This is a genomic window from Collinsella aerofaciens, from assembly GCF_964283865.1.
In the GTDB taxonomy this organism is placed as follows: Bacteria; Actinomycetota; Coriobacteriia; order Coriobacteriales; family Coriobacteriaceae; genus Collinsella.
In genome coordinates, this window is sequence record NZ_CAXYLS010000010.1 from 1 (window position 1) to 57671 (window position 57671).

Sequence of the window (57671 nt, forward strand, 5' to 3'; positions counted from 1 at the left end):
CTTCCGGAACCGCACCTCGCGGCCCGCGGGACATGCGCTCTGAAGCGCGGTCCGGGCACGAGGATGCCCCCGAGTCACCTCTCCTATGCGCCATGCGGCCCCCAGGGCACGTGTATGCGATACCGGACACCGTAACGGTGGGCGCCGCCCACCGGTCAGCGGCCAGAGCATGGGGGGCACGCCCGGTCCCGTTCCGAACCCGGAAGCTAAGCCCCATCGCGCCGAGAGTACTGCGGGGCCAGCCCGTGGGAGGCCAGGGCGCCGCTGACCGGTGGACGGCACCGAGCCGTACGCTTGACTTGAAGAAGGGGGAGGCCTCGCGGCCTCCCCCTTTTTTGCGTTTACGGGCTTTTGTCTCACATAGTAGCTGTGTTTTATAACCCTCGTTTGTCGCTTCTTCTGTGAACGGGCTACAATAGCTTAGTCTGTGCAATATGGAGGTGAACATGGCTGAAGCTGGTATCGGCGTTGATATCGTCGAGATTTCCCGCATGAAATCTATTCTTGAAAAGACGCCGTCGTTTGCTCGGCGTGTGTTTACCGAAGAAGAGCGTGTGTATTGTGATGCATCATCGCGTCCCGCTGCTCACTATGCGAGCCGCTTTGCTTCGCGCGAGGCGGTGCTTAAAGCTCTCGGCACGGGTTTTAGTCAAGGCGTGGGTCGCAAGGATGTTTCGGTAACGCGTGATAAACTCGGCAAACCGAAGGCGCTGCTTTCGGGCCGTGCTCTCGAGATCGCTCAAGAACTGGGTGTTGTTGAGGTCGCTCTTTCCATTACGCTTACGGGAGACTTGGCCGTTGCGAATGCCATCGCGATTACCGAAGATGCTCGGCCTAAGCCAAAAGAGGAAAAGGTGAGTACCAAGAAACGCGTTGCGCAGACATTTAAAGAGGCTCGCTCTGTATTAGATGAGCTCGAGCAGCTGCAGAATTCAGCATTGACGGAGCACCTGGGCGATGCTTCGCAAGATACGCTAGGAGCATAGATGAAACCGGTTTTGAGTACCGAAGAAGTCGTTCGTCTCGAGGATATCATCGAACGCGAAGGGACTTCGAAGGCCGAGCTTATGGAGCTAGCGGGTGAGTTTGCCGCCAACGAGGTCTTGAAGCTCAATCCCGATCGGGTTCTCGTTCTGGTCGGTTTTGGTAATAATGGCGGCGACGGTTGGGTTGCCGCCGATATCCTGAGCCACAAGGGTGTGGACGTGGATATCGTTTCTCCGGTTGAGCCGGATGAGATTCCTGCTGCTCTGGCACGTCATGTTGCTCGTCGAACTGCCGGCCGCGATGTGCACGTTTGCGTCGGTCCCTCGCGTGACGAACTCGAGGTTTTGATCGATAAGGCCGATGTTGTTGTCGATGCCATTTTTGGTACCGGTTTCCACGGGAATCTGCGTGCGCCGTTCTCCATTTGGATTCCTACGGTCAATGAATGCGCCGATTGTGTCGTATCCATTGATGTCCCCTCGGGCCTGAATGCCGAGACGGGCGTTGTTGATGACGACTGCATTCGTGCCGAGCGCACGGTGACGATGATTGCGCCCAAGATTGGTCTGTATAGCGCTGATGGTCCTGAGTATGCTGGCGATTTGACCTGCGGCAATCTTTACGACCGTCTTGACGAGGTCATCGATGATGTCGACCACGCCGCCGAGATTGTCGAGCCCGGTGACTTAGTTGATTACTTTGCTCCGCTACCATCGAATATCGATAAGTATTCCCGTGGCTCTGTGCTTATTGTCGCCGGATCGGCGCAATATCCTGGTGCTGCCATTATGGCGGCCAAGTCTGCAGCTCGCGCGGGTGCTGGTTACGTGGCGGTCGCGGCTCCTGATGCCTGCGCCAATCTTATTCGCATGGCACTTCCTTCGATTCCCGTCTTTGCTATTCCGTCTGATTCCCGCGGCTCCTTTGGCGCCGCTGCGCGCATGACGGTGTGCGAGATCGCAAAGAAGTACAGCTGCGTACTGTGCGGTCCCGGTATGACGACGTCTGCTGGCGCTATGCAGGTGGTTTCGGGCTTGCTCGAGCTTGATGTACCGCTAATTTTGGACGCCGATGCACTCAACTGCCTTGCTAAGATTGCCATTGACGGTATTGATAGTAACCCCGAGATGTATCGTCGTGAGCAGCCGTTGGTTATGACGCCGCACTATCGTGAGCTTTCGCGTTTGGTTGCCGGTGACGAGGTGAACGACCTTGGTACCGCGATTGCAGCTGCGCAGAAGGTTGTCTGGGCTGCAGGCTCCGACAATCTGGTGGTCATAGCCAAGGGGCCGACGACGGCTATCTGTGGCGTTGAGCGCGTGCTGCTGCCACTCTCGGGTCCGGCTTCTCTGGCAACTGCCGGTTCTGGTGATGTTCTCGCGGGTATTTTGGCCGGCACGCTTGCCACCATGCGCGACGAGATGGATCGTTGGGAGCTGCTGTATTCGTACGCCGTCGCACTTCACAGCTACGCCGGTTTTGCCGCGGCGACGGAGTATGGTGAGAAGAGCGTTATCGCGACCGATCTTATCGACTTGATCGGTCCTGCCATGGAGCTGGCGGCAAAGGATGCGCTCGAAGATCTGGGAATCATGGACGAAGGGTCGGATGACTAATCATGAATAAAGCCGATTTGACGCGCTGGTCCTGGGTCGAGATCGACCGCGGGGCGCTCCGTCGCAACACGAGAGCCTATAAGAACTTGTTGAATCCGCGTCAGCGCCTGTGCTGCGTGGTCAAGGCCGATGCTTATGGTCATGGAGCTGTTGAGTGCGCTAAGATCATGTATTCGGCCGGTGCCGACATGTTTGCCGTGGCGACGGTTAACGAGGGCGTTGAGCTCCGACAGGGCGGGATTACGAAACCCGTCCTCATCCTAAGCGAGCCGCCTATCGAGGCTATTCCGACGTTGCTCGAGTTTGATATCATGCCCTCGGTCTATACGTCTGACTTTGCTCTTGCGTATGGCGAATGTGCCGTCGCGGCGGGCAAGGTGGGCAAGTATCATCTCGCCATCGAGACGGGCATGAACCGCATTGGCGTACATTACACGCAGGTGCTCGACTTTGTCCGCGGTATTAATTTCCATCGCGGTATTCAGTGCGACGGCGTATTTACTCACTTCGCCACGGCCGATGAACCTTCGGGCTGGGACTACAAACTGCAGTGTCAGCGCTTTACCGAGGCCGTTCAGGCCATTAAGGATGCGGGCTTTGAGTGCGGTATCGTGCACTGCGCCAACACGCCGTCCTCGATGCTCGACCCCTCGATGCATTTTGATATGATTCGCGCCGGCGTCGGCTTGTATGGCATGCAGCCGTGCGAGCTGAGTGGCCGCGTGATGCAGCTTGATCCCGTTATGAGCGTCCATGCGCGCGTGACGCGCGTGGCACACCCTGCGATGGGCGAGGGCGTGGGCTACGGTTTTACCTACCGCGTACCGCGTACGCGCGTTCAGATCTGCACGCTGCCGATCGGTTATGCCGATGGCCTATCGCGTACGCTTTCCAATCGTATGGATGTGCTGTATCGCGGCGAGCGCGTGCATCAGGTTGGCAATATCTGCATGGACCAGTTTATGGTCGCCATTCAGTCCAACCCGGCACACGAGATTCCCGAGGCCGAGTATGGTGACGAGATGATCATTGTCGGCCGCGATGGCGACGCCGAGATCACTATGGACGAGATGGCCCGACTGCGCGGAACGATTAACTACGAGGTCGCCTGCGGCTTTGGCATGCGTCTCGACAAGGTCTACGTGTAGGAGCCGCTATGGGCGTCATGCACATCCCCGGCCATAGCCATCAGGCGCCGCGTGAGGTCGCACTCGAGGAGATCGAGGCCGTTCTGGGCGATTGTCACCTTTGCCAGCTTTACCAGTCGCGCCACAATATCGTGTTTGGCGTGGGAAACCCCCACGCTCGCGTGATGTTTATTGGCGAGGCGCCGGGCCGCAATGAGGATTTGCAGGGCGAGCCCTTTGTGGGGGCGGCAGGCGAGGACCTCAACGGCATTTTGTCGCTGGCGGGGCTCAAACGCGAAGACGTCTACATTGCCAACGTGCTTAAGTGCCGCCCGCCGGGAAACCGCAATCCACGTCCCGAGGAAGTGCTGGCTTGCTCGCCGTTTTTGCGTGAGCAGATTCGAAGCATCTGGCCCGATATTATCGTGACGCTCGGCAACCCCGCGACGCACTTTGTGCTTAAGACCGAGATTGGCATTACTAAGCTGCGCGGCAGGTTCCACCAGATGGGGCATTTTGTAGTAATGCCCACTTTCCATCCGGCAGCAGCGCTACGCAATCCGGCGTGGCAGGAGCTACTGGAGGAAGACTTTAAGATGCTGGGCGACTATCTGGAGCGACATCCCGCACCAGAGGACGCCTCGGAATAATAAGGAGCATATATGTCCCTGGAGCGCCTGGGGGTAGGTACTTACAAAACGACTTGCGCTGCCGATACGGAGTACTTTGGCGAGCTAATTGCACCGTGCCTTGAGGACGGCGATGTGCTCATCCTGACCGGTGGCCTGGGAGTGGGCAAAACTCACTTTACCAAGGGCGTCTCGCGCGGGCTGGGCGATGGGCATATGGTTACGAGCCCTACGTTTGCGCTCATGGCCGTCCACGATCAAGGTCGTATTCCGCTGTTTCACTTTGATTTATACCGCCTGGAGCATGCCTACGAGCTCGAGGATACGGGCATTTTCGATGTGCTGGGCTATGAGGGTGCTTGCCTGCTGGAATGGGGCGAACAATTCCAAGACGAGCTGACGGATGAGTATCTTTCGGTGACGCTCAAGCGTGATGAGGGCGACAGTGATGTGCGAACGATAACGCTCGAGGCGCACGGTGACCGCGCAATGGAGCTTTCCCATTTGATTGATAAGGCTGTACAAGATGAGCTTGCATAACGACAACGCGCTGGTGGTGGCGCTCGATACCTCGACCGACATGCTTGCCTGCGCGGCAAGCTGGATTGATGGGCAGACGGGCGAGACGAAGCTCGTGAGTGGCGACCACATGTGTCGCCGTCACGCCAACGTTGAGCTCGTGAATACCGTTGATGGCATGCTGGCTCAAGCCGGTCTGGATCGCAGCGATGTTGGTTGCTACGTGGTCGGCCGCGGCCCGGGATCGTTTACGGGTGTGCGCATCGGCATCTCCACTGCCAAGGGCCTCGCGCGCGGTGCCAATGCTCCGCTGCTGGGCGTGTCGACGCTCGACGCTTGCGCTTGGACGGCGTGGAAGGCTGGCGTGCGCGGCAAGCTTGGTATCTTGGCCGATGCTATGCGCGGTGAGGTATATCCGGCGCTGTATATGCTGATCGATGAGGGCCCCGAGCGTCAATTTGAGCGCGAACACGTGGTCAAGGCCGCCGTGGCGCTCGATGAGTGGCGCCGAGCAGCGGACTGGGACCAGGTTCAGCTGACCGGTGACGGTCTCGTGCGCTATGGCAAGCTGCTGGGTGAGGACGAGACCGCCCGCTGCGTGGAGCGCGACCTGTGGTGGCCTTCGGGCGAGGGCTTGCTGCTCGCGCACGCTGCGGGCGACGGCGATCCGGCCCGCGTCCTGCCGATTTACACGCGCCTTTCGGATGCCGAGGAAAACGAGCGCAAGCGTCTTGGTCTTGCCGAGAGTGCACAGAGCGAAATTACGGGCGTTGCCGATGAACTCGCCGGTCGTCATCTGCAGTTCCGTCCCATGGGCGCGGCGGATGCCGAGGGCGCGAGCGCGCTGGAGGCCGCCTGCTTTGAAGGTGCCGGACACGAGGCGTGGACGCCGGGCATGTTCCTGTCCGAACTGGGCGAGGACGTCGCTGCGCCGCGTAGTTGGTGGGTGGCACACGACGACGGCAAGCTGCTGGGCCTTGCCGGCGGTATGGTCGTGGACGGTGATGTGCAGATTCTGGATGTCGCCGTCGACCCGGCACATCGCCGTGAGGGCATTGCCCGCAAGCTGCTGTCGCACGTGAGCTATGATGCCCAGATGCTCGGCTGCACTACGGCTTCGCTCGAGGTCGAGGACGGTAACGAGGGAGCGATCGCGCTTTATAACGCTCTGGGCTTTACCGAGGCTGGCCGTCGTCGTGGCTATTACGGTGCCGGCAAGGACGCCATCGTCATGACGGCCCCACTTCCCCTCGTGCTTCCGGTCGATAACGCCTCGCCCGAGCCGACGGCAGCCGAGCAACGCGCATGGCCCCTGTCTGCGCCCAAGCGCTCTGCCGAGGAACGTGTCGAGATTGAGCATCGCCGCCTAGTGCTCGCTATCGAGAGCTCCTGCGACGAGACGGCGGTGGCGATTATCGATGCAGATGGCAATATGCTGGCCAACCAGGTGTCGACACAGATTGATTTTCACGCCCGCTTTGGCGGCGTGGTGCCCGAGATCGCCTCGCGCAAACACGTTGAGGTGATTGTGAGCGTCGTGGATGCGGCGCTCGAGGATGCCGCAGCATCGCTTGGTCTTGAGGGTGGAGCCATTGCCCCTAGCGAGCTTGCCGCCGTGGGCGTGACACAGGGTCCGGGCCTGGTGGGCGCCCTCGTGGTGGGCGTTGCCTTTGCTAAAGGCTTTGCCTACGCTGCCGGTAAGCCGCTCGTATGCGTCAACCATCTGGAGGGGCACCTGTTTGCCAACTTGCTGGCGCAGCCCGACCTCAAGCCGCCGTTTATCTTCACGCTCGTCTCGGGCGGTCATACCATGCTTGTTCACGTCAAGGCGTGGGGCGACTACGAGGTGCTCGGCGAGACGCTCGACGACGCCGTGGGCGAAGCCTTCGACAAGGTGGCAAAGGCGCTGGGCCTGGGCTATCCCGGTGGCCCCATCATCTCCAAGCTGGCCGAGACGGGTAATCCCCGCGCGATCGATTTTCCCCGTGCGCTTAACAGCAGGGGGGACTATCGCTTCTCGCTTTCGGGCCTCAAGACGGCGGTGACGCTCTACATCGAGCAGGAGACCAAGGCCGGGCGCACGATTCACCTGCCCGATCTAGCGGCCTCGTTTGAGGCGGCGGTCTTTGACGTGCAGTACAAGAAGGCCAAAAACGCACTGCACGCTACCGGATGCAAGGAATACTGCATCGGTGGCGGCGTCTCGGCCAACCCGCATCTGCGCGAGATGATGATCAAGAAGCTTGGGCGTCAGGGGATCCGCGTAACGGTGCCACCGCTTTCGGCGTGCACCGACAACGCCGCCATGATCGCAGAGGTTGCCCGCCGTAAATTCGACCGAGGAGAAATCTCGCCGTTCGACGTCGACGCCGATCCAAACATGACGCTGTAGCTGGTACGGCGCGGTCCCCGGACGGAGGGGCCGGATATAAGGTTTCCTGCTCTACAGTCCTGCGCAAGACGAAGGCCACATTAAGTGGCCTTCTTTGCGTGCGGAACTCGCGATAAACCTTATATCCGGCCCCTCCGTCCGGGGACCTTTCTGTATCGATATAGCTTCTGAGCTGGTTTGGCGTCAACAACGTCCGGCAAGGTTAGCCAGCTGCGTCGAATTTCCGGCGTGCTTTAGCTGAAAGAAAAAGATGGTGTGCGGAGCTTTGCTCCGCACATTTGGGATGGGAGCTCCTCGGGGGCGGGGCGGGCGCCTGCCGCCATATATGAACTTTATCGCGAGTTCCGCACGAACAGGAGGCCACTTAATGTGGCCTCCGTCGTGAGCAGGACTGTCCGAGCAGGAAAGTTCATATATGGCGGCAGGCGCCCGCCCCGCTCCCGAGGGGCATCTCTCAAGCAAAAACTGTCGTTCGGTAAAGTCCGAGGTCAGTGGCGTTTTATACCGAGAATTTCAAAAAAAGTTGAAAATTCATTACAAATTTGCGTTGACTTTAGGTAACTAAAGTTACATACTCCTTTTCAACCACTGGGGGATGTGAACCGCACGGATCGTTCGCATCATGATTGAAGAGGATTTCTTAGACATGTTCACGCATCAGCTAAACATTATCAGCGTAGTAATTATCTGATGCGGGTTAGCACATACAGCTAGCCCGTACGATAACGGGCGGCTGATGAAGATGAGGGCCGTCGAGCGCAACCGACGGCCCTCATTTTTTATGTCTGAGAAGTTCTTTTTAGAGGAGGAAATGTAATGAACGGAGTTTTGCTCATGGTTGTGGCCGCGGCGGTGCTCGCCTGCGGCTATCTGGGCTATGGCCGATGGCTGGCCAACAAGTGGGGCGTTGACAAAGAGGCCCTCACGCCGGCCAAGCGCATGAAGGACGGCAAGAGCTTCTCGCCCGTCTCCGCCTTCACCGCGTTCTCGCACCAGTTCAGCTCGATCTGCGGTGCTGGCCCTGTCACGGGTACGATCGTCGCCATGGCCTTTGGCTGGCTGCCCGTCGTGCTCTGGGTCCTCGTCGGCGGCATCTTCTTTGGCGCCGTCCACGACTTTGGCGCCCTGTACGCCTCGATGAAGAACAACGGCAAGTCGCTCGCTCAGCTCATCGAGAAGTACATCGGCAAGACCGGCCGTCGCCTGTTCCTGCTGTTCTGCTGGCTGTTCTGCATCATCGTCATCGCCGCCTTCACCGACATGGTCTGCAAGACGTTCATGTTCACCCCGGCCGTTGACGCTTCTGGTGCTGCTACCGGTGCCATCGACTTCACCAAGTCCTATGCCGCCGGCTGCGCTGGTACCATCTCCATCCTGTTCACCTTCGTCGCTATCGCCTTTGGTTGGGCCCAGAAGAAGTTCAACCTCACCGGCGCTGCCGAGTTTGTCACTGGCGTGGTGCTCATGGTTCTCATGTTTGCCGTCGGCATGCAGTTCCCGGTCTACCTGGACAAGTTCCAGTGGTTCGCCGTTGTCATGGTCTACCTGGTCTTTGCTGGCGCCATGCCCATCCAGATGCTCAAGACCCCTCGCGACTACCTCACTTCCATCATGATGATCGTCATGATCGCCTGCGCTGTCCTCGGTATCGTCGTCCTGGGTGTTAACGGCCAGGCCACCATCACCGCTCCGGCCTTTACCGGCTTCTCCAGCGCTTCTGGCATGATGTTCCCGGTCCTGTTTGTTTCCGTTGCCTGCGGTGCCCTCTCCGGTTTCCACAGCCTCGTTTCTTCTGGTACCTCCTCCAAGCAGGTCGAGAAGGAGCAGGACGCCGTCAAGGTCGGTTATGGCGCCATGATCGTCGAGTCCTTCGTCGGCATCCTTGCCATCATCGTCGCCGGCATCATGTTCTCCGATATGAACACCGCCGGCACCGGTGCCCTCAACGCCGGCGTCGCTTCCACCCCGTTCCAGATCTTCGCCGCTGGCATCTCCCGCGGTATGCAGGCCTTCGGTGTTGACGGCACGCTCGCTACCGTCTTCATGACCATGAACGTCTCCGCTCTGGCCCTGACCTCGCTCGATGCCGTCGCCCGCATCGCCCGCACCTCGTTCTCCGAGTTCTTTGCCCAGACCAACGACGCCCTGGCCATCGAGTCCAAGGCCGGCTACATGAAGGTTCTCGGCAACCCCTGGTTCGCCACGGTCGTCACCCTGCTTCCCGGTCTCGCCCTCGCCTTTGGTGGCTATGCCAACATCTGGCCGCTCTTTGGTGCTTCCAACCAGCTGCTCGGCGGCATGACCATGATCACCCTCGCCGTGTTCTGCAAGTGCACCGGCCGCAAGGGCTGGATGCTCTACGTGCCCGTCGCCTTCCTGCTCTGCTGCACCTTCACCTCGCTGGTCCAGAGCGCCATGGGCTGCATGACCGCTGTCCAGGCTTACGGCTTCTTCGGCACCATCCCGGCTACCGCCACCACGGCCGCCGTCTCCGTCGCCGCCACCAAGGGCTTGCAGCTCGTTTTCGCCGTCCTGCTGATGGTCCTGGGCCTCATCGTCGCCGTCAACTGCCTCAAGGAGTTCTTCGGCAAGGAGGCCGGCTCCATGCCCGACGAGGAGCCCGAGTGGTCCGAGATGGGCAAGGCCGAGTACGGTCGCGCCGCTGCCGCTGAAGCTCCTGCCGACGCCGAGGCCGCCAAGGCCTAGTCAGCTTGATGGACTAACCGTTCCATCCATATGACTCGGAAAGACCGGGTCCGCGACTTCGCGGGCTCGGTCTTTTTTTCATGCGAAAGCGGGTGACGCTCGAGTGTTCTCGCAGATGTTTTGCGTGAATAAGGGCGCGCGTTGTACCATATAAACGTATATGTGTACATATGAAAGGGGCCCCGTGGCCAAGACGGTATATTCCGATAATCAAAACAATGTCGATGCTTTGGCTGAGCGCCTGAGCAGCCAGACGTCGCTTTCTGCCGAGCGCGCCAAGCTGGTTGCCTACGACCTGCTCTGCCGCAAGGCGCTCAAGATCAAGTCGAGCGCGCTGGCGCAGATTTTCCGTTCCGTCGATAAGGAATGCAACACCAAGGTGATGCGCGACGAACTCATCGCGGCAAAGATCGTTACCAAGATCGAGGGCAGCGGCATTAACGGGCGCCCGGCGTTCTATACCATCAATGCCGAGATCCGCGATGCCCAGGAGCAGCCTGCCGAGTCCGTCGAAGATTTTGTCGTCGAGGATTTCGCTGACGTGCCTGCTGTGGAAGAAGTTGCTCCGCGTGAGCATGTCGATACCGATGAGTTGCTCGATGAGAACGTCGTGCGTGCCTTTACGGCCAAGGCAGGACGCGGCGGTTTTGGCGGGGGCGGCAAGCGCGATGCACAGCGCCGCGCCCAGCAGGAGCGCTTCCGTCGCGCCGTTGCTCGAAAGGGCGAGACGGATGCCGAGGCTGTTGAGACCGAGGTTGCTGCCGAGTCGCAGAGGCCCGCGAAGGAGCAAAAGCCCGTGGAGGCCCAGGAGCCCCAGCGTCGCCGTGGTGCCCACTTTAAGGCTGCGCAGCAGGATGTCGCGCATGAGGTTGAAGAGCCTTCCGAGGCTGCAGACGATGTTGAGGAGTCTGCCAAGAAGGCTCCGGGTTCATGCCGTCCCGGCCGCGGGTTTGCGGGACGCGCGTATCCCGTAAGGCGTCAGGAGAAGGGCGAGCCGGCTTCGACCGCTCAGGCCGAGAAGGCCGAACAAACCGAGAAAACCGTTGAGCCGGCGGCTCGCGAGCAGCAACCTTCCGAGTCGCAGCCTGCGGCTGACACTGAGGTCAAAGCTCAACAGACCGCTGATAAGCAGGCTGGGGAGAGCGCCTCAGGCAAGCCCCGCCGTCGTCGTCACCGCGGCGGTCGTGGCTCAAATGCCGAGGCCGCGGCCGAGAAGACAGCGACACAAAACGGAGATGAGAAGGCCGAGACTCCGGTGGATCAGGTCAAGCGCCAGCCGGCGAAGGAGGCCAAGTCCGATCGTCCGCAAAAGCGCTCGTCTGCGCCCAAGCAGGAACGTAATACCCGGGCAGATTCCAAGCGTAAGCCTCATGCACAGGCTGAGCCTGCCGCGGCTGATAGTGCTACCCAGCGGCCCGAGTCGGCCGTCCACGGCGAGGTATCGGCGTTTGCCCTTGCCCGCGTTTTGGGCAGGCAGCTGCTCAAAGTTGTCCCTACGCCTACGGCGCTCTCTAAGATCAAGGAGCAGCAGACTCAAATTGTTAAGGTCGAGGGCAAGGACGGCAAAAAGGCGCCGCAGCGCACTCAGCACAACGAGATGTTCAACCGCAAGATTGCCGAGGAAATCGCAATCATCCAGGCTTGGATCGAGCAAAACCGAGGTGCCGATACGCCGGTTGCCTCGCGCCGCCAGCGTGCCTACCAGATTTTTAACGATGAGAAGGCCTTTGACGGCAAGCACGGCGAGCGCCTAATTCGGCGTATGACCGAAAAGGGCATCAGCATGCAGGCGATTAAGGTCGCCCCCAACCGCCCCGTTCACTTTACGGGTTTCTTTACGCTGGGCGCCGATAAGCCGTTCATTATGGTCGAGAACCTGGACACCTACGACGAGATCGTCAGGCTGCTGCGTGGCCGCAAGCACGCCAAGCTCTTTGGCATCAAGGTGGGCGGCGTGATTTTTGGCGGCGGATGCAAGGCGAGCGTCTCGCATGCCCTGGACGATTATCTGGCTGAGATCGGCTATCGCTTTAACTACGTCTACTACGTGGGCGATATCGACCGCGAGGGCGCGCGCATCGTCGAGCAGGCTCGCAATGCCAATGTGGTTGAGATTCGCCTGCATGCCGGCATGTACCGCGCCATGCTCGCCGAGCATAAGCGTCGCGTGAAGGCCGGCGGCGAGTGCGAGCCCGCGGCTGCCAACCAGGGCGTGCCGCAGAACTTGGCGGCGACGATCAAGGATCTGCCCATGGTCACGCGCGTGCAGTTCCGCAATGTGCTGCGCGAGGGCGGGCGCATTCCGCAGGAGATTCTGATGACCGCCGACTATCGGGATGGCGACTCGGGAAGCTTCGACCGCATGCTTAACAACTAAATTCCGCCGGCCCCGGGAGAGCGGGGACACCGGCTTAGGTTTCCTGCTCTACAGTCCTGCTCACGACGGAGGCCACATTAAGTGGCCTCCTGTTCGTGCGGAACTCGCGATAAACCTAAGCCGGTGTCCCCGCTCTCCCGGGGCCTGTCGTGGCTTGGCCGTTGCATGCGGCTCGCTTTTCGGAACGGGGCTGACGGACACGTTCCGAAATCTACCACCGTCGCTGTGCAGTGTGTCTATAAAGAGCCGTGGCCAAAAAACATCAAATATGAGTACTGATACTCTTTTAGTAGCAGTAATTTTGACCACATTTAAGGTGATTTGACGTGTCGATCGAGCAGATAAGCTGCCGTATCTCCTCAAGTGTTCATTAAAGGAAGACCTTGATGCGAATAAATCTCATTAAGATCTTCTTTTATTAACGAAAATAATGTAGCTACAACGGTAACAGTACTCATATTTGCCGTTTTTTGGCCACAGTCCTTCGGAGGGTCCTCGAAAATAGTCCCGAGCCGGCACTTGGGGACGTTCCTATAATGCCGGCACTTAGGAGCGTCCCCAAGTGCCGACACCGCGTCTGCCTGCGGCGGCCGCGCCCCGCTGCATCGCTTCGCTCCTTGCGGGTTCGAATCCCTCCGCTTGGCGGCGTTGGCTCGATTTGCTTGACGTGAGGGGCTCTTGGCTGGTGTGGGACGGAGGGATTCCGCGTCCGCCTGGTCGGCGGCCGCGCCCCGCTGCGTCGCTTCGCTCCTTGCGTGCTGCGCTGGAAAACGCTTCGCGTTTCCTCAGCTCCGCACCCTTGCGGGTTCGAATCCCTCCGCTTGCCCACGAAAAAGCGCTCCAGGTTCATAAGAGCCTGGAGCGCTATGTTCTTTGGGGCTGGGACGGAGGGACTCGAACCCCCAACAGCCGGCACCAAAAACCGGAGTTCTACCGTTGAACTACGTCCCAATGTCTGGTGTTGCTCAAAAGCAACTCGTCTAGTTTACCTAATCTGCGAGGGCATCGCAAACGCCATCGAGAAGGCGGACGGCGAGGGTCTGCGCGTCGCTTGCGGTAAAGGTGCCGTTGTAACGCGTCATGCCGGTGAGCTCGATGCGAATTCGTGCCGGCTTTTGCTGTGCGGCAACATTGGCGGTACGGATGCGTTGGGCCAGGTTGTGGCACTCGGCGAGGGCGATCGTGGCGCGCGGGGCGGCGTCTGCAGGCAACTCGTCGCTTGCGATCTCGAGCACCAGGTCAACGTCGGTCGGAACCTCGGAATCGCAAAGCATCATGCCGCTGCTGTCGGTCGTCGCCGTGGCGATGTTCCACATGCGCGATGCTACGCTGCGCGCAATGGGGTCCTCGCCGATGACGGCAATCTGGAAGCGCTCGAGCACGTTGGCGGCGCGAGCAAAACCGATGCGGGACTCGGCTTCGGTGACCGAGGGCTTGCCCTCCCACACATGGTGCAGGCGGTTGATGTAGGCGTAGGTGTCCTGGAAGGCCATGCCGTCGGCAAACAGGCCGACATTTTCCTGGAACTGCTGCAGGGCGGCCTCGGTATGCGGACCAAAGTAGCCGTCGTCTTCGCCACAGGCAAAGCCCAAAACGTTGAGAGCGCGCTGCAGGGCCTGCACATCGGCGCCATGGAAATTGGGCATGCGCAGATACAGAGTGCGGTCGCCCAGCTTATACGAGGCGTCGACCAGGGCGCTCCAACAGGGGATATCGACGGCATGACCGGCAGCAAGGCCGCTGTCGAGCCTGAAGGTGCTGACGGCCTGCTCAGTGGTGGTGCCAAAGCGCTTGTCGACAACCTCGGCGTCATCGATTGTATAGCCGAGCTGCAGAAGGCGGGACTGAACATCCTCGACGGCTGCTCCCTGCATGCCCGTGGTAATAGGTTCCATGAACGAACCCCTTTCGGCGTACCATTCGTACTATTTTGAGCGTGTGTCGGATAGACAACGCGAGACAATTTATAAACATGCACTCAATAGTGTAGCAACTTGTACCCAAACTCGCTGCCCACAGGTTTTATGACCCCCGCTAGTTAAGACGCTCCACAAAGAAATCTGCCATTGAGAGGAAGAGCTCGCGCGCATGCGGGTCGAGCTCGACGCCTTCGATAGCGGCCTTGGCCTTAGCGGTCAGGTCGAGCGCATAGGTGTGGGCGTAATCGATGGAGCCGGTCTCCTGGAAGATCTCCACGGCGCGTGCGAGCTGCGCAGGGTCCTCGGTGCCCGAGGAAAGGATTGCCTCGATCTCGTCGTGATAGCGCTCGTCTGACAGGGCATGCACGGCAACGAGGGTGCGCTTGCCCTCGGTGATATCGGTGCGGAAGTCCTTGTTGGCGGCCTCCTTGGTGCCGATCAAGTTGAGCAGGTCGTCTTGAATCTGGAAGGCAAGGCCCGTGTGCAGCCCAAAGGCGCGCAGTGCCTCAATCTGCTCTTCGCTGCCGCCGCCGATAATGGCTCCGGCGGCAAGCGGCGTTGCTCCGCTGTAGTACGCGGTCTTGTGCGTCGCCATGTCCAGATAATCGTCGACCGAAATGTCAAAGCGCCCGTCGCGGACCCAGCCCAGGTCGAGCGCCTGGCCCTCGATGGTACGGACGATCATTTCGGTAAGCTCGTGGAGCACGCGAAGCTTCACGTCTGCGTTGAGTGTGGGGTCGTCGAGAACCGTCTTGGTGACCATGGTGAGCGCCAGGTCACCGCAGTTGATGGCAAGACCGGTGCCCTCGGTAAGGTGCATGCAGGGCTTGCCGCGACGAATCTGCCCGTTGTCGGCGATGTCGTCGTGGATGAGTGCGCCCGACTGAAAGTGCTCGATGGCCGCCGCTGCGCTGCGGGCGCTCTCAAAGCTGCCGCCTACCGCAGTGGCGGCGAGCATGCAGATGAGCGGGCGGTGGCGCTTGCCAGCGTTTGCCGTAAATGCCGAGAGCGGGGTATACAGGTAGCGCTCGATATCGGCGGAAGTCGCCTGTCCGTCAAAGAACGTGGCCAGATAGTCGTTAATCTGGTCAAAGTGCTGGGCTAAAAAGCTGGTAAACGGACTGGACACGGGTTCTCGCATTCTTTGATAGGTTGCATCGTTGCATTATGCAGACAACATATTGCCACATTAGGGCGTCGAGCGCGGCGGTTGAAGACGATTGGTCCATGCGGCCGCAAGTGCGGTAGGGGCTTGGCTAGATAAGCCCAAAGTGTTCGAGCGCGGTGACGACGCCGTCGTGGTCGATGCTGTCGGTGACATAGTCGGCCTTTTCCTTGAGGAAGTCCGGCGCGTTGCCCATGGCGATGCCAACGTCGACGGCGTTCATCAGCGAGACGTCATTGCTGGCGTCGCCGATGCCGTATACGGTTCCGTGGTGGGGATCGAGGGCGTCGAGTACGGACTGGATACCCTCGCGCTTGGTGCATTCGCGAGGCGAAATCTCGGCCACTTCGAGCTCGAGCTCGTTAAAGCAGAGCAGCGGCTCAAACGCTTGATCCTGAGCGATGCGGTTGGCAAGCGACGTGGACATTAAGATCTTGTAGGCGCTGTAATGTTGCAGCTGCGTAATTGCATCGCCCACGGTGCGGGCGTATCCCGGGGCGTCGGGCGCATCGGCACTCATGCGAACGACGCCATTGAGTCCCTCAAAACGAATCACTTCGTCCGATTGCTCAAGAATGGGAGCAAGGCGCTGCAGCATGCCGGGCGTCATCGCCAAATCGCGAATCACGTGTCCCTCAAGTTCGACATAGCCACCCGCGAGGCAGACGATGCCGGTCCAGGGCAGCTCGAGCAGCTTTGGATGGATGCAGCTCAGCGTGCGCCCTGTGCAGATAAACGCCATATTGCCCTTGGCGACAAAATCACGGATGGCTTGCGAGACCGCTTCATTGGGATAGGGGGAGAGGTCTCGCTCGCTCTCGGGAAGCTCTTGTGCCACTCGAGGGTCTTGCCAGGCGAGTGTTCCGTCGATATCGAAGAAGCAGATATCGCCGCGCTTATGGGCTGCGCTGGCGGCAGGGGAGGCCGAGGTGGTGGGCACAAATCCCGGCTCGAGGCCCATGATCTGGTCAAAATGCTCTTTAACGCGGGGAACGGAGATGCCAATAATCACCTGGGCGGTCTTGCCCGTAATGATGAGGCCCTTGGCGCCCGCCGCGACGAAGGCTGCGTTGTCTGCGACAACGGAAGGTTCTGCGACCTCAACGCGCAGACGCGTGGCGCAATTGGTCGCTCCTACAATATTGCTAACGCCACCCAAGAGCGCAACGACTTGCTCAGCAAGCAGATGATCTTGGGATGATTGGTTGTCGGTGCCGTTTTGGGCCGCGCCTTCTTTGGCAGAGCTTTTTCCCGTCAGACGTGCGAGCGCCGCATCGCTGGCGATATGATCCTCGCGGCCTGGGGTTTTTAGGTCGAAAGCCAGAATGAGGCCCCGGAAGACCAGAAAAAAGACAGCGCTAAACATCAGACCGATACCGAGCGCCAAAAGGTAGGAGCCGGCATGCATTCGCATGAGTGGGATGAAGTTGAAGGCCGTCATTTCCATGAGACCGCCCGAGAAGATGCCGACGATACCGAAGAAGTTCATGGTCATGGCAAGGCAGGAGGATAGGACGGCGTAGAGCAAAAAGAGTCCAGGATAGGTGAACATAAAGAGAAACTCGAGCGGCTCGGTGACACCGCAGACCACCGAGGCGACGATGGCGGGCAAAAGGATGACCTTAAGGCCGGCGCGGCGTTCGGGTTTGGCGGTGAAATAGAATGCTGCCGCGATGGCGGGAAGGCCAAAGAGCTTGCCCCAGCCGGTGGCGGTAAAACCTGCCCAGGGCGCAAGTTCATTTAAAGGGCGCGTGCTATGGGAGAGAATGGGGAGCAGGTTGGTCCACGTGGCGTAAATACCGTCGTGAATGACCAGATTGTCGTAATAGATGGGCATATAGAGCAGGTGGTGCAGCCCCATGGGCTCGAGTGCTCGCTCCAAAAACACAAAGATGCCCACGCCGAAGGGGCCGACGCCCGCAAGTGCGTGGCGCAGCGTTTCGGTTACGGCGTATGCGAAGGGCACGATGGCGGCCGAGATGGCGGCAAGGGCAAACACGGCAAAAAAGCTGATGAGGTAGACCAGCGAGGAACCCGAGAAGGTGCCGAGCCAATCGGGAACCTTGGCATCGTAGAAGCGGTCATGGATGGCGACGACGGTTGCCGATACCGCCAGCGGGCCGATAATGCCGGTGTCGAGCGTCTTGATGCCGTCGATGACGGTGATACCGCTGGCGGGGGTCAAAGATGATGGGTACTTAAGCCCAAGGTTGTCTCCGCTCAGCTTAATGATCTCGCTCAAAAAGAAGCAATAGGCAAAATAGGCCACGAGTGCCTCGAGGCAGCAGCGTGCCGGTTGCTTTTGGGCAAGACCGATAGGCAGCGCTACGGCAAAAAGGAGCGGGAGACGTTTAAAGACCGTCCACGAGCCGCGCTGGATGATGGTCCAGAAAACGTACCAAGGGGTTCCGTATACGGCGAGGTCACCGACGATGTCTACGGTCGTGGCGAGGGCGGAGATGCCGACCATGAGGCCTGATATAGAAAACAGCATGGCGGGCGCGAACATTGCCCCGCCAAAGCGTTGGATTTTCTGCAGCATAATATGCCTTCCGGATGCAACATGCTGTGCGAGCAAGAACGTTTAAACAATGAACTCATTGTAGAGGACTGGCTGCTTGCCGCATTGACGGTTTTGATTCGGTCCGATTTGGGTTTCGGGGGAACCGTCGACGGTAAATAATCCGTACTTTACCGATAATCGGTTTAAACAACTTTAAGAAATGCTATCGTGCCTAGCCATACATATTCATTAGAGGTGAAGTTATGCCAAAAGCGATTTACGAAGGAATCTACCGCGAGATCCGTTCGCGCATCATTAACGGGACCTATGCGTTTCAGGAGATGCTGCCAACCGAAGCCGAGCTGACCGCGGAGTTTGGCTGCACGCGCAATACCGTTCGACGCGCCTTGAGCATGCTGGCCGACCAGATGTTTGTGCAGCCTATACACGGCAAGGGCGTGCGCGTTATTTGGCTTAAGGGCGAAACCGACATGCTGGGCGCACTCGAAGAGGTTGAGTCGTTTGGCGAGTTCGCAAAACGCAACAATGCCGTCGCATCGACCGAGGTCAAGTCTTTTGAACATTTGATTTGCACTGAGCAACTGTCGCGCCGCCTTGGCTTTAAGGTGGGCGAGGAGCTGATTCGCGTCGTGCGTGTCCGAAGCCTCAACGGCAGCGCGCGCCAGGTGGACCACGGCTACTTTTTGGAGTCGATCGCCAAGGGCCTGACCCCCGAGATTGCGGCAAGCTCTATCTACGACTATCTGGAGCACAAGCGTGGCGTCAAAGTGATGGCGAGCCGCCGTACGGTGAGCGTCGAGCTTGCCAACGATGAGGACTGCAGCTACTTGGACCTTGGCAAGTACAACTGCGTCGCCGTTATGGAGAGCCAGTCGTACACCTCGGACGGCATCTTATTTGAGGTGACGCACGCTCGCACACACCCCGAGATCTTCCACTACCGCGTTAACTCCAAGCGATAGCCGGCTAGCTCGCAGCCTGACGAGACTCATGTCCTCAAAGAGAAAACGCCCGGTCAAACCGACGATGCATCGGCTTGACCGGGCGTTTTCTCTGCATTCGATAACAAGTAATTGTTTATACAAAACTTGTCAAGTATCAAGTTGAAATTACCGTTCACCGAAGTTTTTCTACCGCTCTAGTAATACTTGTTCAAACAACTAGCCAAATAGCGTATTGTACAAATCAGCAAAAGGGGCAAAGTCCCCGAGCCAATCTCCGAAGGCGGCGGCAAAGGGTGCCGCCACGGTGTGAAAGGGTGGATTGTAATGAAGAACGAAATGAGCAGAAGGCAGTTCCTGGGCTTCGCTGGCTCCGCGGCTGCGGTTCTTGGTCTGGGTCTCGTGGGCTGCGGTGGTTCTGCCGGCTCTGGCTCCTCTGCTTCTGGTGACGCTGCCGAGGTCTACTTCCTCCAGTTCAAGCCCGAGGTCGACAAGGAGTGGAAGGAGATCGCCAAGGCGTACAAGAAGGAGAAGGGCGTCGAGGTCAAGATCGTGACCGCCGCCTCCAACACCTACGAGGAGAAGCTCAAGTCCGAGATGTCCAAGAGCTCCGCTCCGACGCTGTTCCAGGTCAACGGCCCCACCGGCCTTAAGAACTGGAAGGACTACTGCGCCGATCTTTCCGACACCAAGCTCCGCGGCGAGCTCATCGACGACTCCCTGGCGCTGCAGTCCGACGGCAAGGATCTGGGTATCGACTGGGTTCAGGAGAGCTACGGCATCATCTACAACAAGGAGCTCCTCGAGAAGGCCGGCTACAAGGCCGAGGACATCAACTCCTTCGACAAGCTGAAGGCTTGCGCCGATGACATCCAGGCCCGCAAGGACGAGCTCGGCGTTGACGGTGCCTTCACTTCCGCCGGCATGGATGACTCCTCCAGCTGGCGCTACACCACCCACCTCGCCAACCTCCCGCTCTACTACGAGTTCGAGAAGGAGCACAACCAGGAGGACGACGAGATCAAGGGCGAGTATCTCGACAACTTTAAGCAGATCTTCGACCTGTACATCACCGACTCCACCTGCGATCCTTCGCAGCTCGCCTCCAAGACCGGTGACGACGCCACCAACGAGTTCGCAACCGGCAAGGCCGTCTTCTATCAGAACGGCTCTTGGGCCTACGCCGACCTCACCAAGGCCGGTATGACCGACGACCAGCTCGGCATGCTGCCGATCTACATCGGCGTCGACGGCGAGGAGAACCAGGGCCTGTGCTCCGGCGGCGAGAACTACTGGTGCGTCAGCTCCCAGGCTTCCGAGGATGCCCAGAAGGCCACCGAGGACTTCATGTATTGGTGCGTCACTTCTGACACCGCCACCAGCATCATCGCTGACAAGATGGGTCTGACCGCCCCGTTCAAGAGCGCTAAGGAGACCACCAACGTCTTCTCTCAGCAGGCCGTTGCTATGGCCAAGGACGGCAAGAAGACCGTCGCTTGGGACTTCGTTTACATCCCCTCCGAGGAGTGGAAGAAGAACCTCAAGCAGGCTCTCATCGCTTATGCTGCCGACAACACCAAGTGGGACGGCGTCAAGAACGCCTTCGTCGATGGCTGGAAGACCGAGAAGGCTGCTTCCGAGTAAGCAGTTGCTGCCCAAGCTATCTGATTAGCGACAGGGGGCGGGCAGACGTAGGTTTGCCCGCCCCCTGCATATTGAAAGGACCCTTCTATGGGCAAAGCACTCAAGCGCTGGTGGCCGCTCTTTATGCTGCCCACGTGCCTGGCGTTTATGATCGGGTTCGTGATTCCCTTTATCCAGGGTTTCTATCTCTCGTTCTGCCAGTTTATTACCATCAATAACGCGCACTTTGTCGGTATCGAGAACTACGTGCGCGCACTGACCGACCCGCAGTTCTCCACGTCGTTCTTCTTTACCGTGGCGTTTGCCTTCCTGTCGACGGTGCTCATCAACGTGATCGCGCTGGCCATTGCGCAGGCGCTCACTCGCAAGGCGCTCAAGGGCACCAACATCTTCCGTACGATTTTCTTTATGCCTAACCTGATTGGCGGCATTGTACTGGGTTACATTTGGCAGATTCTGATCAACTGCCTGCTCTCCAACGTGGGTGCCCAGCTTATCGCCCTCAACTCCGCCGCTGGCTTCTGGGGCCTTATCATCCTGACCCTGTGGCAACAGGTCGGCTACATGATGATCATCTACATCGCCGGTCTGCAGTCCATTCCGTCTGATTACATCGAGGCCGCCAAGGTCGACGGCGCTACGGCATGGCAGACGTTTTGGAAGGTTAAGATCCCCAACCTGATGCCGACCATCACCATCTGCCTGTTCCTGTCCATCACCAACGGCTTTAAGCTGTTCGACCAGAACCTCGCCCTTACCGGTGGTGCCCCGGCGCACTCCACCGAGATGCTCGCCCTGAACATCTACAACACGTTCTATTCGCGTGCTGGCATCGCATGGCAGGGCATCGGTCAGGCCAAGGCAGTTATCTTCTGCATCCTGGTTGTCGCTATTTCTATGATCCAGCTTAAGGCCACGAGGTCCAAGGAGGTGCAGCAGTAATGAAACGCGATAAGGCTATTAACCGCGCGCTCTCGATCTTCTTTACGATTCTGTCGCTCGCGTGGATCTACCCTGTGTTCATGATTGCGCTCAATTCCTTTAAGAAGGGGACCGCAATCAGCACCACCACGGCGTTCGATCTGCTCACGCCCGAGACGTTCAACGGCCTCGCAAACTACGTGCACGCTCTGAACGAGCAGGGCTTTGCCTCGGCGTTTATGTACTCGCTTATCATCACGGTCACGTCGGTCGTGCTGATTCTGGTGTGCTGCTCCATGTGCGCTTGGTACGTGGTGCGCGTCAACAGCAAGATCTCGAACTTCTTCTATTACCTGTTCGTCTTCTCGATGGTCGTACCGTTCCAGATGCTCATGTTCACGCTGTCCAACCTCGCGGACCGCATCGGCTTTAACACGCCGTTTAACATCTGCTTCATCTACCTCGGTTTTGGCGCGGGCCTCGCGGTCTTTATGTTCGCCGGCTTCGTCAAGAACATCCCGCTCGAGATTGAGGAAGCGGCCATGATTGACGGCTGCAACCCGGTCCAGGTGTTCTTTAAGATCGTTCTCCCCATCATGAAGCCCACCTATCTTTCGGTCGGCATCCTCGAGACCATGTGGGTCTGGAACGACTACCTGCTGCCCTACCTTACGCTCGACTCCACCAAGTACAAGACCATTCCTATTTTGATCCAGTACTTCCGCGGCGGCTATGGCCACGTCGAGCTCGGCCCCATGATGGCCTGCATCATGATGGTCGTTGTCCCCATCGTCATCATGTACATCTTCTGCCAGAAGTACATCATCGACGGTGTGGTGGCAGGTGCCGTCAAGGGCTGATGCCGTAACTGTTTTGCAAGTTTTGGCGGCGCCCCTCAGCGCGGCGCCGCGTATCGAAAGGTAGAGACATGGCCGAGATCGTTCTCAAACATGTTCAGAAGGTGTATCCCAACAACGAGTCAAAAAAGAAGGGCTTCTTTGGCAAAAAGAAGAAGACCGAGGAGAAGAAGCACAACCTCAAGGTTACCGAGGACGGTGTGCTCGCTGTAGAGGACTTCAACCTCACCGTTCACGACCAGGAGTTCATCGTCCTCGTTGGCCCTTCTGGCTGCGGTAAGTCCACGACGATGCGCATGGTCGCCGGCCTGGAGGACATCACCTCCGGCGACGTGCTCATCGACGGCAAGCGCGTCAACGACGTGGCGCCCAAGGACCGCGACATCGCCATGGTGTTCCAGAGCTACGCTCTGTACCCCAATATGACGGTGTACGAGAACATGGCATTTACGCTCGAGCTCAAGAAGGTCCCCAAGGACGAGATCGACCGCAAGGTTCGCTCCGCTGCCGAGATCCTGGGTATTACCGAGTACCTCGACCGTAAGCCCAAGGCGCTCTCTGGCGGCCAGCGCCAGCGCGTCGCCATCGGCCGCGCCATCGTGCGTGACCCCAAGGTCTTCCTGATGGACGAGCCGCTGTCCAACCTGGATGCCAAGCTTCGTAACCAGATGCGCGCCGAGCTCATTAAGCTGCGTCACGAGATCAAGGGCACCTTCATCTACGTTACCCACGACCAGACCGAGGCTATGACCCTCGGCGACCGCATCGTGGTCATGAAGGACGGCGTCGTCCAGCAGATCGCCACCCCGCAGGAGGTCTTCAACCATCCCGCGAACATCTTCGTCGCCGGCTTCATCGGCGTGCCGCAGATGAACTTCTTCGATGCCCAGCTGGTGCGCTCGGGCAACGGCTTTACCGTCAAGACCGAGGATATGAACGTGGCGCTCGCCCCCGAGACCTGCGCTCAGCTTGCTCTCAACTGGGACGGCGGCGACGTGAAGGAGATTACGGCCGGCGTGCGCCCCGAGCAGATCCTGCTTGCCGACAAGGGCGAGGAGGGTGCGCTCCAGGGCACCGTCGAGGTGACCGAGCTCATGGGCTCGACCGAGCATGTCCACGTGACCGCTCCCGACGGCCAGTTTGTCCTGATTATCCCCGTCGTCGACCTCGAGGCCAAGGGCGCGCTCAAGGCTGGCGACCCCATCTGGTTCAAGTTCGAGAAGAACGCGACCCATCTCTTCGATAAGGTGTCTGGCAAGAACCTGATCTAGGCCCGGTGCATCCAGGCCCTCCCTTTGGGCGACTGCGGCTTTGCCATCCTTTTGCCGCGGTCACATATAAGGCTCCCCTCCCGTCCACTGGGCGAGAGGGGAGCCTTTCTTTGTGTTGGGACTGTCTGACCGTCGTTTGTCTCGATCTGTAACGGATAGGGCCGATTTCGGACGTTAGATGTTACAGATCGAGACGGTTCCGCTGAGCTAACCATTTCATCTAAATCTGTAACACCAAAGGCGAATTTCACCTGCTAGATGTTACAGATTGAGATAAACCCAAGGGGAGGGGCCGGTATGTCTCAATCTGTAACGGCTGGGACCGTTTTGGTTGAGTAGTTGTTATGGATCGAGATTGTTTGGCCGAGTTGGATCACAGGGTAACGTGCGGGCACAAAAAACGGAGCCGTGTTGCCACGACTCCGTTCCTCAAGAGAATGGGTAAGGGGAATGGGTTAGTCCAGGTGCCAGATCTCGTCGTTGTACTGGGAGATCGTACGGTCGGACGAGAAGGTGCCGGCGTTGGCGATATTGATGAGCGCCTTGCGCATCCAGGCGTCCTGGTCCTCGTAGTCGGCCAGCACGCGCTCCTTGGTCTGGATGTACTCCTCAATGTCGAGCAAGGCCATAAACCAGTCCTTGCCCTTAATGTCGTCGTGCAGGCGCTGCAGGCGCTCGGCGTTGCCGGTTGCCATAAAGGCCGGGTTGGTGATGAAGTCCACCAGCAGTTTAATGCCGGGCTTGCGGTAGAGCGCACCGGCGTTGTAGGTGCCGTCGGCGTAGAGCTGCTCGACCTGTTTGGACGAGGCACCAAAGGTATAGATGTTCTCGTCGCCCACGAGCTCGGCAATCTCCACGTTGGCACCGTCGAGCGTGCACAGGGTTAGGGCGCCGTTGAGCATGAACTTCATGTTGGAGGTGCCGCTCGCCTCCTTGGAGGCCAGGCTGATCTGCTCGGAGATGTCAGCGGCGGGGATCACGCGCTCGGCGGCGGTGACGTTGTAGTTCTCGATCATGACAACCTGCAGGTAGGGAGCCACGTCGGGGTCGTTTGCAATCCACTGCGACAGCGTCAGGATCAGATGGATGATGTCCTGCGCGATAGTGTAGGCAGGCGCCGCCTTGCCGCCAAAGATGATGGTGACAGGGTGCTTAGGCCTGTTGCCGTTCTTGATATCGAAGTACTTCCAGATGATGTAGAGCGCGAGCATCTGCTGACGCTTGTACTCGTGGATGCGCTTGACCTGGACGTCGATGATGGCGTTGGAGGGAATGGTCACGCCCTGCTCGAGCGCCATGAACTGGCGCATGATGGCCTTGGCCTCGACCTTGGTGGCGGCCAGGCGCTCAAGAACGTCCTTGTCGTCGGCGAACTTGGCGAGTTTGTTCAGATCGCCGGTGCTGCGCCAGTCGGTGCCGATTACATCGTCGAGCAGGCTGGCGAGCGCGGGGTTGGCTCCATGGATCCAGCGGCGGAAGGTGATGCCGTTGGTCTTGTTGGAGAACTTCTCGGGATAGATCTCGTAGAACGGATGAAGCTCGGTGTCCTCCAGGATCTTGGTGTGGAGGGCGGCTACGCCGTTGATGGAGAAGCCAAAGTGGATGTCCATGTGGGCCATGTGGACGGTGTCGTGCTCGTCGATGATGGCGACGCGCGGGTCATCGTGCTCGGCTTTCGCGATCTCATCGAGCTTGACGATAATGTCGGCGATGGCAGGGGAGACCTTCTGCAGGCTGGCGAGCGGCCACTTCTCGAGCGCCTCGGCAAGGATCGTGTGGTTAGTGTAGGCGACCATGGAGCGTACGATGGTCACGGCCTCGTCAAACTCGATGCCATGCTCGGTGGTGAGCAAGCGAATGAGCTCGGGGATGACCATGGTGGGGTGCGTGTCGTTAATTTGGACCACGGCGTAGTCGGCCAGATCGTGCAGGTTGCTGCCGCGCTCGACGGCCTCGTCGATCAGGAGCTGGGCGGCATTGCTCACCATGAAGTACTCCTGATAGATGCGAAGCAGGCGGCCCTGCTCGTCGGAATCGTCGGGGTAGAGGAACAAGGTGAGGTTCTTGGCGATCTCGGTCTTGTCGAAGTCGATGGAGCTGCCGGGGACCAGGCCGTCGTCGACGCTCGCCAGGTCGAACAGGCGCAGACGGTTCTTGGTGGGCTGGCCGTAACCGGGCACGTCGATGTTGACGAGCTTGGAGGTAACGGCAAAATCGCCGAACTCGACGGTGTAGGGGCGGCCGTCGTCGACTAGGATGTCCTGCTCACCGAGCCACTCGTCGGGGACGGCCTTCTGCTGGTTGTCGACAAAGCGCTGACGGAACAGGCCGTAGTGATAGTTGAGGCCCACGCCATCGCCGGTCAAGCCCAGCGTGGCGATGGAATCCAGGAAGCATGCGGCCAGGCGGCCCAGGCCGCCGTTGCCGAGCGACGGCTCGACCTCGAACTCCTCGATCTTGTTGAGGTCGTGGCTTGCGGCGGTGAGCTGGTCCTTAACCTCATCGTAGATGCCGAGGTCGATCATGTTGTTGATGAGCAGCTTGCCGATCAAAAATTCGGCGGAAATGTAATAGAGCTTTTTCTTGCCGTTGTTGAGCGGGCAGGCGGCGGAGCGCTCCTGCACGAGTTTGACCAGCAGCTTGTAAATGCGACGGTCGTCGAGCTGCTCGAGCGAGGTGCCAAAAGACTGCTCGGCGAGTTCCATGAGGTTAATTTGGGGCATGTTTTCTCCTGTGATGGGTTGTTTCATGTCTGCAATTCATAAGAAGCCCGCGCGAGGGGATTGGGGTGGCCTCGCGCGGGAAAAAGCAAGCGCGTCCGCACGGTGGGGAGGGGTCGGGCGCGGTAGCTCCTATTGAGGAAGCTCGATTTCGGCTTCCGACGGGATGCGGAAGTAGGTCTCGGTCCAGTCGGTGAGTTTGTGCTCGAGCTCGCGGGTGATGGCGCCGTCGAGCATGCGCCAGGTCCAGTTGCCGCCCAACGTGGCAGGGGTGTTGATGCGCGCCTCGTTGCCCAAGTTGAGCAGGTCCTGCATGGTGTAGATGCACGTGTCGCTCACGCTGGCGGCGATGGTGCGATTGAGTGCATCTGCCATGGGTTCGCCGGCCTGCTGATGGGTGTACAGGGCTGCCTGCTCGCGCTGACGCGGGGTGGCCGTTCCCTCAAACCAACCGCGCGCCGTCTCGTTATCGTGGGTGCCCACATAGGCGACGGTGTTGGCGATGTAGTTATGCGACAGGTAGTACGAGTTGGTGCCCTCAAAGGCAAACTGCAGGATCTTCATGCCGGGGAAGCCCGAGTTGTCGCGCATGTCGATGACGCCGGGGGTGAGGAAGCCCAGGTCCTCGGCGATGATGGGCAGCGTGCCGAGCTTTTCCTCGAGCGTCTTGAAGAACTTGAGGCCGGGACCCTGCGTCCACGAACCGTAGGACGAATCGGGCGAGGAGAACGGCACCTCCCAATAGGCCTCGAAGCCGCGGAAGTGATCCAGGCGGATGACGTCGTACATGTCGAGGGCGGCGCGAATGCGGCCCTCCCACCAGGAGAAGCCGTCGGACTCCATGGCGTCCCAGTCGTAGATGGGGTTGCCCCAGTACTGGCCGGTGGCCGAGAACTGGTCGGGCGGCGTGCCGGCGACGCTCACGGGATTGCCGGCGGTGTCGATCTTAAAGAGCTCAGGCGTCGCCCACATCTCGACGGAGTCACGCGAGACATAGATGGGCAGGTCGCCGATGATGAGAATGTCGCGCTCGTTGGCATAGGCCTTGAGGCGGCTCCACTGGCGATCGAAGAAGTACTGCGTCATCTGGTGGTAGAGCATACGCGCCGGATGGTCGGCGCAGACCTTGGCGGAAGCCTCGCCGCGGGTGCGGAGCTCCGCGGGCCACTCCCAAAACGCCTTGAGACCGCACTCCTCTTTGACGGTCATGAACTCACAGTAGGGGATGAGCCAGTCCTCGTTGGCCTGGATAAAGTCATCGAAATCGGCCGGCTTGTCGGCAGCAAAGCGCTCAGCGGCGCGGTCGAGAATCTGACGGCGGCCGCCAAAGATAGCACCGTAGTCGACATTGCTGGGGTCGGATCCCAGATACACGCCATCGATATCGCGCTGCTCCAGATACCCTGCCTCGATAAGCTCGGCAAAGTCGATAAAGTTGGGGTTGCCTGCGCGGGCCGAGAACGACTGATAAGGCGAATCGCCATAGCTGGTCGTCGTAAGGGGCAGAATCTGCCAGTAATGTTGTTTGCACGAGGCGAGAAAATCGACGAAGTCGTAGGCATTCCAGCCAAAGCCGCCGATTCCGTATGGTCCGGGCAGAGATGAGACGGGCATGAGGACGCCGCTTGCACGCTCCATGAATGCGCTCACCAACCTTCTTGTTGTGGGGTCGGCCTGCCGATGGGTGTGCAGTCCGCCTCCGATGTTCTGATTCGATACGCCTATTGTAAAACATGTTGTTTAAACATGTACAGGCAAGATAAAAAAGTTGGTCGATTTTCGGCGAATGGCTACATGCCATGAAAAAGCCCCGACCTCACAACGTGAGATCGGGGCAAGAACGGTATGTAGGTTTTTGCTACTCGGCGTCGGTGAAGCCGTTGGGGTTGTGGCTCTGCCAGTTCCAGCTATCGCGGCACATGTCCGCGATGTCGTACTGGGCCTTCCAGCCCATCATGCGCTCGGCCTTGGAGGCATCGCACCAGTTGGCAGCGATGTCGCCGGCGCGGCGCTCGCGGATCACGTAGGGCAGCTCCTTGCCACAAGCCTTGGAGAAGGCGGCGACGACCTCGAGTACCGAGGTGCCGGTGCCGGTGCCCAGGTTAAAGATCTCGACGCCGGTCTTGCCGTTCATCCAGTTAAGGGCGGCAACGTGACCAGAGGCCAGATCGCACACGTGGATGTAGTCGCGCACGCCGGTGCCGTCGGGGGTGGGGTAGTCGTTGCCAAAGACCTGAACGGCCTCGAGCTTGCCCACGGCGACCTGGGCGACATAGGGCACCAGGTTGTTGGGGATGCCCTTGGGGTCCTCGCCGATCAGGCCCGACGGATGAGCGCCGATGGGGTTGAAGTAACGGAGCAGCACGACGTCCCACTCGGGGTCGGCGGTGTGGACGTCCATAAGGATCTGCTCGATCATCCACTTGGTCCAGCCATAGGGGTTGGTTGCGGGCTTCTTGGGGTCTTCCTCGGTGACGGGCGGGTTGTCCGGGTCGCCGTAGACGGTCGAGGAGCTCGAGAAGATGATGGACTTGCAGCCATGGTTGCGCATGACGTCGATGAGCACCAGGGTGTTCTCGATGTTGTTGTGGTAGTACTCGACGGGCTTGCTCACCGACTCGCCGACGGCCTTAAAGCCGGCAAAGTGGATGACACGGTCGATCTGATGGGTATCGAAGATCTTGTTCATCGCATCGCGGTCGAGCACGTTGGCCTCGTAGAAGGTGAGGTTCTTGGCGGCCTCGTCGCCCACGATGGTCTTGACGCGGTCGACGGCGACGGCGCTGGAGTTGGAGAGATCATCGACGATGACGACCTGGTAGCCACCCTCGAGCAGCTGAACGACGGTGTGCGAGCCGATAAAGCCGGCGCCACCGGTAACGAGGACGCAGGTGTCTTTGGGGTCGAGTGCTTTGGACATGTAGTCTCCTATCGAATCAGGAACACTTCTAGAGGGGAGTATAGCGCAGGCGGGGACGCCCAAATGGTGCACTGTAGGAAAAGCAGAGGATTATGTTAACGTACTCATATAAGAGCTTGCTCAATTGTTACCTCAAATTTGACAATTGCTTACGAGCCGCCGACCTTGTAGTTTCCTGCCGTTCGTGGAAATCGTTGGGACGCGCCATATGTACGCTAATATGTATGAGTTGAGCGACATATAAATAAGCATGTAACGGAGTACATATGTCACCAAACAGCGATTCCATCCTTTCCCAGGAGCTCTCGCGCCGCACTGCCCTTAAGGCCCTGTTCGGCGCCGCTTCTGCGGCAGTTCTTTTTGGCCTGCCCACTCGCGCCCATGCGGCGGAGGCTTCCAAAGAAACCACCGATAAATTGAATGCCGCCCAGGCCCAACTCGACGAGGTTCAGGCCCAGCTCGACAGCATCGCAAATGAGTATGCGGCGCTGGCCAACAAGAATGCCCAGACCCTCAACGACATCGAGAATGTCCAGGGCAAGATTGACGACACGCAGGCCCAGATCGATGAAAAGAAGGCCGAGCTCAAGAAGAAGCGTAACGACCTTTCCGATCGCGTGGCCGCCAGCTACAAGTCCGGCGGCACGAACATCCTGTCGCTGCTGCTGGCCTCTGGCTCGTTTGAGGAGCTCGTTGCCAACGCGCATTACGTTGAGAAGATCAACAAGAGCGACCGCGATGCCATCGAGGACATCCAGACGATTCAGGCCGAGCTCGACGCACAGAAGACCGAGCTCGAAGCACAAAAGGCTGACCTGGAGAAACTCAAGGATCAGCAGACGGCTCAGATGCAGGATATGCAGGCCAAGCAGCAAGAGGTCCAGACCGTGCTGAACGGTCTTTCCGACGACGTCAAGGAGCTCATGGCTCAGCGTGATTCCGAGATTCTCGCTGCCGCCCAGGCTGAGGAGGCCGCTAGGAAGGCCGCCGCTGCCGCGGCCGCCGCGAACAAGAACAATTCCTACTCGGGTGGTTCGAGCTCGGGCGGTGGATCGTATGCGCCCGGAACTCCGCAGCAGAATGCCGGCTCGGGCAAGCAGCAGGCCGTCGTCAACGCGTGCTACTCCACGCCTTCGCCGGGTCAGAACTGGTGCGCGGCGTGGGTTACCAATGTCTTCCGTAACGCCGGCGTTGGCTACTTTGGCGGCAACGCCTGCGACATGTTCAACGCCTGGTGCTATAGCTCCGATCGCTCGGCGCTGCAGGTGGGCATGATCGTGGCCGATTCCTCGCACAGTGGCACGGGTGCTCCGGGCCTTATCTACGGTCATGTGGGTATCTACGTTGGCGGCGGCATCGTTATGAGCAACGAGGGTGCCATTACATCGAAGTCGCTCGATTCGTTCATTAGCTTTTATGGTACTGGCTCTGGCGTGCGTTGGGGCTGGCTTGGCGGTATTGCGCTGTCGTAACGCAAGTTGGGCCGGGACTGTCCGAGAGGCATAAGGTTGCCTGCTCGGACAGTCCTGCTCGCACGGAGAGCACATTAAGTGCTCTCCGGCTCGTGCGGAACTCGCGATCAACCTTATGCCTCTCGGACAGTCCCGGCCCTCTTGGGTTCGGGGCGCGACACACCGGACTGGTTGTCTGAATTAAAGAAAGTGAAGGCCCCTTTCGGGGCCTTCTTTTTTAGAGGAATTCGCCTACTCGGTGGACTTCGGGTTCTAGGTCTACGTCGAATTGGTCTTTGACGGTTGTTTGGATGTGGCGGATGAGTTCGTCGACATCGGCGGCGGTGGCGTGGTCGGCGTTGACGATGAAGCCACAGTGCTTCTCGCTCACCTGCGCGCCGCCAACGGCGTGTCCTCGCAGGCCGGCATCCATGATGAGTTTGCCGGCAAAGTAACCCTCGGGGCGCTTGAAAGTGGAGCCGGCGCTCGGCATGTCGAGCGGCTGCTTGTCCTCGCGGCGCTGGCGGTAGTCGTCCATGTCGGCCTTGATCATCGCGGCATTGCCCGGGGCGAGATTGAAAGTGGCCGAAAGTACGATGAAGCCGTCGTCGGCGATGCGGCTCTTGCGATAGCCCAGGTTAAGCTCGTCAACATCGAACTCGATGATGCTGCCGCTGCCGCGGGTGCCGTCGTCGAGCATACGGGCGGGCTTGTAGACGCGCACGGACTCCAGCACATCGGCCATGCAAGCGCCGTATGCTCCGGCGTTCATGTAGCAGGCACCGCCGACCGATCCGGGAATGCCCGAGATGGGCTCCATGCCGGTAAGGCCGGCCTCGGCTGCCGCGGCTGCGACATCGGAAAGCAAGGCGCCGGCTGCCGCCGTGACGTGCGTGCCGTCGACCGTAATGTCGGAGAGGCTCTCGCCCAGCGCTACGACGACGCCGCGGATGCCCTTGTCGCCGACGAGCAAGTCGGAGCCGTTGCCCACGATGGTGAGTGGTAGATTGCAGCGATAGCAGGTATCGAGCGTGGCGACGAGGCCCTGCTCAGTATCGGGCGTGACAAAGACGTCGGCCGGACCGCCGATCTTAAACGTGGTGTGCTCGCGCATGGGCTCGCTCATCAGCACGTTATCCTCGCCGGCAACGCCAGCGAGCGCGCACAGCAGGTCCTCGTTAAAAAAATCGTTCTCGTGCATACGAATATCCGCCTTTTGGTGGTCGTTGTCATCAATCGATTGCAATATACCCCACCCGGACGGATTTGGTGCGCTGGCGGCGATAAAACAGCCGTCCACCGGATTGGTAAAGTGTTTATCACCGAGGTAGAGGGGTAGTCGCTATACTTTCAAGAGATTGCGCGTAAACCCGGAAGGAGCGAGATGGCCAACAAAGTCACCCTCAAGCAGATCGCCCAGGAGGTGGGGCTTTCCCCCTCGTCGGTCTCGCTTGTTCTCAATAATCGGCCCTGTCGCATCTCGGAAGAAAACCGCAAGCTCATCAAAGAGGTCGCGGCGCGCAACCACTATGTTCCCAACCAGATTGCGCGCAGCCTGGTCATGCGCGAGTCGCGCACGCTGGGCCTTATCGTCCCTAACATCGAGAGCCGCTTTTTTGCCTCGCTCGCCGGTAGCCTGGAAAAGCGCTGCCGCGAGGACGGCTATGCGCTCTTCATTACCAGCTCGGGCGGAAGCGCCGATGACGATCTGGAGCTGCTGCGCCAGCTGGTGACGCGCGGCGTTGATGGCGTCTTCCTGGTGGTGGGTGACGAGTTCTCCGATGACCGCGCCCTGCGCGAAGAAGTCAGCCACCTGCCCATCCCGGCCGTAATGGTCGACCGTGCCATTGAGGGGCTCGAGTGCGACAAGGTGATGTTCGACCACGAGATGGGCGGCTATATGGCCACCCGCTATCTGATCGAGCAAGGCCACCGCCGTATTGCCTGCCTGGTTAATGCCCGCCGTTCCAATACGGGTCGCAAGCGACTTGCCGGCTATGAGCGCGCGCTGCGCGAGGTTGGCCTGCCGATCGACGCGCGTTTGGAGTTTGAGAGCGAGTACTACATTCCGAGCGCATACGAGGCCTCGGAGGCAGTGCTCACAACTGACGCCACTGCCGTGTTCGCAAGCTCGGATAACATTGCCCTCGGTTTGCTCAAGCGCTTGCACGAGATGGGGAAGAGCATCCCGGGCGATATCTCGGTGGTGAGCTATGACAACTCGGCGGCCGACGTTCTCTTTGAGCCGGCGCTGACCGCGATTGAGCAGGACCCTGGTGTCCTTGCGGAGCATGCTTTTGGCTGCATGTCCAAGCGTCTTGCCGGTAGGGGCGGCAGGCGTGCCGAAGAGGTCGTTCTGGAGCCGGAGCTTATCGTTAAGGACAGCGTGCTCGAGCTTACTAAACACAACTAAACACGTTTACCAATTTGCAGAGACCGAATGTGGAGCACCTGTGACAATCAACGCCGCAGGTGAATGTCGCGTTTTGCTAATCGATGGGATTGATAAGGGTGGTAAAACGTTTTTTCACCATGATAAAACGTTTTAGCAAATATACTGGTCCCAACGAAAGGTTGCCGTATTGGAGGGTGACCGCACAGCGAAGGGACATAAACAATGGCTAAAACACTGGGGACGCCGTGGCAAAAGCTGGGCCACGAGGTGCCGGCTTCCGAGCTCGAGGGCGTCGACCTGTATTGGCGCGCATCGAACTATCTGTCCGTCGGTCAGATCTACCTTCGCTCTAACCCTCTGATGCGCCCCGACTTTGTTGATGAGAAAACCGGTGAGGTGCGCGACTTTGGTCGTCCGGACGTTAAACACCGCCTGGTTGGCCACTGGGGCACCACGCCCGGCATCAACTTCCTGTTTGGTCACGTCAATCGTCTCATTGCCGACCACAACCAGAATGCTATCTTCTTGATGGGCCCAGGTCACGGCGGCCCCGCCGGTACTGCTCAGTCGCTGCTCGACGGCACCTACCGTGAGATCCGCCCCGACATCACCAATGACGAGGCCGGCCTGCAGAAGTTCTTCCGCCAGTTCTCCTATCCCGGCGGCATCCCGAGCCACTTTGCGCCCGAGACGCCCGGTTCAATCCACGAGGGCGGCGAGCTCGGCTACACGCTCAGCCACGCCTACGGCGCCGTCATGGACAACCCGAGCCTGCTGGCCGTGGCCGTGGTGGGCGACGGCGAGTCCGAGACCGGTCCGCTCGCGACCTCTTGGCAGTCCAACAAGCTCGTGAACCCGGCAACCGACGGTATCGTCCTGCCGATCCTGCACCTCAACGGCTACAAGATCGCCAACCCCACCATCCTTGCCCGCGTGTCCGACGAGGAGCTCACCAAGTTCTTCGAGGGCATGGGCTACAAGCCGCACTTCTTTGTCGCCGGCTTTGACGACGAGAGCCACGCAAGCATCCACGAGCGCTTTGCCGCCCTGTTTGAGCAGGTCTTTGACGAGATCTGCGACATCAAGGCCACCGCAAAGGCCCAGGCCGCCTCAGGCGAGACCGTGGTCCGCCCGGCCTACCCCATGATTGTGTTCCGTACGCCCAAGGGCTGGACTTGCCCCAAGCACATCGACGGTAAGAAGACCGAGGACTCCTGGCGCGCGCATCAGGTGCCGCTGGCGAGTGCCAAGGACACCCACGAGCACTTCCGCGTGCTGCGCGAGTGGCTGCGTTCCTACAAGCCCGAGGAGCTCTTTACGCCCGAGGGCCAGGTGCGCCCCGAGGTGACGGCCTTTATGCCGACCGGCGAGTTGCGCATCGGCGCCAACCCCAACGCGAACGGCGGTAAGGTGCGTCGCGAGCTCGAGCTGCCCGATATTCATGCCCACGAGGTCCCCGTCGCAACTAAGGGTCATGGCTGGGGCTCCACCGAGGCCGCCCGCGTCTTTGGTGAGTACACTGCCGACGTTCTGGCCAAGAACATGGATGACTTCCGCATCTTCGGTCCCGACGAGACCGCGTCCAACCGTCTGCAGGCTGCCTACAAGGTGACCAAGAAGCAGTGGGACGCCGGCTTCTACGAGGACGAGGCCAACGACGAGCTGCTGGCAGGCTCCGGTAAGGTTGTCGAGCAACTTTCCGAGCACCAGTGCGAAGGCTTCCTCGAGGCCTACGTGCTCACCGGCCGCTCCGGTGTGTGGAGCTCCTACGAGAGCTTTGTCCACGTGGTCGATTCCATGGTCAACCAGCACTGCAAGTGGCTCGAGGCCACCAAGCGCGAGATTCCGTGGCGTGCCCCCATCAGCGGCCTTAACATTTTGCTGTCGAGCCATGTCTGGCGCCAGGACCACAACGGCTTCTCTCACCAGGACCCCGGTTTTATCGACCTGCTGCTCAACAAGGCCAACGATACGCATATCGTGAATGCATACTATCCGGCTGACGCCAACATGGCGCTTGCCGTGGCCGAGCGCGTCTACCAGTCCACCGACTGCGTCAACGCCATCTTCTGCGGAAAGCAGCCTGCTCCGACCTTCCAGACGGTCGACGAGGCCAAGGCGGAGCTCGCCGAGGGCGTTGCGACGTGGGAGTGGGCATCGACCGCCGACTCACTCGCCGAGGCCGACGTCGTGGTCGCCACGTGCGGCGACGTGCCGACGCTCGAGGCTCTTGCTGCAACCGATATGCTGCGCGGGCTGGGCATTAAGGTGTGGTTTGTCAACGTGGTCGATCTGCTCAAGATCCAAAACGTCTGCGAGAACGACCAGGCTATCAGCGACGAGCGCTGGGCAGAGCTGTTCGGCTGCGGCGAGAAGCCCGTGCTCTTCGCGTTCCACGCCTATGCCGGCACGATTCGCCGTCTGATCTGGAACCGCTCCGGCCACGATGCCTTCCGCGTCCACGGCTACGAGGAGAAGGGTTCCACGACCACGCCGTTTGACATGCTGCGCCTGAACAACATGGATCGCTGGGCTTTGGCTGCCGACGTGCTGCGCATGATCGACGCTGATAAGTTTGCCGAGCAGATTGATAAGTGGGAGGCATTCCGCACCGAGGCCTTTGAGTTCGCGTGCGACGAGGGCTACGATCACCCGGCCTTTACCAGCTGGGTCTGGCCCGACGCCGCAGCCGCATCTGCTGCCGACGGCGCGCTCTCCGCAACGCAGCTTACTGCCGGCGACAACGAGTAGGTAGGCATCCGGGACGGTCTCGCGCCGGGCAAGGCCCTCTCGACCGTTTCGATCTGCGGGGGCTGATATTTTTTATGTAATGGGGACTTTGCTGTTGCGGTCTTGGAGACTGCGCATCTAACTTTGGTCAGCCAAGATTACATTGCCGGGGCCGGGGTGGGGTGCTTGGTTTTGGAAGTTCGCGAAGCCCACTTCCAAAACCAAGCACCCCACCCCGGCCCTCGTCCGTATGTTCTTCCGCTGGGCGAGCCATAGGCGCCGCGCACCGATGCGGTAAAGTGACGGCTTGAAATTGGTGCTATATTCGGCTTGAGTTGTTTAATGCTAGTACGGGAGGCTGATATGGGGCTGTTCAAGAAGAAAAACCCGCAGGATGCCTTTGATCCCGATGTGTTTACCATCACGGATACGATTTTGGACCCGCCGCGGTTTACATTTTTGCCGGCTATCTACCAGGACGCCACGCGCCGCAAGTGGGCCGTGCATCAGCGCGGCGGCGAGCCGAAGATTTTTGACTATGCGGACGTGTTGCAGTGCGAAGTGGCCGAGGCGGGCGATCCGGAGGCCGAAGAAGCGGTCTCTAAACAGGAATTTGCCCAGCGTATCCTGGCAAATCCTGCCAAGGCGGCGAAAATAAACGCTGCCAAGCGTAATATGTGTCTTGGTATGGGCGTTGTTGTGGCGGTTCAGACGGGAAAAGACGAGGTTTCCAAATTAGAGATTCCCGTTATGACCGACGAAGTCAAACGCGATTCAAGTCTATATAAGTCGTATCGGAATGTCGCCGAGAAGATCAAGGCAGAATTTGATGCCATGGGAGGGCTGGCCTAATTTTGGCGGCATACGTTTCTGAATGAGGAGTCTGTGCAATGGCAGGCGAATCTTATGCAATTCCCCCCAAAGATCATGCTGTTGAGGGAATTCTTTGGTATATCCAGCACCATCAGCTTGCCGGCGGCGATCGCCTGCCGGCCGAGCGCGTGCTGTGCGAAGAGATTGGCGTTTCGCGTACGGCGTTGCGTGCCGGTATCACGCGGCTTATCTCGTGTGGAACGCTCGAGAGCCGTCGCGGATCGGGCACGTATGTGTGTCCTCCCAAGCCGCTGAACATCTTCCAGGAAACGTATAACTTTTCCGATGCTGTGCGGACTGCCGGCCTGCACCCCTCTTCTCGTCTGGTTTCCACCGGGACCATCGAGGCGGATGAGGCGCTTGCCGACAAGCTTGGGGTGGCTGTAGGCGCTCCCTTGCTCCGCATGCAGCGCGTTCGACTTATTGAGGGCGAGCCGGCGTCAATCGAGACCGCTCACGTTAACCTGTCCCTGTGCCCATCGCTTCCCGAGCACGATTTTGAGTGTGAGAGCCTTTACGATGTCTTGCTCAAAGAAGGTGGCGTGCGCGTTGAGCATGGACGTGAGCATATCTCCATCTCGCGTTTGAACGTCGAAGAGGCCGAGCTGCTCCAGCAAGAAGAGGGAACGCCGGTGTTCTATGAGAGCTCGATCGAATTTGATAAGGACATGCGTTTTGTGGAGCATTGCAAATCGGTGATTTTGCCCACAAAGTTCCGCTTTGCCGATAACGGCGAAGAGAACGGCATGAGGAGCGTGGCAGGTGAACAATGGCTGAAACAGTAGATGCCACCCCGGTTTATATGCGCATTCGACGCTGCATCGAGGAACGTATCGAGCGCGGTGCATATCCCACGGGTTCCATGATTCCGTCCGAAAAAGACCTCGCCGAGGAATTTGGTACGACACGCTTGACCATCCGAAGCGCTGTCGATGAGCTGGTTCGGCGCGGGCAGATTCGCCGTGTTCGGGGAAAAGGTGCCTTTGTGGCGCAGAAAGTACCTGCTTTTTTTGAACGCACGGTCGGTTTCCGTGAATCGGTCCGTGCTTCGGGCGGCGAGCCGTCCGTCCGTATTCTCGCGCGTTCCAAGCGTTATGCGGGGCCATATTACGCCGACCTGTTTGGCATCGCCGAGGACGACCTGCTCTATTCCGTTCGACGCCTGAACTGCATAAACGGTAGCCCCGTATCGATTGAGACGGCGCTGATTCCCTGCCTGCTGTTCCCAACCATCGAAGATATTGACGTGTCGGTCTTCAGTTTGTACGAGACCTATGAGATGCTGGGCCGAAAGCCAGTCATGGCACAGGAAAAGCTCGATATCGAAGCGCTGGGCGCACGAGATGCCGGCCTCCTTGGACTGGAACAGGGCGATCTTGTTTTGCTTTTGGAATGCGTGAGCTATGACGCGAGCGGTCAGGCTATCGAGTATGTAAAGTCCTTCAATCGTGGCGATACGGGCGGCTACACCTATACGTACTAGCTGGTATTTTGTGAATAACGGCTGGGAAACTAACCAGTTTTGATCGTTGGGTCAGCTGTATATACAACCTTACATGGCTCAAAATCGACCGTTCGCCGAAGGGGATAAATTAATCGACAAAGAGATATCAAAAAGCCGTAACCTGTAACTGTGATTGGTATCAAATACTAATGATTTGTTACGAGGTGAGACGATGAAGATGCTCGATTACGTTCAGCTTGCCCATGTGCGTATGGGAGAGAACCTCGAGCGTTCGTCTGAGCTGGTAGCGCAGCTCGTTGATATTTTCCAGTCCGGTTCTTTTGACGCGCTGCGCATCGTTGCTTCGGGTTCGTCGCGCCATGCTGCGGATTGCGCCCGCGATTACCTGCAAGATGCGCTGCAGATGCAGGTGTCCGTTGTGACGCCCGAGGCCTTCGTCGATTTTGAACACACCTATCCACAGCATGCGCTTAACATTGCCGTCTCGCAGAGCGGCTATTCAACCAATACGATTGCGGCGCTCGATTACATGCGCGCACACGATATGGCTGCAGTTGCGCTCACGGCAAACGTCGAGGCACCCATCAAGGAACACGCTGACATCGTTCTTGACTACGGTGTGGGCGTCGAGTCGGTGGACTTTGTGACTCTGGGCGTCGAGGTTCTCGTTGAGTACCTGGTGCTCTTTGGTATTTACGGCGGTCAGGCGCGCGGAACGATTGACGCCAAGGGCGTTGCTCAGCGTCTTGATGACCTGCGCGAGGCTATCCAGGCTAATGCCGTGATGTGCAAGACCGCCGAGGCATATGTCCAAGATCACATGCTCGAGCTTTCTGAGCACATGCCCGCCATGGTCGTCGGCAACGGCCCCAACTATGGTGTTGCCGAGGAGGCAGCGCTCAAGCTGAGCGAGACCATCAAGATTCCTGCCATGCATCACGAAGGCGAGGAGTTCGTCCACGGTCCCGAGATGCAGATCGTTCCGGGCTATCTGGTGTTTATCGTCGACGATCCGCAGGGGTCGGAGCGTCTTGCGAATATCGCCGATGCGCTATCGAACGTTACGGCAAAAACGGTGCTGCTCACGGCCCATCCCAAGGGTAGGGCTCACGAGGTTGCGGTGCCTCAGGTGGCTCCGCTGCTCAGCGCAATTCCCAATCTTGTGTTCTTCCAGACGATTGCGGCCATGATCGCCGAGCGTCTGAAGTCATGGAACGTGCACCCGTATCTCGATGCCGTCTCCAAGCAAATGGAGGTCAAGGCAGAGGGCTACGAAGAGTCAGTCAATGCGCTTAAGGCCAAAGCGGCTGAGTGTTACGGAATGTAAGCGGGTTTTGATGCCCGTTGGCATGGGGGATGTGGAAACAACCCCAGAAAGGAGAGACAAATGAAGGAAACCGAGAAGATCGAGATCATGCATTTCGACCAGGAGGGCTATCTCGAGGACGGCAAGGCGCTCTACGAGACCGGCAAGAAGATGACCGCGCTCGCCGACAAGGTCGCCGACGAGGGCTACGACGCCGTGTTCCTGATGGGCGTCGGCGGCACCTGGGACGAGCTCATGCAGCTCGAGTACCTCATGAACAAGTTCGGCGACCGCGACCTCGAGGTCTACCTGATCCACGCCGCCGAGTGGAACGTCATGGGCCACAAGCGCATGACCGAGAAGTCCGTCGTGCTCACCGCCTCCGAGTCCGGCACCACCCCCGAGGTCCTCGAGGCCGTCAAGAAGATGAAGGGCATGGGCGTGCGCGTCTACGCCATGACCAAGCCCGAGGGCCCCATCGGCCAGGCTGTCGGCGCCGAGAACTGCGTCGCCATGGCTTCTGACCATGGTTCGGGCGGCTGCGAGAAGGGCTACTACCTCGCCGACTGCTTCGGCCTGCGCCTGCTCAACCGCCGCGGCTGCTTCCCCAAGTTCGATCTGTTTATCGAGCAGACCAAGGACATCTGGAAGGACATGCTCGATATCCGCAAGCGCTTCGAGCCGCGCGCTGAGGAGCTCGCCAAGAAGTACGCCCTGGCCCCCTACACCATGTTCATCGGCTCCGGCGCCCTGTGGGGCGAGACCATCCTGTTCTCGATGTGCATCCTCGAGGAGATGCAGTGGAAGCGCACCCGCTACATCACCTCGGCCGACTTCTTCCACGGCACCCTCGAGCTCGTGGAGCCCGGCGTCCCGGTCTTCCTGTTCATGGGCGAGGACGAGAACCGCAAGCTCGACGAGCGCGTCCGCGCCTTCCTGACCCGCGGCGTGACCGGCGACACCGACATCAACGTCATCGACACCGCCGAGTTCGCGATCCCCGGCCTTGACGACGAGTTCCGCGTCATCGTGTCTCCGTGGATTCTGACGGTGCTCGTTACCGACCGCCTGGCTCGCTACTACGAGACGGTCACCAAGCACAACCTCAAGTATCGTCGCTACTATCACCAGTTCGACTACTAAAGAAAACGGGTGCGGGAACGCGCCGGGCTATTGAGAGGAACACAGAATGAGGCAGTACATCATCGCCAGCCATGCGCACTTCGCTACCGGCATCAAGGAGAGTGTCGAGCTGCTCTCGGGCGCTCGCGACAACGTCCACGATCTTTCGATGTTCGTCGATGACCGCATGGACGTGGCCGAGGAGGCCCAAAAACTGCTGGCAGGCATGGCTGCCGACGATGATGTCGTTGTCTGCACCGACCTCTTTGGCGGCAGCGTCAACAACGAGTTCACCAAGATCGTCCAGACGCGTCCCCGCACGTACCTCGTTACCAACATGAACCTTCCTCTGCTTATCCAGCTGCTGTTCTCTGACGAGTCGGCGCCGGTTGAGGAGACGATTCGCGCCATCGTCGCTGCGGACGATACGCGCGTGAAGTTTGTCAACGATCTTTTGGTCGATGACGAAGAGGAAGAAGAGTTCTAATCCGCAGCACCTACTGACACGCCGTAAGACGGCACAAGACCTTTGGGGGGTCACATTATGATTCAGCTACTTCGCGTCGACCATCGCCTGCTTCATGGCCAGGTCGCGGTCTCTTGGGTCCAGGGCCTTGGCTCCAACTGCATTTTCTGCGTGGGCGATAAGGTCGCCAACGACCCGGTGTGGAAGACGACGCTCAAGATGGGCAAGCCTGCCGGCTGCAAGCTCGTCATCAAGGATATGGCGAATGCCATCGAGGCCATTAACTCGGGTGTGACTGACAAATACAAGATGATTATCTGTGTCGCCACCATCGCTGAGGCAAAGCAGCTTGTTGAAGGCTGCCCGCAGATCAAGTCGGTCAACCTGGGCAACACCAAGCCCAAGGACGAGAAGCGCCCCGATGCTCGTCAGGTCTCTCGTCAGATCTTCCTGACTGCAGCCGAGGAGGCCGATGTGCGTGAGATGCTGAACAACGGCGTCGAGGTCGAGATCCGTCCTCTGGCCGATGACCCCAAGGTTGACTGCGCAAGCGTGCTCTAGGCGTTCAATTTCGAAGAGTCTGAGCTCTTCGTAGTGTCCTATTAGGAAAGGGGGATATATGCTTACCCAAGCAATCCTCATCGGACTTATCGCCGCATTTGGTAAGTTCGACTTCCAGCTCGGTACGCTCTATGCGTTCCGCCCCATCGTCCTGTGCCCGCTCGTGGGCCTGGTGCTGGGGGACCTGCAGTCCGGCCTCGCGATCGGCGCCAGCCTGGAGCTTCTGTTCATGGGCTCGATCTCCATCGGCGCCTACGTGCCGCCTGATGAGACGATCGGCGGCGTGCTCGCCTGCGCCTTCGCTATCCAGTTGGGCCAGAGCACCGAGGCAGCCATCGCGCTCGCTATGCCCATCGCCACGCTGTGCCTTGCCATCAAGAACATCCTCAACGCCGCCCTGCCGATTCTGGTTGACCGCGCTGATGTCTTCTCCGGCCAGGGCAACCTTAAGGGTGTCTATGCGATGCACTTCCTGATCGGTTTGACCGGTATCATCATGGCGTTCCTGCTGTGCTCGCTGTCGTTCTATCTGGGTGCTGACGCCATCCAGGGCATGCTCGACTTCATCCCGCCCTTTGTCCTTGCTGGCTTTGGCGTTGCCGCCAACATCCTGCCGGCCATGGGCTTCGCCATGCTCGGCCGCCTGGTGCTCACCAAGCAGCTCGTGCCCTTCTACTTCCTGGGCTTCCTGCTGTGCTCCTACGCCAACGTGCCCGTCCTGGGCGTCGCCCTGATCGCCATCATCATCGGCATCGACAAGTTCGACCTGCTCGGCCTGGGCGGAGCCCAGCCCCAGCTCTCCGCGGAAGGGGATGAGGACGATGACTTCTAGTCCCGAGAACAAGATCACGCGCTCCGACCTCGTCAAGAGCGCCGTCAACGTCGGCGCCCTGGGCATGGAGTTCTCCTGGACCTACTACAAGCAGATGAACATCGCCTTCTGCCTGATGGTCGCCAACATGCTCAAGAAGATCTACGCCGGCCGCCCCGACGACTACGCCGAGGCCCTGCACCGCCACTGCGCGTTCTTCAACATCACCGTCCAGTTCGCCCCGTTCGTCGGCGGCATCGCGATGGCCATGGAGGAGAAGGTCGCCCGCGGCGAGATCGAGCCCGAGAGCGTCAACGACGTCAAGGCCGCCCTCATGGGCCCGCTGTCCGGCATCGGCGACTCCATCTTCCTGTCGACGCTGCGCGTGGTCGCCGCCGCGGTGGGCATCAGCCTGTGCCAGGCCGGCAACCCCTTCGGCCCCATCGCCTTCCTGCTCATCTACAACGTCCCCGGCTTCGCGCTGCGCATCTGGGGCGCCGTCAAGGGCTACGAGCTGGGCGTGGGCTTCCTGGACGAGGCCCAGAGGACCGGCCTCATGCAGAAGATCATGACCTGCGTGGGAATCGTGGGCGTCATGGTCGTGGGCGCCATGTGCAAGGACATGTTCTGGGCCAGCATCCCGGTGGCCATCGGCTCGGGCGACGACGCCCAGACCCTCCAGGACATCCTGGACGGCATCATGCCCGGCATGCTCGGCATGATCGCCTTCTGGCTGTACTACTGGCTGCTGTCCAAGAAGATCAACCCCATGGTGCTGATCGTGGCCACCATGGTCGTGGGCATCGTCGGCGCGTTCTTCGGCGTGCTAGCGTAAGGGCCCGGCCTATTATTTGCCCCCAAGGGAAACGGCGACCCATTGCGGTCGCCGTTTTTTATTACCGAAAGCTAGTTGGAGGTGCTTCGTGATTCGATCTGACAATCCACCCGATAATGGCGTGAGCGGGGCGATGTATCTATTTGGCACGGCGCTCTTGTGGAGTTTTATCGGCATCCTCGTTCGCGCCAATTCGCAGTCAGCTCTTTTGATCGGTGCCGTCACGGCAATATTTATGGCGCTCTTTATCCTGCTCGTCGGCAGACCCGTCCTTCGCGTCAGCCGTCTTATTGTCCTTGTGGCCGTCTGCAACTTCGTGACGGGCACCACGTTTAACTTTGCCAACCAGCTCACGACGGTCGGCAACGCGATCGTTCTGCAGTACACCTCGATGATTTTCGTTATCGTGTATCAATCGCTCGCAACTCGCACGTTGCCCTCGCCTGCGAAGATTGCCTCCGTGGTGGTTGCTTTTACGGGTATGGGACTTTTCTTTTTAGGTGATTTGAGCGCCGAGGGCATGCTCGGAAATCTGCTTGCCGTCATTTCGGGCGCCACCTTTGGGCTGTGTTTCTTTTTAAACTCTCGCCCCGATGCGTCGCCCATGGTGTCCTCGCTCATCTCCTGCGGCATCTCGATACTTCCGATCGTCTATTTTGCCGGCGACCTAGGCTCCGTGAAACCCTTTGAGTGGGGGCTTATGCTGGTGCATGGCCTTTTTTGCAGCGGCCTTGCGAGTGTGCTGTATGCCAAGGGGATTGCGCGCACCAACGCGTTTGCGGCCAACTTGGTTTGCATGAGTGAGGTCGTGCTCGCTCCCTGCTGGTCGGCGCTCCTCTTTGGCGAGGTCTTTAGCTGGAACGAGTTCTTGGGCGCGGCGATGATCGTTTTGGTGATTGTGGCCAACTTGGCATCCGATGCTTTTGGCGACGGCTTTCTGGTGGCGCTTGTCCGCCATCGAAACAAAGAGCGTGCCTAATGGGATGCGCCTGCCGTTTACGGTAAAAAACACCCCGCTGAGCGACTGGTATTAAATAAGGCGAACCTGCATACCTATAATTGGTATCAAATCATTTGTGCCTGGTATGGGTGTTAGCAGCACGCCAGGTGCGGTTCGGACCGTGTGGTCAAACTCCCGGATTGATATCAATAACGCGCGCGACGGGAGTGACGACGGTTCGAGATTCCTTATTGGGAGGAACTATGCTTGTCCAAGCAATCCTCGTCGGCTTAGTCGGAGCTTTTGGATGTCTCGACTACCAGCTCGGCACCCTCTACGCGTTCCGCCCCATCGTCCTGTGCCCGCTCGTGGGCCTGGTGCTGGGGGACCTGCAGACTGGCCTTGCCGTTGGCGCCAGCCTGGAGTTGCTGTTCATGGGCTCGATCTCCATCGGCGCCTACGTGCCGCCTAACGAAACCGTCGGCGGCGTGCTCGCCTGCGCGTTTGCCATTCAGCTCGGTCAGGGTACCGAGACGGCCATCGCGCTCGCCATGCCCATCGCCGTCCTTGCACTGACGATCGGCAACATTACCAATGCCTTGTTCCCTGTGTTTGTCGATATGGCAGACAAGTTCGCCCTCAAGGGAAACCTCAAAGGCATCTACGCCGTTCATTGGGGAATTGGAATCTGGGGCTGCGTCGAGTACTTCCTGCTGTGCGGCGGCGCCTTCTATTTGGGTTCCGACGCCATCCAGGGCCTGCTCGACTTCATCCCGCCCTTCATCATCGACGGTTGCGGCGTTGCCGCCAACATCCTGCCGGCCATGGGCTTCGCCATGCTCGGCCGCCTGGTGCTCACCAAGCAGCTCGTGCCCTTCTACTTCCTGGGCTTCCTGCTGTGCTCCTACGCCAACGTGCCCGTCCTGGGCGTCGCCCTGATCGCCATCATCATCGGCATCGACAAGTTCGACCTGCTCGGCCTGGGCGGAGCCCAGCCCCAGCTCTCCGCGGAAGGGGATGAGGACGATGACTTCTAGTCCCGAGAACAAGATCACGCGCTCCGACCTCGTCAAGAGCGCCGTCAACGTCGGCGCCCTGGGCATGGAGTTCTCCTGGACCTACTACAAGCAGATGAACATCGCCTTCTGCCTGATGGTCGCCAACATGCTCAAGAAGATCTACGCCGGCCGCCCCGACGACTACGCCGAGGCCCTGCACCGCCACTGCGCGTTCTTCAACATCACCGTCCAGTTCGCCCCGTTCGTCGGCGGCATCGCGATGGCCATGGAGGAGAAGGTCGCCCGCGGCGAGATCGAGCCCGAGAGCGTCAACGACGTCAAGGCCGCCCTCATGGGCCCGCTGTCCGGCATCGGCGACTCCATCTTCCTGTCGACGCTGCGCGTGGTCGCCGCCGCGGTGGGCATCAGCCTGTGCCAGGCCGGCAACCCCTTCGGCCCCATCGCCTTCCTGCTCATCTACAACGTCCCCGGCTTCGCGCTGCGCATCTGGGGCGCCGTCAAGGGCTACGAGCTGGGCGTGGGCTTCCTGGACGAGGCCCAGAGGACCGGCCTCATGCAGAAGATCATGACCTGCGTGGGAATCGTGGGCGTCATGGTCGTGGGCGCCATGTGCAAGGACATGTTCTGGGCCAGCATCCCGGTGGCCATCGGCTCGGGCGACGACGCCCAGACCCTCCAGGACATCCTGGACGGCATCATGCCCGGCATGCTCGGCATGATCGCCTTCTGGCTGTACTACTGGCTGCTGTCCAAGAAGATCAACCCCATGGTGCTGATCGTGGCCACCATGGTCGTGGGCATCGTCGGCGCGTTCTTCGGCGTGCTGGCGTAAGGGCCCGGCTGCATAGACTGTCATTGCAACCTGGTAAGGGGATGGAGCGGGCCTATGCCCTCCATCCCCTTACTTGTATAGAGGGAGTTCGTATGTTCGCGAAGGATCGCGAAGCAATGCGCCTGACGCCGGCAGAGGTCAGGCTGATTCTTATTGAGTCCCTGCAATGGTGCGCCAACAACGCGGTGTACTTTTTAGGGCTTATCGGCGCGGCGACGTATGATTTGGCTGGCACGGCCTTTTTGGTTGCTGCCATTACGCTCGTACGCAATCTTATGACGTCGGCGGGCAATATGGTGTCGGGCTCGGTCATCGACCGCTTTGGACCGCGCCGGACGTCGTTTGTGACGTGCGTGATTACGGCGGTGCTATCGCTTGGCGTGGGGTTGGCGCCGTTGTCTGTCCCCGGGCTTGTGTTTGCCGCGTGCGTCTTGGGGCTTGCGGGCGGCTTTATCAACACCTGTACGCATGCGTTTCCGGGATACCTGGAGTCGACCACCGAGGGCCGTACCCGCGTGAACGGTCTCATGGTGTTCTACAGCAATATCGCCTATACCGCTGGCCCGCTGCTCGGTGGTGCCATCGTGAGCTGTTTTGCCACGCAATCGGTCTATCTGCTCATGGCGGGCATGATGGGTGTGGCGGCCGTGCTCTCCTTGGGCTGTCACGAGTGTGTTGCTCCCGCAAAAGGGGAGAAGCCGAAGGGCGGCATTCTGGGCGGCATGGCCGAGGGCGCGCGACTTACGTTTCGCGACCACGACCTGCGCCTTATCTTTATCTCGGGCTTTCTGGGCTTCTTTGCGTTTGGCGCGTTCGATTCGCTGGAGTCGTTGTTCTATCGCGATGTGCTCAACGTGGATATCGTCTGGCTGGGCTGGCTGTCCTCGGTCGTGGGCCTCACTTCCTCGGTGGGCGCGTTCATCCTGACCAAGCTTTCTGCCCGCCATGTCAACCTGCGATTGCTGCTCGGCGCGCTCATGGCCGTGGGCATTGGGTCCATGGTGTACGTGGGCACCGATATGCTGGGGGTCGCGATTATCGGTCAGGCGATTAACGGTCTGGCCTGGGGATTCCTGGAACCGCTGCAGATGATCTTGATTCAGGAGCGCGCTGACATCAAATACCTGGGGCGCATTACCGGCTTTGTGCGTTTTGGCCTGATGAGCGCCGGCGTGCTGCCGCTGCTGGCGGCTCCGTTTTTGGCGGAGGCTTTGGGTGTCCAGACGGTACTGTTTGGGGCATCGACCATTATTGCGCTGGTAGGAACGCTGTTCTTTGTCACACAAGGGAGGCGCCAGAGGCGTTAGCTATACATTCAATTCTAATTTAATACCACTCACCAGAGAATTTCGACCGTTCACCGAGGATTGGAGCAGATTGATAAGTGGTATTAAAAACACATTAGGTGTATGTCTATAATTGGTATCGAAAAGAAACGCGATGTATAGAGTTGCGTGCAGGACAGAAAGGAAAAGCCATGAAGGAAACCGAGAAGATCGAGATCATGCACTTTAGCCAGGAGGGCTACGTCGAGGACGGCAAGAACGTCTACGAGACCGGCAAGAAGATGATTGAGCTCGCCGACAAGGTCGCCGACGAGGGCTACGACGCCGTGTTCCTGATGGGCGTCGGCGGCACCTGGGACGAGCTCATGCAACTTGAGTACCTCATGAACAAGTTCGGCGACCGCGACCTCGAGGTCTACCTGATCCACGCCGCCGAGTGGAACGTCTCCGGCCACAAGCGCATGACCGAGAAGTCCGTCGTGCTCACCGCCTCCGAGTCCGGCACCACCCCCGAGGTCCTCGAGGCCGTCAAGAAGATGAAGGAAAAGGGCATTCGCGTCTACGCCATGACCAAGCCTGAGGGCCCCATCGGCCAGGCTGTCGGCGCCGAGAATTGCGTCAAGATGGCTTCCGATCATGGTAACGGTGGCTGCGAGATGGGCTACTACCTCGCCGACTGCTTCGGCCTGCGCCTGCTCAATCGCCGTGGCTGCTTCCCGCAGTTCGATAAGTTCATCGAGCAGACCAAGGACGTTTGGACCCACCTGGTCGACATCCGCAAGAGCTTCGAGCCGCGCGCCGAGGAGCTCGCCAAGAAGTACGCCCTGGCCCCCTACACCATGTTCATCGGCTCCGGTGCCCTGTGGGGCGAGACGATCCTGTTCTCGATGTGCATCCTGGAGGAGATGCAGTGGAAGCGCACCCGCTACATCACCTCGGCCGACTTCTTCCACGGCACCCTCGAGCTCGTGGAGCCGGGCGTCCCGGTCTTCCTGTTCATGGGCGAGGACGAGAACCGCAAGCTCGACGAGCGCGTCCGCGCCTTCCTGACCCGCGGCGTGACCGGCGACACCGACATCAACGTCATCGACACCGCCGAGTTCGCGATCCCCGGCCTTGACGACGAGTTCCGCGTCATCGTCTCCCCGTGGATCCTCTCCTCGCTGATCACCGATCGCCTTGCCGCTTACTACGAGACGGTCACCAAGCACAACCTCAACTACCGTCGCTACTATCACCAGTTCGACTACTAAGAGCAAATAACGTTTGTGTAATCGGGCCTCGCTCCTATATGGAACGGGGCCTCGCTTGGGTTGGAGAGTAATTATGAGCTATCCCCAGCTTGCCGTCATGAATATCAGCCATCGTTATTTTGACCTTGAGGAGTTCTTTTCTTCGGCGTCGGCTTCGGGCTACACGTGTTGCGAGCTTTGGACCGGGGCGATGCATCTGTATGTCGATTGCCATGGATACGATTCGCTCGAACGGGTACGGGAGCTGTCGCAGCGGTATGGGGTTCGGATTGTGGGGCTTTGTCCCGAACAGAACAACCCCAAGCCGTGGAATATCGCGGCGCGCGGGAATGAGGCGCGTGCCCGCACGCTCGCGTACTTTAAGAACGTTGTAGATATCGCGGCGGAACTTGGAGCCGAGCAGGTCATGGTCTCGAGCGGCTGGGCATTTTTGAACGAGCCGATCGAGGACGCGTGGGGTCGCAGCGCCTCGATGCTGCGTGCGATTGCCGAGCATGCGGGAGAGCGCGGCGTGCGACTGGTGCTCGAGGCCCTACAGCCGGTTGAGTCGATGATCGTGAACTCGGCGGCCGACACGAAGCGCATGATCGAGGCAGTTGATCATCCGGCACTTAAGGCGTGTCTGGATTTGGGCGCTATGGCGGTGGCAGGGGATACCATCGACGATTATTTCGATCTGCTTGGCGATGATGTCGCCCACGTGCATTTTGTCGATGTTGCGGCAGATGGCACGACGCATCTTGCCTGGGGTGACGGCGACCGCGATATGCGCGCCGACCTGGATAGGCTGGTGGCGCGCGGCTATCGCGGAGTTGTTTCGGCCGAGACCTATGACTGGCGCTATTTTGCCGACCCCGCAGCTGCCGATGCGCAGGTAATGGCAGAGTATCGTCGTGCGATTGGCGTCTAGGTGGGGTTGGGTTGCGACAATCCGTTCCAATGTTTCCAAATGAATACGCTGTGAGCCGAGAGAGACGATTTTCCCCGCAAGCACTCTAGTATGCTAAAGTACCCAGAAGACCGGCGGAGCTATGCCGGTCTTCTGCTCTATATGAAACACAGCATGAGGAGGCTCACCAGATGACGGCCACACCGTGGGGATTCCGGGACATATTGCCCGAGGAGGCTCAGGCGCGCGAGGAGATTGCGCTGACGGTGAAGGGCTGCTTCAGGGAGCATCATTACCTGCCGGTCGAGACGCCGCTGCTCGAGGACAAGGGGTCGCTCGAGGAGGGCGGCCGCATTGCGGACACGCCGTTTAAGCTCTTTGATGATGACGGTCGCCTGTTGGTGGTCCGTCCCGACAACACGCTGCCGATCGTGCGTTTGGTTTCGACCCGCATGCGCGCGGCCGACCTGCCCCTGCGCCTGCGCTACGAGGCACCGGTGGTTCGCGAGTGCCAGCGCAATGCCGGCGGCTCGCGTCAGTTTACGCAGCTGGGCTTTGAGCTCATCGGCGCGGGCGACGCCGCGGGCGATGTCGAGATTGTCTCGCTGGTAGCCGAGGCTGTGCGCGAGCTCGCACTGCCCGATGCGCGCATTATCGCAGGTAGCGTGCGTCCTTTTAAGGAGCTGCTCGCGGTGTGCGAGGATCGCGAGCTGGCCGCCGAGGCCCTGCGCTGCGTGCACGCCAACGACTTTGTGGGCCTCGATGCCCGCGTGGCGACAAGCGCCGAGTCCGAGGCCGTCAAGGCCGCCATTGGCGAGCTGCCGCGTCTGCACGGCGGTGCCGAGGTACTCGACCGCGTGGATGCACTTCTGACGGCGGCGGGCATTGTCGCGCCACTCACGCGCGAGCTGCGTGCCCTGGTCGAGGGCCTGGCTCCCGAGGACGCTCAGGTGCTGTCGTTCGACTTCTCCATCATGAACTCTTTCGATTACTACACGGGCCTGGTCTTTAAGGCCTATGCCGGAGGCCTGCCTGATCCGGTGGGTTCGGGCGGACGCTATGACTCCATCTTTACCGGCGCATTTGGCGACGGTATCGAGGTGCCGGCGGCGGGCTTTGCCTTTTCGCTCGAGCGCTTGGAGGCCGCGCGCACCTCGGCCGAGGACGCCGCCTCCGACGGCGATCATGCCGTGGGCCGTGGCGCCGAGGGCCCGCTGCGCATCGCCGTGCCCAAGGGCTCGCTCAAGGCCGACACGCTCGACGTGCTCGAGGCCGCGGGCCTGGATGTCTCTGAGCTGCGTGACCCCGGTCGTCACCTGATCGTGCGCGGTCGCGACACGCGTGCCGGTGAGGGCGCGGTCGGAGATATCGAGTTTGTCATTGTGCGCCCCAGCGACGCGCCCGCCTTTGTGGGCTGCGGCGGCGCCGACTGCGGCATCTGCGGCTGGGACTCGCTTATCGAGGCCGATCTCAACCTGCTGCAGCTGGTCGATCTGGGCTACGGCCTGTGCACGTTTATCGAGGCGGAGCCCGCATGGCGCGCCGGCCAGGCCGAGCGCAACTATGCCCGCCGCGGGTCGCTTCGCGTGGCCACCAAGTACCCGCGCATCGCGAGCGCCTGGTATGCCGAGCGCGGCGTGAACGCCGACATCGTTTCGCTGCACGGTAACATCGAGCTGGGCCCCATCGTCGGCATGACCGATCGCATCGTGGATATTACCGCGACGGGCGCCACGCTGCGCGACAACGACTTGGTCATCACCGGCCGCATTATGGACTGCACGGCCCGCTTCTTCGTCAATCCGGGTGCCGCGCGCCTGGATCCGCGCGTGCGCAACTTGGCCGATCGCTTGGCAGCTGCTGTTAAGGACAAGCATTTTGAGCCCGTCGCGGGTTCGGCACAATAGCGCGAGCACGCACGGGCGCCCCCATATCTGGGCTGCGGACCGATTGGTGTCGCTGCCCGGCATCTCGTTTTTCAAACGCAACCTCAACCGATAGGGGATACCGATATGAAGACCATCAAGCTTGCTCCCGGTGAGCGCCTCGTTACCAACCAGCTCAACCGCAAGGGCGTGCTGCCGCAAAACATCGTCGATGCCGCCCGCGATATCGTGGCCAACGTGCGCGCTAACGGCGATGCCGCGGTGCGCGACTATTGCCGGCGCTTTGACGGCGTTGAGCTGCAGAGCTTCCGTCTGCCGCAGGAGCAGATCGATGCCGCGCTCGAAGGCCTCGACCCGGCCTTTGTCGCCGCGCTCGAGAAGGCCGCACGCCAGATTCGCGAGTTCCACCAGCGCGAGGTCGAGCAGAGCTGGTTTACCACGCGCGCGGACGGCACGATGCTCGGCGTTAAGGTGACCCCGCTCGCGGCGGCCGGCATCTACGTGCCGGGCGGTCGCGCGCAGTATCCCTCCACGGTGCTTATGAACGCCATTCCCGCCAAGGTGGCCGGCGTCAAGCGCGTGGTTATGGTGACCCCGCCGCAACAAGACGGCCTGATCAGCCCGTATACGCTCGCGGCTGCCAAGCTCGGCGGCGTGGACGAGATCTATATGGTGGGCGGCGCCCAGGCCGTGGCCGCGCTGGCGTACGGTACCGAGACCATTCCGCGCGTCGACAAAATTACCGGCCCGGGCAACGCCTTTGTCGCCGCCGCCAAGCAGATTGTCTCGGGTGATGTGGGTATCGATATGGTTGCCGGTCCCTCCGAGGTCTGCGTGCTGGCCGACGCCACGGCCAAGCCCATGGTGGTTGCGGCCGACCTGATGGCGCAGGCCGAGCACGATCCGCTGGCAGCTTGCTATCTGGTGACCTGCGACGAGCAGTTTGCGCGCGAGGTCGAGGCGGGTATCGATATCTTGGTCGCGCAGTCGCCGCGTGCCGAGATCACGCGCGCCTCGCTCGATAACGAGGGCATCATCGTGGTGGCCGACGACATGGCTGCCGCCGTCGAGGCGGTGAACGCCGTGGCGCCCGAGCACCTGGAGCTGCACTGCAAGGATGCGATGGGCCTGCTTGGCGGCATTCGCAACGCCGGCGCCATCTTTGTGGGCGCTTGGAGCTCCGAGCCGCTTGGCGATTATGTTGCCGGCCCCAACCACACGCTACCGACCGGCGGCACGGCCATGTTCTCCAACCCGCTTTCGGTGGAAGAGTTCGTCAAGCGCTCGAGCGTCATTTGCTATACGCCCGAAGGTCTGCTCTCCGACGCTCCCGCTACGCAGCGCCTCGCCGAGGCCGAGGGCCTGTGGGCGCACGCGCTTTCCGCCGCTCTGCGTCGCCGTGTGTTGGAACAGGGCGAGGATGCCGTGAGTGCCGCGTCGCTGGCTGCGGCCGACCTGACCAAGGTCGCCTGGCCGGGCGACGCCGTGACGACGGTTGCCGAGGGCGTGGACCTGGCGGCTGCAGGCGCGGATGGCGCCGGTGCGACCGGCGGGGAGGCCTAATATGGCCGAGCTGACGCCCCGCATGAAGGAGCTTGTCCAGCCTTACCTGGCCGGTATTGAGCCCTACGACCCTAACTTTACGCCCACGCGCATCAATCTTTCGGCCAACGAGAACACCTATCCCGTGCCCGCCGGCGTGCGCGAGGCGGTTGATGCGGCCCTGGCTGCCACACCGCTCAACCGCTATCCCGCTCCCATGTCGAACGACCTGCGCGACGAGCTAGCTGCTTGGCATGGTGTGGCGCGCGAGAATGTCTGCGTGGGCAACGGCGGCGATGAGCTGCTCTATAACTACCTGCTGGCGTTTGGCGGCGCGGGGAGGACCCTGCTCAACTGCCCGCCGTGCTTCAGCGAGTATGCCTTCTTTGCGTCGCTCTGCCAGACCGGGGTGCGCGACGTGTGGCGCGATCCGGCGACCTTTGAGCTCGACCAGGCAGCCGTGCTTGCGGCGGCGCCCGAGTGCAACCTGGCGATCGTGACCTCGCCCAACAACCCCACGGGTGATGTGGCTCCGCTCGACTTTGTCGCGGCCCTGTGCGATGCGTGTCCCGGCATGGTCATGGTCGACGAGGCCTACGTTGAGTTTGCCGATGATTCGTTTGGCGCGGCCACCACGGCGCAAGGCTTTATCGCCGGGCATTCCAACCTGGTGATTCTACATACGCTGTCCAAGGCGTTTGGCGCCGCCGGTACGCGCTTGGGTTACGTGATCGCGGCGCCCGAGGTTATCGAGGTGTTCGCGGCGATTCGCCAGATCTATTCGGTCAACGTGCTGAGCCAGGCCGCCGCGCTTGCCTGCGTGCGTGCCCGTGATGCCTATGCGCCCGTGGTGGCGCAGGTCGCATCCGAGCGCGAGCGCGAGCTGTGCGCCCTGCGCGCGATGGCTGCCGAGGGCCTGCCCGTGGAGGCGTGGCCGAGCGCGGCGAACTTTGTGCTCGTGCGCACGCCGCATGCTACGCGCGTGCGCGAGCGTCTGCGCGATGAGTATTCGATTTTGGTGCGCGATTTTAGCTATGCGCTGGGCCTTGCGGACTGTCTTCGCATTACCGTGGGTACCCCGCAGGAAAACGACGAGGTGCTGGCTGCGTTTGCCGCGCTGGTGAAGGAGGAGATGTAGATGGGCCGTTATGCCGAGGTAACCCGCAAGACGGGGGAGACCGACATTGTCGTCAAGCTCGACCTGGACGGAAGCGGCGTGTGCGATATCTCGACCGGAGTGCCGTTTTTCGACCACATGCTCAACGCCTTTGGTCGTCATGGCCTGTTCGATTTGACGGTGCACGCGGTGGGCGATGTGGAGGTCGACGCACACCACACCGTCGAGGACACGGGCATTGTGCTGGGCGAGGCGTTCTGCCAAGCGCTGGGTGACAAGGCGGGCATTACGCGCTTTGCCGATGCGGCGATCGCCATGGACGAGACGCTCGTGATGGCCGCCGTGGACATTTCGGGTCGCGGGCAGGCCTACTGCGAGCTGCCCGTGCCGACTGAGCGCGTGGGCAGTTTCGATACCGAGCTGACCGTAGAGTTCTTCTACGCCTTTGCGCGCGACGCCAAGCTCACGCTGCATGTGCGCGAGCTGGCGGGCGGCAACTCACATCACATTATCGAGGCCGCCTTTAAGGCCGTGGGCCGCACGATGCGCCACGCCTGCGAGCTCGATCCCCGCGTGCAGGGCATCCCCAGCACCAAGGGCTCGCTGTAACCTGCCAAAAAGGGACAGGTTTTGAATGGGAAAAGGGAGGGTCGCGTGGGCGAACCGAAGATCGTGGTGGTCGACTACCACAAGGGCAACTTGTCGAGCGTCGTGCGCGGGCTCGCGCGCGCCGGCGCCGCCGCCTGCACCTCGGACGATTCGGATCAGATCCGCAACGCCGATGGCCTGATCATCCCGGGCGTGGGCGCGTTCTACGACGCGATCGCCTTTATGCGTCAGAGCGGCGAGGCGGACGCGGTACTCGACGCCGTTGCCGCCGGAACTCCGCTGCTCGGCATCTGCCTGGGCCTTCAGCTCTTTTTTGAGCGTGGCAACGAGGGCGTGCCTGCGGACGAGGGCATGGCTGCAGACGGCAGCACCCCTGAGCAGTCTGGCGGCCCTTGGGTCGATGGCCTGGGCATCATGCGCGGTTCGTGCACGCGCTTGGAGTCGAGTCGCCTGAAGGTGCCGCACGTGGGCTGGGACCAGGTGCACATGACGCCCGCCGGTTCGGCCGATCCGCTGCTTGTCGGATTTGCCGAGGGTGCCAACATATACTTCACCCACAGCTACGCGGTGGCCGACGACGCCGATGCCGCCGATGTGCTGGCGCGCACGCACTATACGCGGAGCTTTCCGTGCATCGTGCGCCATGGCAACGTGTGGGGCTGTCAGTTCCATCCCGAGAAATCCTCCGCGCTGGGTCAGCGCATCCTTAAGAACTTCGTTAACATCGTCGAGGAGGTTGGCCGATGATCCTGTTTCCCGCAATCGATCTGATCGGCGGCAAGGTCGTGCGCCTGGAGCGCGGCGACCGCAGCCGCTGCAAGGTATATTCCGACGACCCCATGGCCGTTGCCCGCTCGTTTGCCGAGCAGGGCGCGAGCTGGGTGCACGTCGTCGACCTGTCCGCTGCCTTTGGCGAGGACGAGGACGCGTGCGCTGCCAACTCGGCGGCGATCAAGGCTATCTGCGGCGTCGACGGCCTGTCCGTGGACGTGGGCGGCGGCGTCCGCTCGCTCGCGCGCATCGACGAGTTGGCCGGCTATGGCGCTTGCCGCATTGCGCTGGGCACCGTGCTGGCGACCGAGCCGGGTTTTGTCGAGGTGGCGGCCCAAGGCTTTGGCGAGCTGTTGGTGGCAGATATTGCCGCGCGCGACGGCCAGGTCAAGGTGAATGGCTGGCGCGACGGTGCGGGCGTGGCGCTCGACGATGCCGTGGCGCAGCTTTCCGAGCTGGGCTTTAAGCATCTGGTGTATACCGACATCGCGCGCGATGGCATGCAGACGGGCATCGATGTGGCGGCGTATCGCCATGTGGCCGAGGTCGCGGGATTTCCCGTCGTGGCTTCGGGCGGCATCTCGACGCTCGACGACATCCGCGCGCTGGCCGCGGTGGGCGAGGGCGCGATTGAAGGTGCCATCACCGGCCGTGCGCTCTACGAGGGCAACTTTACGCTGGTACAGGCGTTGGCCGCCGCCCGAGGGGAGGAGTAGCCCATGCTTACCAAGCGCGTGATTCCCTGTCTAGACGTCAAGGACGGCCGTGTGGTCAAAGGCGTCAACTTTGTGAGCCTGCGCGATGCGGGCGATCCGGTGGAGCTTGCCCGTGCCTACGACCGCGAGGGTGCAGACGAGGTCGTCTTCCTGGACATTACCGCCACGAGCGACAACCGCGCGACGACCATCGAGATGGCGGCGCACGCGGCCGAGGAGCTCGCTATTCCCTATACCGTGGGCGGCGGTTTCCGCGACCTGGCGGGCATGCGAACCATGGTGGCGGCCGGTGCCGACAAGGTATCGCTCAACTCTGCCGCCGTGCGCGACCCGTCGCTGATCAGCCAAGCTGCCGCGGCGTTTGGCAGCCAGGCCGTGGTCGTGGCGATCGATGCCAAGCGCGTCGGCCTGCCTGGGCAGCCGGATGCCGACAAGTGGGAGGTTTTTACCGCAGGAGGCCGCAACGCCACGGGTATCGATGCGGTGGCATGGGCCGAGGAGGCGGCTCGCCGCGGCGCCGGCGAGATCTTGCTCACCAGCATGGATCGCGACGGCACCAAGGCCGGCTTTGACCTGGCGCTCACCCGCGCCGTGGCACGCGCGGTGCCAATCCCCGTCATCGCGAGCGGTGGTGTGGGCACGCTCGAGCATTTTGCCGAGGGCGTGATCGAGGGCGAGGCGGATGCCGTGCTGGCAGCAAGCGTCTTTCACTTTGGAACCTTCAGCATTCGCCAGGCGAAGGAGTATATGGCCAGCCAAGGCATCCCTGTGAGGCTGGACTTCTAGTGCTGCGGCTTGCCCAGGCACCGCATCTTGCCGCTCAAACCGTCGCTCGCGTACCAAAGTACGCGTCGCTCCTCTTTCGCGGCAACCTGCGGCACCTGGACAACCCTCGCCGACCTGTGGGATTTCGTTTGTTACTTGGGAGAAATGATGGCTGAGGTAATAAATGCTACCGAGCTTAAATACGACGCCCACGGGCTGATTCCTTGTGTGGTTCAGCAATATGACACCGGCGAGGTGCTTATGGTTGCTTGGATGAACGAGGAATCGGTGGGGCTGACGCTCAAGACCGGGACCACGTGGTTTTGGAGTCGCAGCCGTCAGGAGCTCTGGAACAAGGGCGCGACGAGTGGCAACATGCAAGAGGTCAAGGAGCTCTGGGCCGACTGCGATAGCGATACGCTGCTGGTCAAGGTGGACTCGCCGGGCCCGGCCTGCCATACCGGCAACCGTACCTGCTTCTTTAAGCGCGTGGAAGGGGGAGTGCGATGAAAGTCGTGACGCCGTTCGAGGTCGCCGAATGCAACGCCGAGCTCCTCCGCGCGGGCGTGCCGTGCCGCGTGCACCTGACCGATGCCTGCGGGGCGCAGTCGCTTTGGCTCGAGGCCGAGAAGGAAAGGCTCGATGAGGCCCATGCCGTCATCGTCGAGTTCTTTGAGAAAAAGGGCGCAAAGCCTCGGTTCGATGAGATCGGTACTTACTTTACGCTGCAGTAACGAGAGGAAATAACCATGGGAGTCAGAACAGCTAACGTGCAGCCGGGAAACATCGGCGAGAC

General features: G+C 60.3%; 48 protein-coding genes, 1 tRNA gene and 1 rRNA gene (1 of these 50 running past the window's edge). 42 read left to right on the forward strand and 8 right to left on the reverse strand.

Annotated features, from left to right (window positions below; genetic code table 11):
* Nucleotides 1–154: 154 nt before the first annotated feature.
* The 9 genes from rrf (at nt 155) to ACRX4W_RS06450 (ending at nt 12353) form a co-directional block, all read left to right on the forward strand.
* Nucleotides 155–270: ribosomal RNA gene (gene rrf / locus ACRX4W_RS06410) — 5S ribosomal RNA — on the forward strand.
* Nucleotides 271–446: 176 nt separating this feature from the next.
* On the forward strand, nt 447–986 hold the full coding sequence (acpS, locus tag ACRX4W_RS06415; protein WP_432299683.1) for a holo-ACP synthase: 540 nt from the start codon (nt 447–449) through the stop codon (nt 984–986).
* The gene (locus tag ACRX4W_RS06420) at nt 987–2603 is read left to right on the forward strand and encodes an NAD(P)H-hydrate dehydratase (protein ID WP_117584236.1); all 1617 of its coding nucleotides are present in this window, start codon (nt 987–989) and stop codon (nt 2601–2603) included.
* Between the two features lie 2 nt (nt 2604–2605).
* Entirely contained in the window at nt 2606–3751 is a 1146-nt protein-coding gene (gene alr / locus ACRX4W_RS06425; RefSeq protein WP_117774251.1) for an alanine racemase, read from the forward strand.
* 8 nt (nt 3752–3759) lie between these two features.
* Nucleotides 3760–4380 (forward strand): uracil-DNA glycosylase, encoded by a 621-nt coding sequence (locus ACRX4W_RS06430; protein WP_089573671.1) that lies wholly within the window; start codon nt 3760–3762, stop codon nt 4378–4380.
* Nucleotides 4381–4392: 12 nt separating this feature from the next.
* A complete protein-coding gene (gene tsaE / locus ACRX4W_RS06435) occupies nt 4393–4899 on the forward strand; it encodes a tRNA (adenosine(37)-N6)-threonylcarbamoyltransferase complex ATPase subunit type 1 TsaE (protein ID WP_006235849.1) in 507 nt (168 codons plus the stop codon).
* The gene (gene tsaD / locus ACRX4W_RS06440; protein ID WP_432299687.1) at nt 4886–7270 is read left to right on the forward strand and encodes a tRNA (adenosine(37)-N6)-threonylcarbamoyltransferase complex transferase subunit TsaD; all 2385 of its coding nucleotides are present in this window, start codon (nt 4886–4888) and stop codon (nt 7268–7270) included. The genes tsaE and tsaD overlap by 14 nt, the downstream gene beginning before the upstream one ends.
* 816 nt (nt 7271–8086) lie before the next feature.
* Nucleotides 8087–9976, forward strand: a complete 1890-nt coding sequence (locus ACRX4W_RS06445; RefSeq protein WP_118256885.1) for a carbon starvation CstA family protein — start codon at nt 8087–8089, stop codon at nt 9974–9976.
* A 184-nt stretch (nt 9977–10160) separates the two neighbouring features.
* The gene (locus ACRX4W_RS06450; RefSeq protein ID WP_432299689.1) at nt 10161–12353 is read left to right on the forward strand and encodes a hypothetical protein; all 2193 of its coding nucleotides are present in this window, start codon (nt 10161–10163) and stop codon (nt 12351–12353) included.
* Between the two features lie 879 nt (nt 12354–13232).
* Here the strand turns inward: ACRX4W_RS06450 and ACRX4W_RS06455 are convergent.
* The 4 genes from ACRX4W_RS06455 to ACRX4W_RS06470 form a co-directional block, all read right to left on the reverse strand.
* Nucleotides 13233–13304, reverse strand: a tRNA-Gln gene (locus ACRX4W_RS06455).
* Between the two features lie 38 nt (nt 13305–13342).
* Entirely contained in the window at nt 13343–14248 is a 906-nt protein-coding gene (locus tag ACRX4W_RS06460; RefSeq protein ID WP_199584890.1) for a peptidoglycan-binding domain-containing protein, read from the reverse strand.
* A gap of 139 nt (nt 14249–14387) precedes the next feature.
* Nucleotides 14388–15401 carry a polyprenyl synthetase family protein gene (locus ACRX4W_RS06465; protein ID WP_089573618.1) on the reverse strand — a complete coding sequence of 338 codons (1014 nt, stop codon included), beginning with the start codon at nt 15399–15401 and terminating at the stop codon, nt 14388–14390.
* 127 nt (nt 15402–15528) lie between these two features.
* Nucleotides 15529–17979, reverse strand: coding sequence for a PTS transporter subunit EIIC (locus ACRX4W_RS06470; RefSeq protein WP_118935418.1), 2451 nt, complete (start codon nt 17977–17979; stop codon nt 15529–15531).
* A 224-nt stretch (nt 17980–18203) separates the two neighbouring features.
* Between ACRX4W_RS06470 and ACRX4W_RS06475 the strand changes: the two genes are divergently transcribed.
* The 5 genes from ACRX4W_RS06475 (at nt 18204) to ACRX4W_RS06495 (ending at nt 23595) form a co-directional block, all read left to right on the forward strand.
* On the forward strand, nt 18204–18923 hold the full coding sequence (locus ACRX4W_RS06475; protein ID WP_117776883.1) for a GntR family transcriptional regulator: 720 nt from the start codon (nt 18204–18206) through the stop codon (nt 18921–18923).
* Nucleotides 18924–19229: 306 nt separating this feature from the next.
* A complete protein-coding gene (locus tag ACRX4W_RS06480; protein WP_055252173.1) occupies nt 19230–20546 on the forward strand; it encodes an ABC transporter substrate-binding protein in 1317 nt (438 codons plus the stop codon).
* 87 nt (nt 20547–20633) lie between these two features.
* Nucleotides 20634–21488: a carbohydrate ABC transporter permease gene (locus ACRX4W_RS06485; RefSeq protein ID WP_099432301.1), complete on the forward strand. Its 855-nt coding sequence runs from the start codon at nt 20634–20636 to the stop codon at nt 21486–21488.
* Nucleotides 21488–22327: a carbohydrate ABC transporter permease gene (locus ACRX4W_RS06490; RefSeq protein WP_117858793.1), complete on the forward strand. Its 840-nt coding sequence runs from the start codon at nt 21488–21490 to the stop codon at nt 22325–22327. The genes ACRX4W_RS06485 and ACRX4W_RS06490 overlap by 1 nt, the downstream gene beginning before the upstream one ends.
* 68 nt (nt 22328–22395) lie before the next feature.
* Entirely contained in the window at nt 22396–23595 is a 1200-nt protein-coding gene (locus tag ACRX4W_RS06495) for an ABC transporter ATP-binding protein (RefSeq protein ID WP_117640835.1), read from the forward strand.
* A gap of 455 nt (nt 23596–24050) precedes the next feature.
* Here ACRX4W_RS06495 and glgP read toward each other — a convergent pair whose 3' ends face one another.
* From glgP to galE, 3 genes are all read right to left on the reverse strand, one after another.
* The gene (gene glgP / locus ACRX4W_RS06500; RefSeq protein WP_432299694.1) at nt 24051–26318 is read right to left on the reverse strand and encodes a glycogen/starch/alpha-glucan family phosphorylase; all 2268 of its coding nucleotides are present in this window, start codon (nt 26316–26318) and stop codon (nt 24051–24053) included.
* A gap of 129 nt (nt 26319–26447) precedes the next feature.
* The gene (gene malQ / locus ACRX4W_RS06505) at nt 26448–27965 is read right to left on the reverse strand and encodes a 4-alpha-glucanotransferase (protein ID WP_338400730.1); all 1518 of its coding nucleotides are present in this window, start codon (nt 27963–27965) and stop codon (nt 26448–26450) included.
* 208 nt (nt 27966–28173) lie between these two features.
* Nucleotides 28174–29235, reverse strand: coding sequence for a UDP-glucose 4-epimerase GalE (galE, locus tag ACRX4W_RS06510; protein WP_217108474.1), 1062 nt, complete (start codon nt 29233–29235; stop codon nt 28174–28176).
* 266 nt (nt 29236–29501) lie between these two features.
* Between galE and ACRX4W_RS06515 the strand changes: the two genes are divergently transcribed.
* Entirely contained in the window at nt 29502–30707 is a 1206-nt protein-coding gene (locus ACRX4W_RS06515) for a coiled-coil domain-containing protein (protein ID WP_432299697.1), read from the forward strand.
* A gap of 217 nt (nt 30708–30924) precedes the next feature.
* Here ACRX4W_RS06515 and murB read toward each other — a convergent pair whose 3' ends face one another.
* Complete coding sequence (gene murB / locus ACRX4W_RS06520) at nt 30925–31887, reverse strand: UDP-N-acetylmuramate dehydrogenase (RefSeq protein WP_432299699.1); 963 nt, start codon at nt 31885–31887, stop codon at nt 30925–30927.
* Nucleotides 31888–32070: 183 nt separating this feature from the next.
* Between murB and ACRX4W_RS06525 the strand changes: the two genes are divergently transcribed.
* The 27 genes from ACRX4W_RS06525 to hisE all read left to right on the forward strand — a co-directional run.
* Nucleotides 32071–33099 (forward strand): LacI family DNA-binding transcriptional regulator, encoded by a 1029-nt coding sequence (locus tag ACRX4W_RS06525; protein WP_432299701.1) that lies wholly within the window; start codon nt 32071–32073, stop codon nt 33097–33099.
* A 204-nt stretch (nt 33100–33303) separates the two neighbouring features.
* On the forward strand, nt 33304–35832 hold the full coding sequence (locus ACRX4W_RS06530) for a phosphoketolase family protein (protein ID WP_432299703.1): 2529 nt from the start codon (nt 33304–33306) through the stop codon (nt 35830–35832).
* Between the two features lie 342 nt (nt 35833–36174).
* Nucleotides 36175–36663, forward strand: coding sequence for a hypothetical protein (locus tag ACRX4W_RS06535; protein ID WP_035137745.1), 489 nt, complete (start codon nt 36175–36177; stop codon nt 36661–36663).
* A 38-nt stretch (nt 36664–36701) separates the two neighbouring features.
* On the forward strand, nt 36702–37469 hold the full coding sequence (locus ACRX4W_RS06540) for a GntR family transcriptional regulator (protein WP_035137744.1): 768 nt from the start codon (nt 36702–36704) through the stop codon (nt 37467–37469).
* A complete protein-coding gene (locus tag ACRX4W_RS06545) occupies nt 37454–38167 on the forward strand; it encodes a GntR family transcriptional regulator (RefSeq protein WP_035137743.1) in 714 nt (237 codons plus the stop codon). Before ACRX4W_RS06540 ends, ACRX4W_RS06545 begins: the two co-directional genes overlap by 16 nt.
* A gap of 193 nt (nt 38168–38360) precedes the next feature.
* The gene (locus ACRX4W_RS06550; protein ID WP_117655976.1) at nt 38361–39476 is read left to right on the forward strand and encodes an SIS domain-containing protein; all 1116 of its coding nucleotides are present in this window, start codon (nt 38361–38363) and stop codon (nt 39474–39476) included.
* Between the two features lie 60 nt (nt 39477–39536).
* Entirely contained in the window at nt 39537–40598 is a 1062-nt protein-coding gene (locus ACRX4W_RS06555; protein ID WP_253057201.1) for an SIS domain-containing protein, read from the forward strand.
* 46 nt (nt 40599–40644) lie between these two features.
* Nucleotides 40645–41064, forward strand: a complete 420-nt coding sequence (locus tag ACRX4W_RS06560; RefSeq protein WP_117565057.1) for a PTS sugar transporter subunit IIA — start codon at nt 40645–40647, stop codon at nt 41062–41064.
* Nucleotides 41065–41121: 57 nt separating this feature from the next.
* A complete protein-coding gene (locus ACRX4W_RS06565; RefSeq protein WP_117565058.1) occupies nt 41122–41604 on the forward strand; it encodes a PTS sugar transporter subunit IIB in 483 nt (160 codons plus the stop codon).
* A gap of 58 nt (nt 41605–41662) precedes the next feature.
* Nucleotides 41663–42436, forward strand: a complete 774-nt coding sequence (locus ACRX4W_RS06570; RefSeq protein WP_118206271.1) for a PTS mannose/fructose/sorbose/N-acetylgalactosamine transporter subunit IIC — start codon at nt 41663–41665, stop codon at nt 42434–42436.
* Entirely contained in the window at nt 42417–43250 is an 834-nt protein-coding gene (locus tag ACRX4W_RS06575; RefSeq protein WP_117648578.1) for a PTS system mannose/fructose/sorbose family transporter subunit IID, read from the forward strand. The genes ACRX4W_RS06570 and ACRX4W_RS06575 overlap by 20 nt, the downstream gene beginning before the upstream one ends.
* A gap of 88 nt (nt 43251–43338) precedes the next feature.
* The gene (locus tag ACRX4W_RS06580; protein WP_233505160.1) at nt 43339–44229 is read left to right on the forward strand and encodes a DMT family transporter; all 891 of its coding nucleotides are present in this window, start codon (nt 43339–43341) and stop codon (nt 44227–44229) included.
* 224 nt (nt 44230–44453) lie between these two features.
* Nucleotides 44454–45227 (forward strand): PTS mannose/fructose/sorbose/N-acetylgalactosamine transporter subunit IIC, encoded by a 774-nt coding sequence (locus tag ACRX4W_RS06585; protein ID WP_035137735.1) that lies wholly within the window; start codon nt 44454–44456, stop codon nt 45225–45227.
* On the forward strand, nt 45208–46041 hold the full coding sequence (locus ACRX4W_RS06590; protein ID WP_117648578.1) for a PTS system mannose/fructose/sorbose family transporter subunit IID: 834 nt from the start codon (nt 45208–45210) through the stop codon (nt 46039–46041). The genes ACRX4W_RS06585 and ACRX4W_RS06590 overlap by 20 nt, the downstream gene beginning before the upstream one ends.
* 92 nt (nt 46042–46133) lie before the next feature.
* Nucleotides 46134–47348, forward strand: a complete 1215-nt coding sequence (locus ACRX4W_RS06595) for an MFS transporter (protein ID WP_195241124.1) — start codon at nt 46134–46136, stop codon at nt 47346–47348.
* A 170-nt stretch (nt 47349–47518) separates the two neighbouring features.
* Nucleotides 47519–48580, forward strand: a complete 1062-nt coding sequence (locus ACRX4W_RS06600) for an SIS domain-containing protein (RefSeq protein ID WP_432299709.1) — start codon at nt 47519–47521, stop codon at nt 48578–48580.
* A gap of 73 nt (nt 48581–48653) precedes the next feature.
* The gene (locus ACRX4W_RS06605) at nt 48654–49490 is read left to right on the forward strand and encodes a sugar phosphate isomerase/epimerase family protein (protein ID WP_117648470.1); all 837 of its coding nucleotides are present in this window, start codon (nt 48654–48656) and stop codon (nt 49488–49490) included.
* Between the two features lie 170 nt (nt 49491–49660).
* Entirely contained in the window at nt 49661–51376 is a 1716-nt protein-coding gene (gene hisG, locus ACRX4W_RS06610; RefSeq protein WP_432299711.1) for an ATP phosphoribosyltransferase, read from the forward strand.
* 105 nt (nt 51377–51481) lie between these two features.
* Nucleotides 51482–52918, forward strand: a complete 1437-nt coding sequence (hisD, locus tag ACRX4W_RS06615; protein WP_432299713.1) for a histidinol dehydrogenase — start codon at nt 51482–51484, stop codon at nt 52916–52918.
* A 1-nt stretch (nt 52919) separates the two neighbouring features.
* A complete protein-coding gene (gene hisC, locus ACRX4W_RS06620) occupies nt 52920–54035 on the forward strand; it encodes a histidinol-phosphate transaminase (protein ID WP_432299715.1) in 1116 nt (371 codons plus the stop codon).
* Entirely contained in the window at nt 54036–54623 is a 588-nt protein-coding gene (gene hisB, locus ACRX4W_RS06625) for an imidazoleglycerol-phosphate dehydratase HisB (RefSeq protein WP_118270953.1), read from the forward strand.
* A gap of 45 nt (nt 54624–54668) precedes the next feature.
* Nucleotides 54669–55370 carry an imidazole glycerol phosphate synthase subunit HisH gene (locus ACRX4W_RS06630; RefSeq protein ID WP_432299717.1) on the forward strand — a complete coding sequence of 234 codons (702 nt, stop codon included), beginning with the start codon at nt 54669–54671 and terminating at the stop codon, nt 55368–55370.
* Nucleotides 55367–56110 (forward strand): 1-(5-phosphoribosyl)-5-[(5-phosphoribosylamino)methylideneamino]imidazole-4-carboxamide isomerase, encoded by a 744-nt coding sequence (locus ACRX4W_RS06635; protein ID WP_432299719.1) that lies wholly within the window; start codon nt 55367–55369, stop codon nt 56108–56110. The genes ACRX4W_RS06630 and ACRX4W_RS06635 overlap by 4 nt, the downstream gene beginning before the upstream one ends.
* Nucleotides 56111–56113: 3 nt before the next feature.
* The gene (gene hisF / locus ACRX4W_RS06640) at nt 56114–56896 is read left to right on the forward strand and encodes an imidazole glycerol phosphate synthase subunit HisF (protein WP_432299721.1); all 783 of its coding nucleotides are present in this window, start codon (nt 56114–56116) and stop codon (nt 56894–56896) included.
* Between the two features lie 147 nt (nt 56897–57043).
* Complete coding sequence (gene hisI / locus ACRX4W_RS06645) at nt 57044–57385, forward strand: phosphoribosyl-AMP cyclohydrolase (protein ID WP_432299723.1); 342 nt, start codon at nt 57044–57046, stop codon at nt 57383–57385.
* On the forward strand, nt 57382–57609 hold the full coding sequence (locus tag ACRX4W_RS06650) for an RDAC family protein (protein ID WP_432299724.1): 228 nt from the start codon (nt 57382–57384) through the stop codon (nt 57607–57609). Before hisI ends, ACRX4W_RS06650 begins: the two co-directional genes overlap by 4 nt.
* 15 nt (nt 57610–57624) lie before the next feature.
* Nucleotides 57625–57671: the 5' end (the start) of a phosphoribosyl-ATP diphosphatase gene (gene hisE, locus ACRX4W_RS06655; protein ID WP_117583614.1), read on the forward strand. The gene runs 271 nt beyond the window's last position; only the first 47 of its 318 coding nucleotides appear in the window; its start codon is at nt 57625–57627; the stop codon falls past the right edge of the window.

Bases quoted from the DNA above. Each gene is read 5' to 3' on its own strand.
- hisC (WP_432299715.1), top strand. From the start codon at position 52,920: ATGGCCGAGCTGACGCCCCGCATGAAGGAGCTTGTCCAGCCTTACCTG.
- ACRX4W_RS06585 (WP_035137735.1), top strand. From the start codon at position 44,454: ATGCTTGTCCAAGCAATCCTCGTCGGCTTAGTCGGAGCTTTTGGATGT.
- ACRX4W_RS06600 (WP_432299709.1), top strand. From the start codon at position 47,519: ATGAAGGAAACCGAGAAGATCGAGATCATGCACTTTAGCCAGGAGGGC.
- ACRX4W_RS06565 (WP_117565058.1), top strand. From the start codon at position 41,122: ATGATTCAGCTACTTCGCGTCGACCATCGCCTGCTTCATGGCCAGGTC.
- ACRX4W_RS06525 (WP_432299701.1), top strand. From the start codon at position 32,071: ATGGCCAACAAAGTCACCCTCAAGCAGATCGCCCAGGAGGTGGGGCTT.
- ACRX4W_RS06530 (WP_432299703.1), top strand. From the start codon at position 33,304: ATGGCTAAAACACTGGGGACGCCGTGGCAAAAGCTGGGCCACGAGGTG.
- ACRX4W_RS06460 (WP_199584890.1), bottom strand. From the start codon at position 14,248: ATGGAACCTATTACCACGGGCATGCAGGGAGCAGCCGTCGAGGATGTT.
- ACRX4W_RS06515 (WP_432299697.1), top strand. From the start codon at position 29,502: ATGTCACCAAACAGCGATTCCATCCTTTCCCAGGAGCTCTCGCGCCGC.
- ACRX4W_RS06550 (WP_117655976.1), top strand. From the start codon at position 38,361: ATGAAGATGCTCGATTACGTTCAGCTTGCCCATGTGCGTATGGGAGAG.
- ACRX4W_RS06490 (WP_117858793.1), top strand. From the start codon at position 21,488: ATGAAACGCGATAAGGCTATTAACCGCGCGCTCTCGATCTTCTTTACG.
- hisG (WP_432299711.1), top strand. From the start codon at position 49,661: ATGACGGCCACACCGTGGGGATTCCGGGACATATTGCCCGAGGAGGCT.
- ACRX4W_RS06635 (WP_432299719.1), top strand. From the start codon at position 55,367: ATGATCCTGTTTCCCGCAATCGATCTGATCGGCGGCAAGGTCGTGCGC.
- hisI (WP_432299723.1), top strand. From the start codon at position 57,044: ATGGCTGAGGTAATAAATGCTACCGAGCTTAAATACGACGCCCACGGG.
- ACRX4W_RS06540 (WP_035137744.1), top strand. From the start codon at position 36,702: ATGGCAGGCGAATCTTATGCAATTCCCCCCAAAGATCATGCTGTTGAG.
- ACRX4W_RS06430 (WP_089573671.1), top strand. From the start codon at position 3,760: ATGGGCGTCATGCACATCCCCGGCCATAGCCATCAGGCGCCGCGTGAG.
- ACRX4W_RS06570 (WP_118206271.1), top strand. From the start codon at position 41,663: ATGCTTACCCAAGCAATCCTCATCGGACTTATCGCCGCATTTGGTAAG.
- ACRX4W_RS06495 (WP_117640835.1), top strand. From the start codon at position 22,396: ATGGCCGAGATCGTTCTCAAACATGTTCAGAAGGTGTATCCCAACAAC.
- tsaD (WP_432299687.1), top strand. From the start codon at position 4,886: ATGAGCTTGCATAACGACAACGCGCTGGTGGTGGCGCTCGATACCTCG.
- acpS (WP_432299683.1), top strand. From the start codon at position 447: ATGGCTGAAGCTGGTATCGGCGTTGATATCGTCGAGATTTCCCGCATG.
- ACRX4W_RS06470 (WP_118935418.1), bottom strand. From the start codon at position 17,979: ATGCTGCAGAAAATCCAACGCTTTGGCGGGGCAATGTTCGCGCCCGCC.
- ACRX4W_RS06480 (WP_055252173.1), top strand. From the start codon at position 19,230: ATGAAGAACGAAATGAGCAGAAGGCAGTTCCTGGGCTTCGCTGGCTCC.
- ACRX4W_RS06545 (WP_035137743.1), top strand. From the start codon at position 37,454: ATGGCTGAAACAGTAGATGCCACCCCGGTTTATATGCGCATTCGACGC.
- hisB (WP_118270953.1), top strand. From the start codon at position 54,036: ATGGGCCGTTATGCCGAGGTAACCCGCAAGACGGGGGAGACCGACATT.
- ACRX4W_RS06485 (WP_099432301.1), top strand. From the start codon at position 20,634: ATGGGCAAAGCACTCAAGCGCTGGTGGCCGCTCTTTATGCTGCCCACG.
- ACRX4W_RS06575 (WP_117648578.1), top strand. From the start codon at position 42,417: ATGAGGACGATGACTTCTAGTCCCGAGAACAAGATCACGCGCTCCGAC.
- ACRX4W_RS06590 (WP_117648578.1), top strand. From the start codon at position 45,208: ATGAGGACGATGACTTCTAGTCCCGAGAACAAGATCACGCGCTCCGAC.
- ACRX4W_RS06595 (WP_195241124.1), top strand. From the start codon at position 46,134: ATGTTCGCGAAGGATCGCGAAGCAATGCGCCTGACGCCGGCAGAGGTC.
- ACRX4W_RS06650 (WP_432299724.1), top strand. From the start codon at position 57,382: ATGAAAGTCGTGACGCCGTTCGAGGTCGCCGAATGCAACGCCGAGCTC.
- ACRX4W_RS06605 (WP_117648470.1), top strand. From the start codon at position 48,654: ATGAGCTATCCCCAGCTTGCCGTCATGAATATCAGCCATCGTTATTTT.
- ACRX4W_RS06445 (WP_118256885.1), top strand. From the start codon at position 8,087: ATGAACGGAGTTTTGCTCATGGTTGTGGCCGCGGCGGTGCTCGCCTGC.
- ACRX4W_RS06420 (WP_117584236.1), top strand. From the start codon at position 987: ATGAAACCGGTTTTGAGTACCGAAGAAGTCGTTCGTCTCGAGGATATC.
- galE (WP_217108474.1), bottom strand. From the start codon at position 29,235: ATGTCCAAAGCACTCGACCCCAAAGACACCTGCGTCCTCGTTACCGGT.
- hisF (WP_432299721.1), top strand. From the start codon at position 56,114: ATGCTTACCAAGCGCGTGATTCCCTGTCTAGACGTCAAGGACGGCCGT.
- murB (WP_432299699.1), bottom strand. From the start codon at position 31,887: ATGCACGAGAACGATTTTTTTAACGAGGACCTGCTGTGCGCGCTCGCT.
- hisD (WP_432299713.1), top strand. From the start codon at position 51,482: ATGAAGACCATCAAGCTTGCTCCCGGTGAGCGCCTCGTTACCAACCAG.
- ACRX4W_RS06535 (WP_035137745.1), top strand. From the start codon at position 36,175: ATGGGGCTGTTCAAGAAGAAAAACCCGCAGGATGCCTTTGATCCCGAT.
- ACRX4W_RS06555 (WP_253057201.1), top strand. From the start codon at position 39,537: ATGAAGGAAACCGAGAAGATCGAGATCATGCATTTCGACCAGGAGGGC.
- alr (WP_117774251.1), top strand. From the start codon at position 2,606: ATGAATAAAGCCGATTTGACGCGCTGGTCCTGGGTCGAGATCGACCGC.
- glgP (WP_432299694.1), bottom strand. From the start codon at position 26,318: ATGCCCCAAATTAACCTCATGGAACTCGCCGAGCAGTCTTTTGGCACC.
- ACRX4W_RS06560 (WP_117565057.1), top strand. From the start codon at position 40,645: ATGAGGCAGTACATCATCGCCAGCCATGCGCACTTCGCTACCGGCATC.
- ACRX4W_RS06475 (WP_117776883.1), top strand. From the start codon at position 18,204: ATGCCAAAAGCGATTTACGAAGGAATCTACCGCGAGATCCGTTCGCGC.
- tsaE (WP_006235849.1), top strand. From the start codon at position 4,393: ATGTCCCTGGAGCGCCTGGGGGTAGGTACTTACAAAACGACTTGCGCT.